This is a genomic window from Cryobacterium sp. TMT2-10 (assembly GCF_004403075.1).
In the GTDB taxonomy this organism is placed as follows: domain Bacteria; phylum Actinomycetota; class Actinomycetes; order Actinomycetales; family Microbacteriaceae; genus Cryobacterium; species Cryobacterium shii.
Genome location: NZ_SOGW01000014.1, coordinates 1 through 48,049, shown reverse-complemented (window position 1 = coordinate 48,049; position 48,049 = coordinate 1). Strand labels below are relative to the sequence as shown.

Genomic DNA, 48,049 nt, shown 5'->3' with positions numbered 1-48,049 from the left:
GGCGATCTACCAGGCCCTCTACATCGAGGGTCGTGGAGCGCTGCGCCGCGAGCTGACCACCGCCTTACGCACTGGTCGGGCGTTGCGAGTGCCGCGGGCCCGTGCCAAGCGCGGTAAGAGCTTCCTGACAGGGGAGGTCATGATCGCCGCCCGACCCGCGGAAGCCAACGACAGGGTCGTGCCCGGACATTGGGAAGGGGATCTGATCGTCGGACTGGGCGGGGTCGCGATCGGTACCCTGGTCGAACGCACCACGAGGTTCACGATGCTGTTGCACCGGTCTCCGATGGACGAGCACAAGATGATCGGCGCACAGGTCAAGAACGGGCCCGCGACAGCCGGACACGGCGCCGACGCCGTCTGTGATGCGATCGCCCGAGCCATCACCGGTCTGCCCGAGACCCTGCGCAAGTCATTGACCTGGGACCAGGGCGCCGAGATGGCCCAACACGCCAGACTCCGCATCCAGACCGGGCTGCCGATCTACTTTGCCGATCCCCACTCGCCCTGGCAGCGGCCCAGCAACGAGAACACCAACGGGCTGTTGCGCCGGTACTTCCCCAAAGGCACCGACTTCACCCGCTACGCCCTCGTCGATCTCGACGGCGTCGCCAAGACCCTGAACGAACGCCCCCGTAAGACATTCGGATTCAAGACGCCAGCCGAAGCGATGAACGAGCTACTGTTGACCGCAAGCACCGGTGTTGCGACGACCGGTTGAATCCGCCCAATACACCTCGGGTGAGTTCCAGAAATGGTGCGCCGGGAACGGGGTCACGCAGTCGATGGGAGCCATCGGCGTGTGCTGAGACAACGCTGTTGCGGAAAGTTTTTTCTCTCACTTGAAGACGGAAATGTACTACCAGCGCGACTTCGAAAACCACCTCGCCGCGAGGACCGCGGTGATGGAATACATCGAATCTTGGTAGAACCGGCGTCGCCCTCATTGGCACAATGGAGGACTACAACCGGCCGCCGCGCTGGCCGCTCACCACGACCGCCGCCAAAAGGCTGCGGCGTAGAAGAAAAACACACCAGATTGTCTCAATAACTTGACGGGCGCAAAGATCCATAGCAAGAGTATTAGCGTCTTTTTGAATTTCAAAAAGATGGAAATAGGCTTGAAAGATGCGTCTGTGATGATCCCTCCAAAATCGATACCCCATTCTGGTCTACAGAGTTATGTGACCGCCCATGTCAGAGGAATGCTGCATGATGAATTCGGGGTCATCACCGTGACGAGTCACGGACTGTGAGTTGTTCTGATCAAAGCCGAGTGAAGGGGAGGTGAGCGAGGTGTCCGCTCGGGGCCAGACCGCACCTGACTTCAGCGTGTTCAGCCACCTGAACGCGCAGAACAGTGACGCCTATCGCCGGGTGTTGGGTGCATTCGTGACGGCCAAAGAGCGCTTTCAGGTTCACCTCCGGCCAGACGACGTGCTCAGCCAGCTTCGGCGAGACGCCGCGGCGGATGGCGCAGATCCTGGCGACGCGCTGACCATCGAAGCAGTCACCGCCGCCCTGGACTCCCTGGCGGATTGGGGAAATCTCCTGGCCTCGCCCGACACCGGGCGAGTCGTTCACGTCGAGGACTTCTATCGCAAGCGCCACCTCTTCCAACTCAGCCAAGCGGGCGAGGCCGCCGAGCGCGCCCTGGAGCGATTCGAGGAGACCCTCGGGCGCCGGGGCGCCCTGCAGAGCGTCGCCCTCGAAGACATCGCGGTGACGCTCCACCAGTTCGTCACGCTCATCGAGGCCGATGCCCTCGACCTGGGCATGCTGCAGCAAACCCTGGCCGCGCTAACCATGCGGTTCACCGAACTCGCCGATAACGCGAGCGCGTTCATGGCGTCGCTGCAGCGCACCATCGACCTGACCGAAACCGACGAGGCCGCCTTCGTTGCCTACAAGTCCCGACTGGTCGAGTACCTTGAACGATTCATTCAGGACCTCACGGTGCGCGGACCGCAAATCGCGAAACTACTGGTTAGAGCCGGCAGCGAGAATGTTGATCGTGCCCTCCGGGCCCTTGCCGACCGGGACGCGACCGCCGAAGCCCCCGACCCCGACGATGCGCAGTCGTTGGTCGAAGCAGCCCGCCACTACGCCGTCTGGACCAATCGTTGGGAGGGCCTGCGATCATGGTTCCTCTCGGGCAACGGTCGCGACAGCCAGGCCAAGCTCCTGCGGATGGCGGCCCTCGCCGCGATCCCCGCGCTGCTCGACGCTGTGCGAGCGGTCAATGCCCGACGCTCCGGGCGCTCAGACCGGTCCACCGACTACCTGCGGCTCGCGCAGTGGTTCCAGGAGGCACCCACCGACGACCACCGGCACCGGCTGGCGCGGGCAGCATTCGGGCTCTACTCTGCGCGGCATTTGACCGTCGACTCCGAAACCTGGCAGCACTGGAGCGACGATGCGACGCTCGTCGGCGCTCCCTGGGCGGATGCCCCACCGATCGAAATCTCCCCGCAACTGCGAAAGACCGGCACCTATGAACGGAAGGGACGCCCGAACCAGGTAGTCGACCGCTCGGCTGCCCGGGCCCTGATCGCCCTCCAGGTGCGACAGCAGTCCGAACAGATCGCTGCCGCCCGCCAGAGGCTCGCGACGGACGGCACGGTTGAGTTAAGCGCGCTCGCCGGGCTGGACAGTACGGCCTTCGGACTGTTCCTCACCCTCCTCGGCGACGCACTCGTTGCCCGTCCGCCGGACGGGGGACCGATTCACACCGCGTCCAGCGATGGCACCATGAGCATCGAACTGACACCGATGTCCGAGGCCGGCTTCGTCGCGCTCGAGACGGAGCGAGGCACCCTCCGCGGACCCGATCACCTGGTGCGCATCACTGACCTCATGGCGGACGGCGCCGATCTAGCCTTCGCCGGAGAGCCCGTTTCGGACATCGAGGGAGAGCGCGATGAGCGCACCCGGGGCGCGCACGCCGCGGCTGCACTCGCGGAGGTGACATGAGCGTTTCGGCCGTAGACGACCAGCAGAGGGCGGCGCGCCTCCTGCTGCGCCACCCGCTCATCCGGTCCACCGACGAGGACCGGTATCGTCTCGTGCGCCGACACGCGAGCACCCTCACGGAATGGTTCGAGATCAACACCGGGTGGGCGCTGCACGTCGACAGTGAGGTGGTGCGGCTCGAACGCGAGCCGGCCTCGCTGGAGGACGCGACGCATCCGTTCGCCGCCCGCCGTGGCGGCATGCCGTTCTCGCGCCGCAGGTATGTGCTCCTCATGCTCAGCTTGTCCGTTCTCGAACGCAGTGACACCCAGATCGCGCTCGGGCGCCTGGCGGAACAGGTGATGGTCATCGCAGCCGCCCCCGAACTCGTCGCCGCGGGTTTCGCGTTCGAGCTGGGCACCAGGGAGGAGCGCAGCGACCTCGTCGCCGCTGTGCAGCTGCTCCTGGAGTGGGGCGTGCTCGCCCGGGTCGCGGGCGATGAAGAGGAATTCGTGCGCAACGCGGGCGATGCGCTTTATGACGTGTCTCGACGGGTGCTGTCGCAATTGCTGGTCACCCGGCGGGGCCCGTCGACCATCGCCGCCACGGCTTTCAGCGAACGCACCGCGGGCATGCGGGATCGGGGAACGGCCCCGACCGCTGAGTTGCGCAATCTGCGCCTGCGGCACACCCTCACCCGGCGTCTGCTCGACGATCCCGTGCTCTACCTCGACGAGCTCACCGAGGAGGAGACCGCATACCTGCGCAGCCAACGCGCACTGATCTGCCGCCGCATCACCGAATGCACCGGGCTGGTCGCAGAGATCCGTCAGGAAGGGATCGCCATGGTGGACTTCGATGACGATTTCAGCGACGTGCGGATGCCTGAGAAGGGCACCGAGGGCCACGTCACCCTACTGCTGGCTGAGTTGCTGGCGCAGTCCGGGGCGGCGGAGTCCCGTGTCGACACCCTTGTGGTGCATGTCCGATCCATTGCCCCCGACTACGCCAGGTACTGGCGCAAGGGCGCGGCGGAAGCCGCATCCGAACTGGTCGAGACGGCTCTCGGCCGGCTCCTCGCTCTTCGTCTCGTGGCCCGTGACGGTGACGTCATCCGCGTGCTGCCCGCCCTCGCTCGATTCGCCCTGGCTGCACCAACAATAATCGGAGCCCGAAAGCAGTGACCCTCGACATCGCACCATCCCTCAGCGCCGGTGAAAGCGACCCGGAGACCGTGACCTCTTCGCTGCCGGTTCCGACCAGCGCGCGGTGGCAGCCGCAGCGCCTCGGCCTGGTCGACCTGTTCTACTACGACAACGAAGAGTTCCCCTTCGTCGATGGCCGATTGTTGCTCCGGGGCAACAACGGCGCGGGCAAGTCCAAGGTGCTGGCTCTGACTTTGCCGTTCCTGCTCGACGGCGACCTGTCACCGCAACGGGTTGAACCCGATGGCGACCGGCAGAAGCGCATGGAGTGGAACCTGCTCCTCGGCGACGAGCACCCGAACAGCGAGCGGCTCGGCTACAGCTGGTTGGAATTCGGCCGCATCGACGATGCCGGCGAGCCGCAATTCGTCACGATCGGCGCCGGTCTCAAGGCTGCGCGCGGCCGGGGCATCACCAAGCACTGGTTCTTCGTCACGCAACAACGCGTGGGGGAGACGCTCGACCTGATCGACAGGAGCCGTCTCGCGCTCGGTCGCGAGCGCCTCGCCCAGGCCCTGGGCGACACTGGGCGCGTCTACGACACCAAAGCCGAATACCGGCAGGCGGTGGACTCGAAACTGTTCGGCCTCGGCGAGCGGCGCTACGCGGAGCTGATCGAGCTGCTGCTTCAGATCCGCGCTCCGCAGCTGTCCAAGAAACCGAGCGAGGCCGCCCTGTCGGAGGCGTTGACTCGCGCCCTGACCCCGGTCAGTGACGATGTCATCAAGTCGGTGGCCGACGGATTGCGATCGCTCGATGAGGAGCGCGACGAGGTGCAGCAGCTCGCGGCCGCGCAGAAGGCGGTGCAGGGTTTCCTCCATCACTACCGCGGGTACGCGCAGGTGATGCTCAAACGGCAGGCCGCCGGTCCGCGCCGCGAACAGTCCGAGCACGACAAGTACGGGCGCGCCATCCTCGAGGTGACCGCGGAGCTGGACCGGCTGCAGGAATCGTTGGCCGGCGTCGCATCCGCCAGCGCCGAGCTCCGCACTGAACGCGGCACGCTGGATGCCGAGGAAGAGGCGTTGCGGGACAGTGAGCACGCCCAGAGCGAAGTCCTCCTCGAGCGGGCGGATGCTGCGGCCGCCACTGCCGGGGAGAGGGCGGATTCCGCCGAGCAACGCTTGGAGCACGCGAATGCGGCAGTCGGCACCTCCGAGGCGGAGGCCGCGGAAGACCGCACCGCGGTCGCGGCAGCGGAGGCGCGGCTGCGCCACGCAGGGGCCGCCGCGATGGCCGCGGCCCTGGACGCGCGACTCGTGCACGATCAGTGTGCCCTCGACGGGCTGCCTGCTGAAGGGCTCGAGGCGGCGCTCAAGCACGAACGTGCCGCGGCTGCCGCTCGAGTCGCTCGCCTGCGCGACGCGCTCGAGCGGGTGGTCGCCTTGATCGCCGCGCTGCAGCAGGCGGAGGCGCGCACGGCGGCTGCGGCCGCACGCGAGGCCGAAACCGAGACCCGTCTCGCCGAGGCGACCGACGTACGTTCGCTCGCGGATGCCGCGGTCGAGATCGACGTCGACTCCTACATCTCCGACGTCGAGATCGTACTCGCCGGGTTGACCGAGCTCGCCGTGTCCGATGACGCGTTCGGTGCCTTCACAGACTGGGTGCGCCACCGCACGGCTGAGAACCCCGCCATCGGCGCCCTGCGGGTGGACGCGCTGCGCGTGCAGTCCGAACTGCAGCTTCAGCGCGCCGCCGCGCAACATGAATTGAAGACCCTCGCGGCCCAGTACACGGTGTTGAGCGCCGAGATCGCCGGACTCGAGCGGGGCCAGGTGGTGGAGCCGACCCTTCCACCGGCCCGCGCCGTCGCACCCGAGGGCTCGATTCCGCTCTGGCGCGCGGTCAGTTTCCGCGATGACCTCGACGCCGCCTCGAGGGCCGGCCTCGAGGCGGCCCTCGAGGGCAGCGGGCTGCTCACGGCCGTGGTGATGCCCGGTGGGGAGCTGCGCGAGCCCCTCGATGGACAGCTGCTGCTGCGACCGTCGGAGGGCGCGGCATCCGCTCGCACCCTTGAATCCGTACTCGTCGCCGAGCCGCCGGCAGGCTCTGCGGTGACGGTCGACGCGATCGAGGCGGTCCTGCGCGCCATCGCCGTGGCCGACAGCGATGTGGACGGTGACCAGGCTCCGGTCTGGGTGGGCCTGACCGGCAGCTATCGTTTGGGTTCGGCCCGCGGCGCCTGGTCGACTGAGTCGGCTCGATATGTGGGGGAGAGCGCACGGGAAGCGGCGCGCGAACAGCGGCTGAGAGAGGCGCACTCCGAGCTCGACCTGATCGCCGCGAGGCAGGGTGGCCTCACGGCTGACCTCGAGGGTCTCGCAGCGCGGGCGCGGGTCGTCGAGCGGGAGCAGACCTCGGTGCCGCATCCGACGGCACTCGAGACAGCGGACCGGGCGGCCGCACGAGCGGCCGATCACGTTGCGCGGTGCACGGTCGAACGCGAGGAGGCGCGAGAACAGAACGCTGTCGCCGGTCGAGCGCGCGACGAAGCTGCTGCGGAGCTCGCGGCGGATGCCGCATCACTGCGGCTGCCCACGGATGTCGACATGATCCGGGGGCTCGGGGCGTCCCTGACCGAGTACGAGAAGCGGGCCGCAGACCTGTGGCGCGAGGTGGAGCGTCGTGCAGAGGTGGCTCGTCAGCTCGCGCGTGCCGAAACCTGGCTCGCCGCCGCGCTTGCAGAACGGGTGCGTTCGGCGGACGAGCGGGAGGCGGCGACCGCCGAACTGACCCGCAGCCGGAGCTACCTGGCCACGCTGCGCGGACGGCTCGGCGCCGACGTGCAGGGCTACCGCGATCGGGTGGCCCAGGTAAAACATCGCTTGAAGGCGATCGTCACCGAACTGCGCTGTCTGGTCGACACGGAGAGAGTCGAGGGGCAGCGCCAGGCGGGTCTCCTGGAGCGGTTGCGCGGCATCCGTGGCGATCAGGACCGCGCTCATTCCGCTCGGGTCGATGCGGTCGCGGCGCTGCGGCGTACCACCACGCTGGGGCTGGTGCAGGTCGCCGCCCTGGCCGATCTTGGCGTGGTCGAACCGGACGCCGGCGGCGAAGCGGACTGGACGGTGACGAAGGGCGTGCAGTTCGCCCGCGCCATCGACGCGGCAATGCCGGACCTCGACGCATCCGACGAGCGGTACAGCCGGCTGCAATCGCAGGTGTTCACCGAGTTCGCCGATCTGCAGCGGTCGCTGGGTCGGCACGGGCATGAGGCGGCCTATTACCCCAACGATGACGGCGTGCGAGTCGTCGTCACCTTCAGCGGCCGGGAGATGCTGCTCGTTGAACTCGCCCAGCAACTCGGCGGCCAGATCGAGCAGCACCTGCTCCTGCTCAGCACGAGAGAGCGCGACATCATCGAGTCGCATCTCGTCACCGAGGTCGGGGCGCAGCTGTCTGAGCTGATCGGGGATGCCGACCGGCAGATCGTGCAGCTCAACGAGGAGCTGCGTTCACGGCCCACCACAACCGGCATGATCCTCCGGGTGCTGTGGAAACCGCGCTCGGACGGCCCCACGGGACTCATCGCGACCCGTCGGCTGCTTTCGACCAGCGCCGATGTGTGGGACAAGGAGGACCGGGCGGCGCTGGGCGCGTTCCTTCAGGCTCGCATCGGGGAGGTTCGCGACGCCGACGAGGCCGGGAACTGGTACGACCACCTCGGCGAAGCGCTCGACTATCGCCGGTGGCACAAATTCACCGTCGAGCGCCAGCAGGGCGGCTCGTGGAAGTCCGCCACCGGCCCGGCTTCCGGCGGTGAGCGGGTGCTCGCGGCGAGCATCCCCCTCTTCGCCGCCGCCTCATCGCACTACCGAACCGCAACGAACCCGAACGCTCCCCGCCTGATCATGCTCGACGAGGCCTTCGCGGGCGTCGACGACAACTCGCGAGCGAGTTGCCTGGGGCTGTTGGCGGAGTTCGACCTCGACGTGGTGATGACGAGCGAACGGGAGTGGGGATGCTACGCGGAAGTGCCCGGACTCGCGATTTCCCAGCTGACCCGGTTCGACGGCAGCGACGCGGTTCATGTCCAACGGTGGAGGTGGGACGGTCGCCGGCGCACGGCTGTCGTCGATGCGGTCGCGGTCGATGCTGCAGCTGCCGACGGGGGGCTGTGGTGAGCCCGTCTGCCGAAGGAACAGACAGGATCAGGCGCCTGCTCGGCTCGCCGGAGACGGCCTGGCTGTTGGAACGGATGCGTGCCCGGTTGGAGCAGAAGGGCACGCTCGAGGGAACCGTGACGAAGCAGGGCGCGAGCACGGCAGAACGAATGGCGGCTGGCCGCCTCATCGGACGACCTGTCCGGTCGGGCTCGTCGGCGTCCGTGTCGCTTGACCAGCTTGACGTGATGCTGCGGCGCGATGCGTGGCCCGCTGGGCTGGCATCCGCGGTCGTTGCGCTCGTAGGCCCCATCGTGGGCCCGGACGTGCGTCGGGCGGAGCGGGAGAGTTGGCATGAGGTCTCTGACGCGTTGCGTCTGATCGCCAACGATCGGCCCCAGCTCTCCGGGTGGGTGGAGAACGTGAACAGGTCGGGAGCGTTGCGGCGAGCGACGGCATCCGCCGCGGCAGCCCACGAGATGTCGCTTCAGCTCGGCGTGCTCGCGCGGGCCTTGCCGGTGGAGGGGGTGCCGCTCGGCGTTCTCGCGGCTCGCTTGTTCGGCGATGCGCATGCCCTCGACCCGAAGACCCCGCTCGGACCGCTCGCCGTCGGGCTTGCGGCGGCAGCGACCGGCCAGTCGCCGGGGACCGGCTCTCGGTGGAGGCGGGACGCCTGGCAGTCCTGTGGGGTTGTCGTGGACGAATTGTCCTCGACCGTGCTGGCCCTCGGGTTGCCGGGCGGCCTGACCTCGCCGACGGCCCGCGCCCTCGCGGCGCTCGGTGAGGCAGGTCAGCCGGCGGTGCTCACCTACCGGCAATTGGCGGTGGACGACATCGGCCGCGCACCGTTGCTCGTGTCGGTCTGTGAGAACCCGGCGGTCATCGCTGCGGCTGCCGACCGGTTCGGCGCAAGCGCTGGCGCTGTCCCTCTCGTCTGCGTCAATGGACAGCCGGGAGCTGCAGTCATCCGTCTGCTCACCCAGCTCGTCGACGGCGGCGCCCGCCTGCGCTACCACGGAGATTTCGACGCCGGCGGACTTTCGATCGCGCGCACGGTTGCTCGCAGCGTGCCGTGGACGCCGTGGCGCTTCGGCGAGACCGACTACCGCAGCGCGTGCGCGTCGAGTCTCTCCACATCGGTGTTCTCGGGTGCCGTTGGCGACACCCCCTGGGACGGAGGGCTCTCCGGGGCGATGGAAGAACTGCGGCTGCGGGTGGAGGAAGAGTCGGTGCTCGCGGATCTGTTGGACGACCTGCGCGTCGACTAGCGCACGTACGGGTTCTGCACCTGCTCGAGCAGTCGTACTTCAACACCAGTCCGGTGAAGCGCGAACGCCGGTGCGGTGACCCGCGCGAGTCGTGCATAATTCCTGCAGATTCTGCACCTCCAGTTTCCTCACCCGCGAAATCACGCTGAACGTGCGGGAACACTCACCGATTTGCAGGAGTTATGCATGGGCGCGGCGTCGAGCGCCCCCCTTATAGCCCGGAGCTAAAGTTCCGGCATGAGCACGTCAAGCCGCATTCTCGAGGCGCGCGCCCGGGCCGGACTCTCGCAGAGCCAGCTGGCCGCGCGCGCCGGAGTGCCGCAGCCGAATCTCTCCGCCTACGAGGCCGGTCGCGTGCAACCTCGGCCCGGGACCCTCTCCCGCATCCTGGCCGCCACCGCCGAACGGCCGGCGGCTGTATTGCGTCGCAACCGCGACAGCGTGCTCGAACTCGCCGGCCGTCGCCGCGCCGGCAACGTGCGGGTCTTCGGCAGCATCGCCCGGGACACGGAAGCCGTCGGCAGCGACATCGATCTCCTCGTCACCTTCGACCCCGCGGCGTCCCTCCTCGATGCGGCCGGACTCGTCCTCGACCTCGAGAGTCTCCTCGGCGTGCACATATGTGATGAGCGACCGGGCCGAAGGCGCCATTCGGGACCGGGCGGTCGCCGAGGCCGTTCCGCTGTGAGGTACTCGGGCCACGGGATGACTCGCGAAGTCGACCTAACGGATGCGCTGCTCGCCGGTTCGTCACGCACGACTACGCGAACACCGACTATCAGATCGTCTGGAATGCCCTAGTCACGGACTTTTCGCGGCTGCTGGCTCAGCTGGGGATCGGGTAGGGCGATCGCCGACCGGGCGTAGCGACCGTGCCGACGCCCGAGAGTCGCCGTTTCTGCCGAGAATCGCCGCTGGGTTGGCGACTCTCGGCGCAAACGGCGACACTCGCCGAGACCGCTCCCCAGAATGCGGGCCGGGGCTCCCGAAAACCGGCGCGACGCGGCGCGGAATGAATCCCGCTCCGCCAGGGTTCCCCCTCTATGAACCACGCTCCGGCCCGGAGCGACCGCCTCACCACCTCTGGACCGCACGTCGTTTTGACCGCACGACCCCGACGGGACCTTCGCATGGCTGAAACCGCCACCGCCGCCAGCCACAACAACGCCAGCACCAACATCGACACCACGAGCACGGATGCCGCCGCGCACCCGGCCGACGCATCCGCCGCCGACGCGGCCACCGACATCCGTAACCGGCTCGTCATCACCCTGCTGCTGATCTCGACCTTCGTCGTGATCCTGAACGAGACCATCATGGGCGTGGCCCTGCCGCGCCTGATGAGCGACCTGCGGATCACGGCCAGCGCCGCGCAGTGGCTGACCAGCGCGTTCATGCTCACGATGGCCGTGGTGATCCCGATCACCGGGTTCCTGCTGCAGCGCTTCAACACGCGGCCGGTGTTCATCGCGGCCATGACGCTGTTCAGTACGGGCACCCTGATCGCCGCGGTCGCGCCCGGCTTCGAGGTGCTGCTGGCCGCCCGGGTCGTGCAGGCCACCGGCACGGCGATCATGTTCCCGCTGCTGCTGACCACGGTGATGACCCTCGTCGCGCCCGCCCACCTCGGCCGCATGATGGGCAACATCTCCATCGTCATCTCGGTCGCCCCGGCCATCGGCCCCACCATCTCGGGCGCCATCCTCAGCGTGCTCGACTGGCGCTGGATGTTCATCCTCGTGCTGCCGATCGCCCTCACCGCGCTGTTCGTGGGCGGCATCCTGATGAAGAACGTCACCACCCCGCGCACGATGCCGATCGACGTGGTCTCGGTGCTGCTGTCCGCGCTCGGCTTCGGCGGGCTCGTCTACGGCCTCAGCAACCTGGGCACCGCATCCGGCGGCATCGCGTCGGTCGAGGGCTGGCTGCCAATCCTGGGCGGCGCCCTCGCACTCACCCTGTTCATCCTGCGCCAGCTGGTACTCCAGCGCACGGATGCCGCCCTCCTCGACCTGCGCACCTTCCGTTCGCGCACGTTCACGTTCGGCATCGTGACGATGGCGATCAGCATGATGGCCCTGTTCGGCACCATCATCCTGCTGCCCATCTACACGCAGACCGTGCTCGGCCTCAGCGCCCTGCAGGCGGGCCTGCTCCTGCTGCCGGGCGGTCTCCTGATGGGGCTGCTCGCCCCGTTCGTCGGGCGCCTCTACGACCGGTCCGGGCCTACCCGGCTGCTGATCACCGGCTCCAGCATCGTCAGCGCCGTGTTCTGGGGCATGACGCTGCTGAACGCGAACAGCTCGCCCTGGCTCGTGCTCGCCGCCCACGTCACCCTCAGCTTCGGACTCGCCCTGCTCTTCACCCCGCTGTTCACCGCGAGCCTCGCCGCCGTGAAGCCGTCGCTGTATTCGCACGGCAGCGCGGTCGTGGGCACCGTGCAGCAGCTCGCCGGTGCGGTCGGCACGGCGCTGTTCGTGACGGTGATGGCATCCGTCGCCGCGTCGCGGCTGGCCACCGGGGCCACGGATGTCGCCGCCACCGCCGCGGGCATCCAGGCCGCGTTCCTCTATGGAGCGGTGATCTCGCTGTTCGCGATCCCCGCGGCCTTCTTCACCCGCCGCCCGGCGGCCGCGGGGGAGTAGGCCTGCCGGAAGCCGCGCCCGTGCACGCCTGATTCGAGCGCCGGTAGCCGTCGCGCGGTAGCTGCGCCGCTGCGCGCGTGGCACGCCACCCGCGTAGCGGCGCAGCCCCCGCGCATCGCATCGGGCGGTGCAGACGCGGCGCTGGCTACCCGAAGAAGTCGATCAGCACCGGGGCCAGCGCGGCGGCATCCACGTTGTGGGTCTGCCCGTCGAGGGTGACCTGGGTGGCGCCGGGCACCGCGCGCGCCACCGCCCCGGCGGCTGCGGCGGCCCACGGCGGGCTGTCGCCCCCGACGACGACGAGGACGGGAACGGGGATCCTCGCCAAGCGGCCGGCGGGAACCAGGCCATCACCGGTCAGGGCCAGATCGTATGGGAGGGTGTGCGCAATGGCCAGCAGGCCCGGCCACCAGGGCGACTCGGACATCCCCGCGACCATCGCCGGATCGGCACCCGTGCCCAGCATGAAGAGCTGGGCGGCCCGGGCGCGGTCGCCGTCATCCAAGGCGGCTTGCACGCTTGCTCCCCAGCCATCGAGGGGCCCCGACCCGCGCTCCTCCGCGGTGAAGGGCGGCTCGTATGCGGCGAGGCGAGTGATCGGAAGGCCGCTCGCCGCCGCGAGCAGCCCCAGGATGGCACCCGACGAGTGCCCGTACAGCATCGCGGTCCCGCCGGCCGCGTCGATCAGGGCGGCGAGATCCTCGACCTCGCGATCGGTGGCATACGGCGCCACGTCGGTGCTGTACCCGCGGCCGCGGCGGTCGTAGGTGTAGACGGTGAAGTGCTCGGCGAGCGGTGGCACGAGCGGCCCGGGGGACTGTCGGGTGTTGAACGCGCCGCCGACCAGGATCAGCGCGGGGCCGGATCCACTCTTCTCGTAGGCGATGCTGGTTCCGTCGGCGGATTGCACGGTCTGGATCATCGGGGCTCCCTCGTCGTGGGTGGCAGTGGCAGTGGCCCGGTTCGGCTCAGCTCAGCTCGGCCGCCCCGTCACATTGTCGCCCAGCCTGACGCCTACCCGGTCCCGGCGCAACACCCGCCAGCGGGCGTCGGAATGGCGCGAAGAGTGGGCGAGTCCCTGAAATACCTGGGAACCGACGACTTTGAGGGGTGCACATCCCAGCAGAACCGGATGCCCGACCTCGCAGCGCTGCGGAACCTGCTCGCCGAGAAAATCTTCCTTCTCATCAGGTGTTCGCCACCGCATCCCCGGGCAGCTCCTGCGGCGAATAGACTGCCCAGGCCGGTGTCAAGCCCCTGGCACACATGACTTTCCGAGCTATAAGTGAGGGTTCGTTCAGAAACCTGAGGCATGCTTGACGCTTCGTCTGCGCCGCACCCCGAGAGCGCAGGCCCGACGCTCAGTGAGCCGGCGCTCACCAGCGCTCGCGCTTGCGTCACCCGAAGGTTATTCGCACAAACATGCCAGAAACACCCGAAGAAAAAATCATCCGCTTCGCAGCACAGAACAAGTTCAGCAACAGCACGGCCAGCAGCAACGACACCAACACCGGCGCCCGCCACACGCTCAAGAAGCCGCACCGCATCGCGATCCTCGCCGGCAGTGCGCTGGCCATCGCCGGGCTCGTCGTCGGCGGCACGTTCGCGACTCAGTCCGCGGTCGCCGCCCAGGACCGCGTGTCCGCCACGGCCGCGCTGGCCGAGAGCACCGGCGTGCACCCCGAACAGCTCGACGCCTATCACGGCATAGCCAAGGCGCACACGCAGCACAACGCATCCGTCGCCCTGGACCAGGCCAACCAAGTCCTTTCCGCGACGCAGGGCAAAGCGGATGCCTCCGCCCTCACCCAGGTGACCAGCTCCCTGGCCGGCTACGAGGTTCTGCCTCTCGACGAGATCTCGTCCCTGACCAGCAAGACCAAGACGGAGACCACGGCGCTGGCCGCTGCGGCCGCCGAGGCCGACCGAGCCGCCGCCGCAGCCGCGGTCGCCGCGGCCGCGGCAGCCGAAGCCAACCGGGTCACGTCGCTCGCGGCGGGCAACACCCCCGCCGGCGCGAAGGCCACCGCCCAGGCCATGGCCTTGAGCCAGTACGGCTGGGGCAGTGACCAGTTCTCCTGCCTGAGCCAGTTGTGGCAGAAGGAATCCGAGTGGAAGTACGACGCCGTCAACTCCAACGGCGGTGCCACCGGCATCCCGCAGGCGCTGCCCGGCAGCAAGATGGCCTCGGCCGGAACCGACTGGGCCACCAACGCGACCACGCAGATCGCCTGGGGCCTGCAGTACATCAAGGCCTCCTCCTACGGCACGCCGTGCGCCGCCTGGGCGCACTCGCAGGCCGTCAACTGGTACTGATGCTCTGACCCCCGGACCTGACCCCGACACGTCCGCACCACCTCGCCGAGCCGTGAGTTGCGCCCCTGTTTTCACCGACAAATGGGGCCAGACTCACGGCTCGGCGCGCTGCGTGGGGGGCGTTGCGGCCGGACCGCGGGAAACGTGCAAGGCGCGGGACGCGGCGGCGTTGCGGCCGGACCGCGGGAAACGGGGGAACCCTCCGCTAGCCTTCTGACAACGGATGTTGCGGGGGCGGCACGCCTCGGCGCGGTTTCGCCGCGGCGAGGCTCCCGGCTCCGGTTGAACCAGGGGGAGCCGCAGCATGCACGGGAACGCACCGACCAGACATCCGTTGCGGCGACGCGGGCGGCGATTTGTTCGGGTAGTCGCCGCGCTCGCCGTCGCCACCGCGCTGGCACTCGGGATGCCGCTGGCCGCCTCCGCGGACACCAGCGACTTCACGTTCACCTCCTTCGACGCCGACTACTACCTCTCCCGTGACGACGCCGGGCACTCCACCCTGCGCACCGTGGAAACCTTCGTGGCGAAGTTCCCGAACTTCGACCAGAACCGCGGAATGGTGCGGCTCCTCCCAAACGACTACAACGGGGTGCCTTTGCACACCACCGTCGAATCCGTCACCGACGCCACCGGTGCGCCCGTGAACTTCGAGGCCCTCGACCGCGGCAGCATCACCGAGGTGCCGCTCGGCACCGACGAGTTCGTGCGCGGCTCGCAGACCTACACGATCACCTACACGCAGCAGAACGTGGTGCGCGCATTCGCCGACACCAAGAACGACGAACTCTACTGGGACACCAACGGCACCGGGTTCGACCAGCCCTTCGGCTCCGTCACCGCGCGCGTGCACGTCGACCCCGGCATCGCCGAGTTCCTTACCGGCAATTACGCCTGCTACTCCGGGGTTCAGGCGGACACCACGCGGTGCGAGATCACCCAGACACCGGATGCCGCGGTGCCCGGCACCACCGGCCAGCTGTTCGCCTCGTCCGAGCGCACCCTCGGTCCGCGCGAGAACGTCACCGTCGCTATCGGGTTCCAGCCCGGCACGTTCCTGCAGGTGCCGGCCTCGGCCGGCTACAGCGGTGACGGGTACTCCGACGGCGGCTATTCCGACAGCGGGGTGGACCCCGCGACGGTGCTGGCGTTCCTCGTGCTGGGCGTCAGCATCCTCGGCGTCGGTGCGGCCTGGGGCTATCGCCGGCTCGCGGTGCGCGATGCGCGCGGGCGGGGCGCCATCATCGCCCAGTATACAGCGTGCCCAAGGGCTACAACCTGCTGGAGGCGGCCGACCTCGTGAATCGGCAGAAGACGGCCATCGCCGCGCAACTCGTGAGCCTCGCGGTGCGCGGCAAGGTGCGCATCCTCGACTACCCGGTCACGAGGGGCGGCGGGGACTACACGCTGCAACTGCTCACCCGTGAGGGTGTGGACGCCCAGGAAAGCCAGCTGCTGACAGCCCTGTTCCCGCACGGGGCGATCGGCGTGACGCGGGAGATCGGGGCCGTCAACAGCACGCTCGCGACCAAGCTGAGCGGGTTCCTCCACGCCGCGAAGCTGTCGGTCATCGCCCGCGGTTGGCGGGCCAAGGCAGCCGGCCGCGGCGGCCACTGGATCGGCATCGGCATGTCCGTCGTGCTGGTCCCCGCTCTGGTCATCCTGATCGGGATGGCGCTGATCAACGGCTCCCCGCAGTACGGCGAAGTGGTGCCGTGAGTCTTTATCGCCGCGTTCTGCGTCATCGCGGCCGGCTGGCTGGCACCGGACCGGGCGAAACTGACCGAGGCCGGCGCCGAACCGCGCGACTACCTCAAGGGCATCAAGGTTTACCTCGAGCTCGCCGAGGCGGGCATTCCGGCGGCGGTGGCGGCGGAGGCGGTGGCGGCGGCCGCTAGCTCCACCCTGAGGGGTCCCAAATCGACCTTCCCGGGGCTCCGGAAGGTCGATTTGGGACCCCTCAGCCGCGTCAGCAGAGCAGTTGCCGGGCCGCGACGGCCCGACCGCCCGTACTAGCCTGTACTGAGCGGCTGTTGTGGGGGCATCACGTCTCGGCGCCGTTTCGCCGCGTCGAGGCTTCAGGCGCCGCCAGACATTGGAGCTGCACCATGCAACCGACCGCAGACGCCGAGACGTCCCTGATCATCATCCTGTCGGCCGTCAGCCTCCTCGGCGTCGCGGCCGCCTACCTCCGTCGCCGCTTCGGACAGCGCGGCGCCGCGGGCCGGGGCGCCGTGATCGCCCGGTACGAGGTGCCGACGGGCTACAACCTGCTGGAGGCGGCCGACCTCGTGAATCGGCCGACGACGGCCGTCGCCGCGCAGCTGGTGAGCCTGGCGGTGCGCGGCAAGGTGCGCATCCTCGCCTTCCCGGTCAGTGCCGGCGGAGGCGCCTACACGCTGCAGCTGCTGACCGTGAAGGGCGTGCACACCCTGGAACGCCAGCTGCTCGAGGCGCTGTTCCCCGGACTGGCGGTCGGCGGCGTGCGCGAACTCGGGGTTACCGACCGGGCGCTGGCGGCCCAGCTGCGCTCCTGCCCCAGGGCGGCGAGGGACCTGGTTACGGCCCGCGGCTGGCGGGCTCTGATGGTCGGCCGCGGCGGCAAGCTGATCGTCATCGTGATGGCCGCCGTGCTGCTGCCGACCCTGGTCATCTTCGGTGCGGTGGTGCAGAGCGCGGGATCCGGCCAGCTCGGCAAGGTGGTTCCGTTCGTCGGCATCGCCGCGATCTGCATCTACCTCGCCAACCGTTTCGCCGCGGCCACGCCGCAGCTCACCGAGGCGGGTGCCGAACAGCGCGACCATCTCAAGGGTCTGAAGATCTTCCTCGGGCTCGCCCAGGCAGACCGCGTGCGGCTGGTGCAGAGCGCCGACGACGCGCCGCCGGCTGTGAAGACGGATGCCGCCGGCGCACCCGACACCGTCGAACTGGTTAGGCTCTCTGAGAAGTTGCTCCCCTTCGCGGTGCTCTGGGGCGTCGAGCGCGACTGGGCCAGGGAGCTCGTCGTGCTCTACGAGCAGGGTGCACCGAAACCGGGCTGGCTCATGTTGCAGGGCGATTTCAGCGCGACCGCCTTCAACGCTGCCGTGACCGGACTGATCGGCTCGGTCGCCAAGTCCGCCACCCTGCCCGGCGGTTCGCCCGCCAGCCGCTGAGGGGTCCCAAATCGACTTTCCCGGGCCTCCGGAAGGTCGATTTGGGACCCCTCAGGCGAGTTCGACGGCCGGGACGGGGAATCCTCGAGCCTGCAGCCTGACCCGTTGACCCCGGGCGCTCCCGCGCGCACACTGTCACGAGCAGTGCCGGGCCGGCCGACGCCGGCCGCGGGCACCATCGAGCGCAGGGAAGTTGGCGGGATGCAACGAATCGTCGGTGACGCACGTGACGCACGTGACGCACGTGACGCACGTGACGCACGTGCCGAACGTGACGCGGGTGCCGCATGACCGAGCGCAACGTGAGGCCCGTGGGCGACTCCGCCCGGGCGGCCGAGGGCATCAACTCGTGGCGCACCCTGTATCTGGTGGCGGGCGGCGCATCCGTCGGCTTCATCCTGTTGCTGATCGCGGCCATCACACTGGACACCGTGTCGCCGCCACCGGTCGACGGCGGCGCGGAAACGCTCGAGTTCATCGCGACGAACAAGTCGGTCTACGTGGCCGAGCAGGTGCTCTGGCTGCTGCCGAACATGCTGGCGGTGCTCACCTTCGTGGCCCTGTTCGTGGCGCTGGCGCCGACAAATCGTAGCCTGGCTCTGATCGGCGCGGTGGTCGGCGGCCTGTCCTGGGCGTCGTTCCTGGCCATCCCCGTCACCAGCCGGGGCTCGCTCACCCTGGTCTACCTGAGCGGCCGCCATTCGGAGGCAACCTCAGACACCGAGCGTGCGCGCTTCGCCACGGCAGCGGAGGCGATCCTGGGAGAGAACAACACCCCGGCCATCGTCGGTGTGCTGTCCGCGGCGGGCATCCTGCTCATCTCGCTGGCGATGCTGCACAGCGCTCTGCCGCGCTGGATCGGCTGGCTGGGAGTGGCCGCCGGGGTCTTCGGCGTCGCCGGTGAGGCGCTGCGGCAGGTGGTTCCCTCGTTCTATCTGGGCTACGGCCTGCTGATGCCGGCCTGGTTCCTGGTGGTGCGCATCGCCCTGGTGCGGCTCGGCCTGCGCACGCCGCGGTGACAGCTGTTTCCGCGGCGCGCGCGTGCTGCGCCGTTTCGCTGGCAGTACGCCACGCGCAGAGCGGCGCACCTGGCGCGTTCGAGCAGAACAGACGGGCGACGGATGCCGCGCCGCGGCCTACTCGGCGTCGCTCGGCACTCGCACGGTGAGGCTGCCGGGCTCCACCCAGGTCTTGAGCGCGACGGCGGTGCCGTACCCGTCGCCGTCGAGTTCGATCTCTTCCGGGCGGTGCAGACGCAGGATGAGCTCCTTGCCGGTGGCGTAGTTGAGCGCGTCGACGTCGCCGGTGCGCAGCTTGCGCCCGAGCGCGGTGCGGCTGAGTACGCCGTTCTCCCAGAGCACCTTAGAGAGGATCTGGATCCAGCCGCCGAGGCCCTTGGGCTTCATCACGACCACGTCGAAGGCCCCGTCGTCGAGGGCCGCGTCGGGGATGAGTTCGATGCTGGCCGGCAGCGACCCGCAGTTGCCGATCATGACCGTGTGCGCGCGCAACGACTGCTCGGGCTTGCCGTCGAGGCGATACCGGAAATTCAGCTCGCTGTCGTCCTTGCCGACGGCGACCAGGGCCTTCACGTAGGCCAGCCAGCCGGCCTTCGCCTTGAGGCCGTCGTCGGTGTTGGCGAGCATTTTGGCGTCCAGGCCGAGCCCGGCCATCACCAGGTAGACGTGCTTGTCGACCGACCGGTCCGCCCGCTCGATCTTGATCCGGCAGACGTCGATCGCCTTGTCCTTGCCGGTGAAGGCGGTGTGCAGCGAGTGCGCGGCGTCGTCGAGGGTCAGCTTCAGGTTGCGGGCGAGCAGGTTGCCGGTGCCCGACGGCAGCAGGGCCAGCGCGCACTCCGTGCCGGCCACCTCTTCCGCGACGGCGCGCACGGTGCCGTCGCCGCCCGCCACGATGATGACGGATGCCCTCGCCTCGATCGCCTTCCGGGCCGGGCCCTGCCCCGGGTCCTCCTCCGACGTCTCGAACCACAGCGTCTCCGGCCAGCCCGCGGCGGTCTGCTCGGCCGCGACGGCGGCCTTGAGGTCGTCGAGGTTCACCTTCACCGGGTTGTAGATGACCGCGGCGAGCAGGCTGTCGGTCGCCGATTCGGTCGGGGCGTCGTTGTGGAGGTCGGTGGTCGTCATGGGGTCCGTCCGTTCGGGGAAGCGAGGTCAGGTGTTTCATTCTGCGAACAAGTCACTCTAGTAAGACGGATGCCGCCGCCCATTCGTCACGCCCTATCGGGCCGGGGGAGGGTCTTCCCAGGTGCAGACCGCCTCCTTATGCTGGCACCGAACGGGCTCGAATCCCCGGAAAGCCCCGCAATTCCACCCGCGTTTCCTATCGCCTATGAAGCCAGGAGGCACCTATGAACCCCGATCGCCTGCCGAAACCACCGGCCGAGCCGTGGCAGACCGTGAGATATGTCGGCCGCAGCGTCGCCGCCACAGGGATGCTGCTGGCTCGGCGCCGCGTGCACCTGCCCCGGCAGAGGGTGGGGCGCCGGCTGCCCTTCACCGACGGCAGCGAGGCAGTCGTCTACCGCGAGACGATCGTCGATCGCGGGCCGACCCTCCACCCAACGGTGCTGATCGTCGCGTTCCGGCTGCGCGTGCTCCGAAGCGACTCTGCCCATGCCCTGTTCCGCGCCGAGAGCATCCTGAGCACGCCCCTGTGGTCGGATTCCCCGGTTACGTGTCAAAACTGTGGCTGACCAACGACGCGAACGGCGTCTACCGCGGCATCTACGAGTGGGACGGCCCGGAACGCGCGGAGAACTACGCGCACACTCTGGCGGGTGCTGGCGCTGGGCAGCGTGCCCGGTTCGATCCGTTACCGGGTGCTGCCGGGCATCCGTCGGGACGATTTTCTGGCCAATCCCGTTCTGGCGACGGATGCCGGCGCCCCGGCCCCGAGGTCGGCCGGCGAAGCCTGATGGCTGCCCGCGCAGCCCGTGCCGGCGATGCGGTGACCGGGTGCTGCGGTGACGGGCCGCCGCGGTGACCGGGCCCTGCAATGACTGGGCCCCGCGGTGACTGACCGGATCGTCGACGTGCTGGTCGTCGGGGCCGGCACCACCGGCCTGGCCCTGGCGCTGCAGGCGCACGACCACGGCGCGCGCGTGCGCATCATCGAACGCCGCCAAGACCTGTTCCGGCCGTCCCGGGCCCTGCTGATGCACCCGCGCACGCTCGAGGTGCTGCGGCCGCTGGGGGTGACGGATGCCCTCCTCGCCCGCGGCGACACCGCAGCCGAGGTTCGGCTGCACCTGCGCTCCCGGGTGGTCGCCGTGGCTTCCCGGCAGCTCGACCTGCCGGGAACCGCCTTCCCGCACCTGCTGGTGATCCGGCAGGCCGACGTCGAGGCCGTGCTGGCGCAGGCGCTGGAGGAGCGCGGGGTGCGGATCGAGCGCGGCGCGGAACTGGTGGGCTTCCGGTTGGAGAACCGGCTGGCGCTCATCCGCCGGGAATCGGGGATCGAGGCGGCGGCGTACCGCTACCTCGTCGGCTGCGACGGCGCCGCGAGCCTCGTGCGCGGACGGGTCGGCGCCTGGCGCGGCGGCGACTATGCCCAGGAGGTGGTGCTCGCCGACCTGGGCCTGCAGTCCCGGTCCGACGGTGACGGGGCTGCCGCCGACACCCTCGACCCGGGCAGCGCCCACGTCGTCGCCGCACGCCGCGGACTGCTGTTCCTGTTCGCGAACGGTGAGCGCGCCCCCTGGCGCATGCTCGCCACCCGCCCCGCCGGCCCCGCCCCGCTGCCGTTCGGGCAGCCCGGACCCGCAGTCCCGCGGGCCGAGCTGCAGGCCCTGGTCGACGAGGCCGGCCTGCCCGCCACGATCACGGATGTCGCGTGGTCGGCCCAGGTGCGGCTGCAGCACCGGCTGGCCACGCATTTCCGGCGGGGGCCGTTCTTCCTCGCCGGGGACGTCGCCCACCTGCACTCCCCGGCGGGCGGGCAGGGCATGAACACGGGCATCCAGGACGCCCTCAACCTCGGCTGGAAGCTGGCCTTCGCCGCCGGCCAGGTCCGCCCGAGCCCGGTGCTGCTGAACTCCTACGAGCGGGAGCGGCGCCCGGCCGACCAGCTCGTGCTGCGCGCGACGCACGCCGTCCCAGTTCCGGATGAACTACCGGGGCAGCCCGCTCTCGGTCGATGCGGCAGTGCCGGCGAAAAACCAGCAGCTTCCGCGTTCAGGGCGGGTCCCGCGCCCCGGGTCGCGGGTCGCCGACACCGAGGTCACCTGCGCGGGGGAGCGGGTGCGGCTGCACGCCCTCCTCGCGCGCCCCGGAGTGCACATCCTGCTGCAGGCCGGTGCGGCCGATCCGGGCCTGGCGCCGCAGGGCGGGGGGCCGACGGATGCCCGCATCCACCTGCACCGCCTGACCGACCGCCCCGGAACCGGCGTGCTGATCGTGCGCCCCGACGGCTACGTCGGGTTCCGCGCGGCCACGGCCGACCCGGACCCGATCCTGGAGTGGCTGGGCCTGGTCGGCCTCCACCCGGGGCGCGGGTGACTCTTCCGGGGGGCACGGGGCGCGGGTACGCTCACCAGCGGTTGCCGCGGAGCCGGCCGACGGCATCCGTCACGTTCACTGACGCACTATCAACCACCGACGCACTATCAACGGAAGGGTCGCTTCGATGCCCCCCAGGACAGCCACGACAGGCACGAAAATAAGCACGGATGCGCGCGCCATAGCCCGTCGAACGGGCACCCTGCTCGGCGGGATGCCCTACCTGAGGTTCGGCACCGGCACGCCTCTGGTCGTGTTGCCTGGATCCGGCCAGAACAATGAACCGACGGTCGGCTTCGAGCGGATGTTCGTCTCCCAGACGCTGATGCCGCTCGCGGCCAACCACCGAATCCTGCGGCTGACCTCGCGCCCCGGCCTCGACCCGAACTCCACGATGAAGGAAATCGCCCGGGACTACGCCGACGCCCTGCGCCTGGAGTTTCCGGGGCCGGTCGATGTGATGGGGATCTCGACCGGCGGGAGCATCGCCCTGCAGCTGGCCGCCGACCACCCGGACGTGGTGCAGCGACTGATCGTGGTCTCCGCGGCCTACAAGCTGGGGCCGGTGGGCAAGGAGGTGCAGTCGCGTGTCGCGGAGGAGGTGGCGGCGGGCCGCCCGCGCCGGGCCGGGCTCGAGATGTTCCGCACCCTCGGCACCTCGGCGTTCACCCGGTGGCTGTCCGGCGGAATGGGATGGCTCCTGGGCCCGGCCATGCTGGGCAAGGCGACGCCCGACATGATGGCCATCATTCACGCCGAAGACGGCTTCAACCTGCGCGACCGGCTCAGCGAGATCGATGCGCCCACCCTGGTGGTCGGCGGCGACCGGGACGGCGGTTACCCGGTCGAGCTGTTCCGGCAGACGGCGGCGCTGATCCCGAACGGCCGTGCGATCGTGTACCCCGGCCAGGGGCACATGGTCGTGACCAGTGAACCTCGCCTGATGCAGGACGTGCTCGAGTTCCTCGACGGCTGGTCGCCGAATACGCCGGATCCTGCGCCATGATTGACGCATGATGGGTGGCGACTTCGACCGAACGGATGCCCTGCTGGCCGACATCCGTGATCTCGTGCGTCGCGCAGAGCTCATCACGCGTCGCGGCCGCGAGTCGTTCGTCCACCCGGCCCGTCCGGCCGGCCCGGCCGACCTGGCCCGTCGGCTCGAGGGGCGAGCCATCGTGATCGACGTTCAGACGGCCGTCCAGGCACTGCCCACGGCGTACCGCGATCGGTATCCGCTGGTGGCCTGGGAGAAGCTGCGGTTCCTCGCCGACTACCTCGCGGCCGCCCCCGACGTCGACTACGAGCTCGTCTGGGACGCCCTGGCGGAGGACCTGCCGGGGCTGGTCCGCCAGCTGGGCATCCGCTAGGCGAAAGCATCCGTTAGGCGAAAGCACCGAAAGCAGAAGCACTCGGACGCGACATCCGGGATCAGCGCAGCGGGAACACGATCCGGGTCTGCCACTTGGCGGGGTCCGGCTCGGTGTCGGGGCCGACCAGGCATTCCTCCCACATGTCCGGGGCCAGGTCCAGCTTCTGCTCCAGGAGCCACGTGCTGAGTTCGCCATAGGTCTGGGTGAGGGTGTCATAGGAGCCGGTGTGGATGGCCTCGATGGCCGGGCCACCCGGCAGCGTCTCGACGACCACCAGGGGTGTCGGCGTGACCGGGTGGGCCACGGGGAAACCCGCCGTCACGTCCACGGTGTCGGTGGGCATGCCGTGGTACATCGAGATCGGCGGACCGGCCGGGAAGGCGCCCTGCTTGCCCAGTTCGGCGGCCGCGGTGCCGAAGGCCCGCCCCATGAACTCGCTCATCGCGGTCATTTTGATCGTCTCGTGCACCCCGACCAGGGTGCGCGGCTCGAGTTCGACTCGTTCATGGGGTCCTCCAGGGCGGCGACAACGGATGCCGGCCTCGACCGAGGCCGACGGCACCCAATGTAGTCCCCGTTCAGGGCCGTCAGTAGGGCCCGCCGTGAGCCGCGTCTCGTTGACAGCCACCGCGGGGCGGCGTTACTTTGGTGGGGAATTCGCATAGGAGGCCGTCGTGCCCGATAGCTTGATTCCTCAGTTGATGACTCGCCTGCAGGGGCGGGTGATCACCCCTGTGGACAGGGACTACCAGATCGCCCGCCTCGTCTACAACAACCTGGTCGACAAGAGGCCCGCGGCCACTGTGCGCGTCTCCGGTGTCGACGACGTCGTCGGCGCCGTCAGGATTGCGCAGGAATTCGGTGTCGATCTCGCTATTCGCGGTGGCGGCCACAGCGCATCGGGCTTCGGCACCTGTGACGGCGGGATCGTCATCGATTTCGCCGACTACGACCGGGTACGAGTGAACCCCGTGACCGCTCGGGCGCGCGCGGAGGGCGGCGCCCGCTGGGCGGGCTTCAACCACGCCACTCATGCATTCGGCATGGCCACCACCGGGGGCCTCGACGGCGCGGAGGGAATCGCCGGGCCGACCCTGAGCGGCGGGATCGGCTACCTCGCCCGCAAATACGGTTTGAGTTGCGACAATCTGCTCTCGGCGGAGGTCGTGATCGCCGACGGGACCGTGCACACGGCCAGTGCGATCGAGAACGAGGACCTGTTCTGGGCCCCGCGGGGCGGCGGCGGCAACTTCGGGGTCGTCACATCGTTTGAATACCGGCTGCATCCGGTCGACATGGTGCACGCGGGCGTGATCTTCTACTCCATCGATGATTCCCGGACGGTGGCGGAGTTCTACCGGGAACACCTGGCGAGCGCCCCTAAGGAGTTCAGCGCGTTTCTCGGGTTCCACCTGTGCCCGGCGGCGTCCTACCTGCCTTCCGAACGGCACGGCGAACCGATGTGCGTCGTCGCGGGCATCTGGATCGGGGACCCCGCGGGGGGGGGGAGGCACGCTGGCAGCCCTACCTGGATGTCGCCCCGGTCGTCGGCGCCATGGTGCAGCGGATGCCCTAACGCCGAAGCCAACACGGTTTTCGGCGGGGGGCTGCGCTCGGGCCTGCACGTCTACGGGAAGGCCAACTTCCTGCCCGAGCTCAGTGACGGGGCCATCACCGCGTATCTGGACTTCGGCCGGATGGTGCCCACCCTGGACACGTCCGTTCATATCCATCCCATCGACGGTGCCGTTCAACGCGTCGGCCCGGAGGAGACGGCGTTCCCCTACCGGCACACGCGGTTCTCGCCGACGATCGCGTGCATGTGGGACGACCCCGCCGACAGCCAGGCGAACATGAAATGGGTGCGTGACTTCTGGACCGCGCTGCGGCCCTTCTCCGAACCCGACCGCTACATCCATTTCAAGGATTCGGAGGACCAGGTGCGCATCGCCGACACCTTCCGGGTCAACTACGACCGGCTGGCCACGGTCAAGGCGAAGTACGACCCGGAGAACGTCTTCCACCTCAACGAGAACATCAAACCGGTCGTGCCGAGATTCAGCACCTTCCACGATTCCACCACCTGATTCCGGCGGTCGTCCCGACCCGTCCTCGTCGTGGAGGAAGGCCCGATCAGGAGAGCGCCGGGATGATCGCGCCAGAGAAGACCTGCCAGGCCAGTGCGGTCTTGGCGACCAGGCTCAGCGTGATGTAGGCGCGCTCGCCGCGCAGGTATTCGCGCCAGCCGCCCACCTGCTTGTACTGCAGCACCTGGTTGACCGCGAACGTGTTGAAGAAGAGGAACAGCGAAATGATGATGCCGTACACGAAGGCCGGCGGCTCGGCCTCGCTGGTCGACCCCGGGGCGATGAAATAGATCAGGATGACGATCCACGGCACCACGCCCACCATCGCCCCGAAGATGAACGGCAGGAAGTTGCCGTTGCCGGGCGTCTCGTACTTCTCCTGCAACGCCCCGAACATGATCATGGCGGCGTTCACGGCGAAGATCGAGAAGAGGGCCGCGACATCCGTGATGCCGGTGATCTGCGCGATCAGCCAGATCATGATCGACGAGCTCAGGGAGTACTCGACCCAGCGGAAGTAGTTGTGGTTCTGCCGAAGTCCGGTCGCGTAGCGGGCGAAGAACCAGGGCGAGGAGATCAGGAAATGGAAGAAGGCCGACAGGGCCAGGAATGCCACCACGCCGATGCCGACGTTGACGTCGAACAGGGTCACGCGTTCGGGCGGCAGCGGAACCCCGGGAGGCCCGGCCAGGTAGTCGGCGGTGACGGCGAAGGTGACCTGGTCGCTCAGGAGAGTGAGGACATAGGCGAACCCGATCGCCTGCACCAGATGCAGGGAGCCGGCCACGATGTTGTACGCCCTGAGGCGGGAGATCGTCTGATCATCAGTGCGCACCTTGCGGGCCATCGGGGACTCCTTCACGGGTGGATGAGGCCGAGAATAGCAGGGCGTATTGTCGTTGCCCAGAAGGCGCGATGGACGTCTCAGACCACGCCGAGAGGCAGGTGGTCTCCGGCCGGCAGCTCCACCCGGATCGGGTCGCCGGGGGTGACCGTGCCGCCGCTGACGACGATGCCCATGATGCCGGCCCGTCGGGTCACCCGGCCCGCGTCATCCGTTTCGATCAGGGTCTTCATCAGGCCGCGCTGCAGCCCGTTGATCAGGGAACACGGGTTGCGCATGCCGGTGACCTGCACGACGGCGTCGGCACCGAGATGCAGCCGGGTGCCGAGGGGGAGGCCGAGCAGGTCGAGGCCGCGCGTGGTCACGTTCTCGCCCAGCTCGCCGGGCGCGAGGGTGAACCCGGTCTCGGCCAGGTCGTCGAACAGTTCCGCGGGCAGCAGGTGCACCTGGGTCAGGTTGGCCCGGCCGGGATCCTTCCGCACCAGGTAGCGGTGCGCGGTCGTGGCGCCGGCATGCGCGTCGCCCTCGACGCCGACGCCGCTGATCAGACGGATGTCCGGCACGACCGGCTTGCTGAACCGGTGCCGGTCGTCCCGGCTGACCGAGACCACCGCCCCGCGCGCATCCTGCATCATGTCCCCGAGTCTCGCATACGCCCGTGTTCGGTCAGCCGAGAATTCACTTAGACGATGTGGATTTTTTCCGGCGCAAACGTAGGCTGGCTTCGTGAAGGTCATCAGCTACAACCTCCGTAAGGACCGCGCGAGCGGCGAACTCATCGCTTTGTCGGAGCGCTACGATCCCGATGTCCTCTGCCTGCAGGAATGTGACACCCGCGAGCTGCCCGAAGAGATCGGCCTGCTGCACCTGGCCGATTCGACCGTGCGCAACCGGCTCGGCCTGGCGATCTACTACCGCAAGGACCGCTTCACGGCGGAACACACCAAGACCTTCGCGCTGAAGAAATCCCTGCATGACCGGCTGCTGACGCCCGCGCACGAGCGGCTGATCGGCACCCGGCTGACGGACCTCGCCGAGAACCGCGAACTCGTCGTCGCGTCCTTCCACGCCGCACCGCTTACCGCGCTGAACTCCCTGCGCCGCAACCAGATCCGGTCGGCCCACGAGGAGCTGAACATCCTCGGTCCCGGCCTGCCGACCCTGATGGTGGGCGACTACAACTACCCCATCTTCAAAGGCCACCTCGGCGACCAGGTGAACCAGTCCGGCTACGACCTCACCATGAGTGACACGCGCACCTACACCCGGTACAAGTTCTTCCGCGGGCACTTCGACCTGGCGACCTCCATCGGCCTGACCATCGAGAACGTCGAGACGCTGCCGATCGGCGACTCCGACCACATGCCCATCCTCGTCACGTCGTCGTACAGTGACGAACCCGTCAACCAGACGAACGTCCCGGCCAGCCTCGCCGAGTCGGAGCGGGCCCCGGGCGGCGACTTCAGTATCTGAGCCGGGGCCGGGGTCCCGCCGACGGCGCCGACCCTCCTATCGCGCCTATCGCGCCTGAGCGATGATGGCCTGGGCGATGGCCTTCGAATCGCTGGAAATCGACGAGACAAAGATGGCGTCCGCGCCGAGCGAGAACCAGAGGTCGCAATTCGGGCGACCAGCAACGCAATTCGACACGGCTTTCTCGCTTCCCGTCTGACCCATCAGCCGGTCGAGGTGCTCGTCGCTGTTCGGTCCGAGCCCGGCAGCAATGCGATCCACGATGGCTGCGTTGTCGAGCGCGAGAACGAAACTCGCCCTCGCGTCGAACCCTGCCTCCGCAAAACAGTCCACAAACCCCGCATCTGTGAGGGCCACGCTGTCGAGCGAGACGATGTCCGACGGCAGAGCGGCCGAGTCGGCATACTCACCAACGGTTGCCACTCCGAGCGCGGTGGCCAGCGCCGGAGCCTTGAGGAAGCTCGAGCAGGGCTCCACCAGAGGATCGCTCGCACGAGCCGGCGTCGCCGGCCAGTCGAGCTGCGCCGGAGTCGCGTTCGCAATGGTTGAGAACACGGCCGAGGCCGCCGGGTTGAGCTTCGCGAAGATATCCTCCTGCGACGATCCGACCAGGCTGTCTCCCACGCCGAACCCTGGATCGTGCACCATGACGCTCACCCAGGCGGAGCCGATGGGCGCCGTGGCCTTGCAGCCGGGATCGCCACAGGACTGCGCTCCGTCGAACACCGCGAACGGTGTTGTCGCCGTTGTTCCCGGTCCGTCGCCGAACGTGTACGAGGTCCATTTCTCGGCGGCGCCGGGCAAGACCTCGACGTCGAGCCAGGGGACCCCGGGTTCGCCGATGATTTTCGAGTAGCGGCCCTGGGACCCATCGGCCAGCCAGGCGCAGCGAATCCCTCCGGCTGCGGTCGATGCGGAGTCGTGCGGGGTGGGGTAGGACAGGAGACTCGCAAAATCGCTGGGTGTCGACGGTGACGCGAGGGCCGCATCCACGTCTGGCCCACCAACGAGTTCGGCACAGGTCAGGGGTGCGGCGGCCGCCGGAGTCGAGGCGGGAGCCTCACCGGCGCCGGGACCGGCCGACGAGCAGCCGGACAATGCAACGAGCGCTCCCGCGACCACAACGGCCGCACCCCAAGACAGTCTCATGGGCCGAAGCTATCAGCGCTTGGACCGGAAGCGGGACAGGTCGCGAGAACAGCCTGGCCCCGGCTAGCGCGATCCGCCGCGGGACCAGAGGAAGTGGGCGCGCACGGACAGTGCGCCTCCGATCAGGAGGGCCACCCCCGCGACCGACAAGAGCACGGTCAGGAACCGGTTCGCGGTGACCGCGTTCAGGATGACCAGCGCCACCGAGAAGGTGCTGAAGCTGAACCCGGCGATCGCGCAGGTATTGAAGGACCAGTTCTTCACGGGTTCGATGTCCAATCGGGTGGGAGACGTTCACAGCAACCGAACCAGGCTCGGGTGGCGGCCGGAATCGAGTCTGGCACACTCCCGTGGGCCGAACCCGAGCAGCCCGCAATCCCCGCCCGGCGCCTACCGGAAGCTCTCCGGCAGCACCACATTGCCGGGCGCCCCGCGAAACAGCGGCCCGATCTGCGCGGGCGTGTAGCCCGCGATCCCGCACCCGATCTCGGTGACCAGAAACCGCAGTTCCGGATGCTGCCCCGCGAACTCCAGAAACGTCGCCACCTCCGCCGCGATCACCTCGAGCCCGCTCATGGTGTCGATCGCGTAGGACTGGCCGTGCAGGCCGTGGCCTTCGCCCCAGACCGCGCCGAACTTCTCCTGCGCCGTCGCGGCCGCTCCGCCGAGGTGCATCCCGGTGGCATTCGATCCGAAGACGAAGACTTCGTCAGACGCAAGCTCGGTGATCATCATGCCCCGGAGTGTAGCCGGGACCTGCCCGCTGGCGTCGATCAGACCACGGGGTCCATCGAGTTGAGGTGGCAGGCGTCGTTCCACATCTGCAGCACCCGGGTCTCGCGTTCCCAGCCGAGGGTGGACACGGTCGCCGTGCCGAGGCTGAGGTGCCGCCCCGCGGCCGCGGGCAGACCCATCCAGCGGGCCGTCATGATTCGCAGAAAGTGCCCGTGGGCGAACACGGCGACGGGGCCGGGGGCGCCAAGGCAGCGTTCGATGGCGGTGTCGGCCCGCACGCCGACATCGTCGACGGTTTCGCCGCCGACGATGGGAGAGGTCCAGACCGACCAGTCGGGCTCCGCCTCGCGGATGTCCGCGGTCGTGCGGCCCTCGAAGACGCCGTAATCCCACTCGAGAATGTGTTCGTCGGGCATGCCCTTGCCAGCATATCCGGCCCGCTGCATGGTCTCCCAGGCTCGTGTGAGGGGGCTCGACAGCACCAGCGAGAAATCGCGGCCCTGCAGCATGCCGCCGAGGGCATCCGCCTGCTGTCGACCGAGATCGGTCAGCGGGATGTCGGTGCGCCCGGTGTGCCGGCCGGAGATGCTCCACTCGGTTTGCCCGTGCCGCACCAGCACGATGTCGTTCTTCCGGGCCGTCGGCATCATGTCAGGGCACCAGCAGGATCTTGCCCACGTGAACGGATGCTTCCAGCCGCCGGTGGGCCTGGGCGGCATCGTCGAAGGAGAAACGGCTGTCGATCACCGGGCGGAACCGGCCGGATGCGACCCAGGGCCAGACATCCGTTCTGACGGCCTGCATGATGGCGGCCTTCTCCTCGAACGGGCGGGAGCGGAGGGTGGTGCCCCAGTACCGGCCGCGTTTCTGCATCAGGTGGAACGGGTTGAAGATGGCGTCTTCGCCGCTCTGGTTGGCGATCACCATGATGCGCCCGTTCAGGGCCAGGGCGGCCACGTTGCGGGCGGCGTAGGAGCCGCCGATGATGTCGAGGATCACGTCGGCGCCGTGCCCCCCAGTCGCCGCGGCAATCTCGGCCGGGAAATCCTGCTCGCGGTAGTTGATCAGGATGTCCGCGCCCAGGTCCCGGCACACCGCGAGCTTCGCGGCCGACCCGGCCGTCACCGCCACCCGGGCACCGGCCAGCACGCCGAGCTGGATCGCCGTGGTGCCGATGCCGCTCGCGCCGCCGTGCACGAGCAGGGTCTCCCCGGCAGCCAATCCTGCGCAGAGGAACACGTTCGACCACACGGTCGCCAGGGCTTCCGGCAGGGCGGCCGCCTCGACGAGGTCCGTCGAGTCGGGGACGAGCAGAGCGAGGTCTTCGTGCACCACGGCCTCGGTGGCGTAGCCGCCGCCGGCCAGCAGGGCGCAGACCCGGTCGCCGACCTGGAACCGTGAGGCCTCGGCGCCGGTCCCGGTGACCGTGCCGGACACCTCCAGCCCGGGCCACTGCGGCGCCCCGGCCGGCGAGGGGTAGCTGCCCAGCCGCTGGGCGACATCCGCCCGGTTGACGCCGGCCGCGGCCACCCGAATCCGGATGTCGCGGGGCCCGATGGGCAGGTCGGCCACGGTCGTGAGGGTGAGGGTTTCGGGCCCGCCGGGGGTGTCTACCAGAATCGCGCGCATGCGTGCCATCCTACGAGCGCCGACCGTGACCTTTCCGGTCGAGAGTGACCGGCGGAACGGGCGCTCTCGACCGGAAAGGTGACATGACGGGGCAGATCGGGGACCCGCCGCCGGGCGACTGGGCGGATCCCGGGAACAAAACTACGATGGTCAGGGAGTCTCCTCGTTCGACCGCCGACACCAGCCGGCGCGTCGCGTTCACGGCTCGACCATCCGCAATGACGCGGAGATCACATATTTGATGGAGGCTGTTTTCAATGACGTCTGAGTCCACCCGTGCGATCCCGGCCCCGACAGGCAGCACGCTCGACGCTTTCATCTCCGACTACTACGAACACCTGGCCGGTGAAGACCGCCAGAACTCCAACGTGGAAACCCTCCACGAGCGGGCCGTCCACCACTGGCAGGTCGCCCTCAGCCGTACTCCCGGCACCCCGAACATCGAGGTCCATAACGAAGCCGGCCGCAGCGTCGTCTACATCGTCACCGACGACATGCCGTTCCTGGTCGACTCCGTCACCGCCGAGCTGGTGCGGCAGCACTCCGCCATCCACCTCGAGGTGCACCCGCTCCTCGTCGTGACCCGCGACCGGCACACGAACGAGCTGATCGGGGTCAGCCGTGTGCACGGCGGTGACGCCGCCCGGCCCGGCGACGTCGACGAGACCGTGAGCCAGGTCGAGTCGTGGATCGCGATCGAGATCGAGACCGCCAACGACGAGGCCCGGGCCAGCCTGGTCACCGGTCTCGCCAAGGTGCTCGGCGACGTGCGCGCCGCGAACGAGGACTGGCGGGCCATGCGAACGAAGGCCGTGCAGATCGCCGACGACCTCGGCCACGTCGCCCACGCCGAGGGCATCCAGGAGATCAAGCAGGCGCAGGACCTGCTGCGCTGGCTCGACCGCGACAACTTCACCTTCCTCGGCTACCGGGAGTACGACCTGGAGACCGTCGACGGCGAAGACGTGCTGACCATCCGTGAGGGCAGTGGCCTCGGCTTGCTGCGCTCGATGGAAGACGGCCACCAGATCCAGCACCTGACGGATGCCGGCCGGCACAAGGCGCGAGAACGCAGCGCCCTGGTGATCACCAAGGCCAACTCGCGGTCGAGCGTGCACCGGCCGGCGTACTTCGACTACATCGGGATCAAGAGCTTCGACGCCGACGGCAACGTGCGGGGGGAGCAGCGCTTCATCGGCCTGTTCGCCGCCACGGCGTACACGAGTTCGGTGCGGGACGTGCCGATCCTGCGCGAGAAGGTCGACGCGGTGATGGAGCAGGCCGGCTTCCCGCCCGGGTCGCACAGCGGCAAGGAGCTGCTCGGAATCCTGGAAACGTACCCCCGCGACGAGTTGTTCCAGATCGACGTGCCCACGCTGTTCACCACCGCGCTGGCCATCCAGCGGCTGCAGGAGCGCCGCCGCACCCGGCTCTTCCTTCGCCCGGATGTCTACGGCCGGTTCATGACCGCGCTGGTCTACTTCCCCCGCGACCGGTACACCACGGCCGTCCGTCTCCGGATCGAGAAGGAGCTGCGGGACACGTTCCACGCGGAGTCCGTCGACTTCGAGGCCCGGATGACCGAGTCCGCGCTGGCTCGACTGTTCTTCCGGATCCGGCTGCAGAAGAACGACACGGTCGGCGTCGTCGACACCGCCGCACTGGAACACCGCCTGGTGATGGCGGTGCGGTCCTGGCCCGAGGGGATCGGCGAGAAACTGCGCGAGAGCTACCCGCTGGATGAGGCGGAGCGCCTCGCCGAACTCTGGTCGGAGGCCTTCCCCGCCAGTTACCGGGTGGACTACGAGCTCGAGGAGGCTCTGGAAGACATCGGCCGATTCGAGGAGGGCGCCGCCGCGGCAGCCGCCGCGCGTGCCGTCGGCACTGAGCCGGCCAGGCCCGCACTTCACGTCTACCTTCCGACCGGCACGGGCGCCGGCGACACCGTCGCCGACGCCGACGATGGGAGCACCGCTGGGCGCGGCGCCGCCGAAGAGGATGCCCGGGTCAAGCTCTACCTGATGGAGCCCAAGAGCCTGAGCCAGATCCTGCCGTTCCTGCAGAACCTCGGCATCGAGGTTCTCGACGAGGTGCCCTTCGAGATCAGAACCGCCGACGGCCGGGACTTCTACCTCTACGACCTGGGCCTGACCTACCCGGCCGGCGTCGACCCGATCGAGACGGGCGCCCTGCTGGCCGACTCGTTCGGCGCCGCCGTCAGCGGAGCCACCGAATCGGACGGGCTCGACCGGCTGGTACTCAGGGAGGGCATGGCCTGGCACCGGGTCGTCATCCTTCGCAGCTACGCCAAGTACCTCCGCCAGGCCGGCAACACCAACTCCTACGGGTTCGTCGCGGACACGCTGCTCGCCAACCCCGCCGTCACCGGCGGCCTGGTGTCGCTGTTCGAGGCCCGGTTCGATCCGGATCTGGCCGAGGAGGAACGCACCAGCCGGGCGGCGCAGGTGCGCGAGCACCTGACCGTGGCCATGGAGCAGGTCACCACGCTCGACGCGGACCGGGTGCTGCGCACCCTGATCAACCTGATCGAAGCGACGCTGCGCACGAACTTTTTCCAGGGCAAGCCGTACCTGAGTCTCAAGCTCGACCCCACGGCGATCGAACTGCTGCCCTTCCCCCGGCCGCGCTACGAGATCTGGGTCTACTCCCCGCGGGTGGAGGGGGTGCACCTCCGCTTCGGCAAGGTGGCCCGCGGCGGTCTGCGCTGGTCGGACCGGCGCGAGGACTTCCGCACCGAGGTGCTCGGCCTGGTCAAGGCGCAGACGGTCAAAAATGCCGTGATCGTGCCCACCGGGGCCAAGGGCGGGTTCTTCGCCAAGAAGCTGCCCGACCCGGCCGTCGACCGGGCCGCGTGGATGGCGGAGGGCATCGAAAGCTACAAGACCTTCATCCGGGGACTGCTCGACCTCACCGACAACCTGGTCACGACCGCGGACGGCGAGCAGCTGGTGCCGCCCAGCCGGGTCGTGCGCCACGACGACGACGATTCCTACCTGGTCGTCGCCGCCGACAAGGGAACGGCCACGTTCTCGGACATCGCCAACGGGCTGGCCGCCGAGTACGGCTTCTGGCTCGGCGACGCGTTCGCCTCCGGCGGCTCGATCGGCTACGACCACAAGGCCATGGGCATCACCGCCCGCGGTGCGTGGGAGTCCGTCAAACGGCACTTCAGCGAACTCGGCGTGGACACGCAGTCAGAGGAGTTCACGGTCGTCGGGGTGGGCGACATGTCCGGCGATGTGTTCGGCAACGGGATGCTCCTGTCGCAGCACATCCGTCTCGTTGCGGCCTTCGACCACCGGCACATCTTCCTGGACCCGACTCCGGATGCCGCGGCCTCGTTCGCGGAACGACGGCGCCTGTTCACCCTCCCGCGTTCCTCCTGGGCGGACTACGACTCCAGCCTGATCAGCGCCGGCGGCGGGGTCTTCCCGCGCCAGGCCAAGGTGGTGCCGATCTCCGCCGAGGTGCGGGCCGCGCTCGGGCTGCCCGATGGCACCACGCGCCTCAGCCCGCCGGAACTGCTCCGGGCGATCCTGACGGCCCCCGCCGACCTGCTCTACAACGGCGGCATCGGCACCTACGTCAAGGCGAGCACGGAGACGGCCGCGCAGGTCGGCGACAAGGCCAACGACGCCATCCGGGTCGACGGCAGGGACCTGCGGGTCAAGGTCGTCGGCGAGGGCGGCAACCTCGGGCTGACCCAGCTCGGCCGGATCGAGGCGGCGCTGCAGGGCGTCATCCTCAACACCGACGCGATCGACAACTCCGCCGGGGTCGACTGCTCCGACCACGAGGTGAACATCAAGATCTTCGTCGACCGCATGGTCGCCGCGGGCAAGCTCTCCGAGGAGGAACGGTCGGAGTTCCTCGCCTCCATGTCCGACGAGGTCGCCCGCCTGGTGCTGGAGGACAACGTCGACCAGAACATCTTGCTGCTCAACGACCGCGCGAAGGTGGCCAGCTGGAGCCCCAGCTACGAACGCCTGATGGACTGGCTGGAGGCATCCGGCGACCTCAAACGCGACCTGGAGGCCCTGCCGACGACGTCGACTCTGCGCGAGCGCCTGGAAACGGGCCAGGGCCTGACCTCACCCGAGCTGAGCGTGCTGGCGGCGTACGCCAAGATCGAACTGGCCACGGCGCTGCGGGACAGCGACCTGGCCGACGACCCGTGGTTCCGCCGCACGCTGCGCCGGTACTTCCCCCGGCAGCTGTCCGAGCGCTTCGACGCCGAGCTGGACACGCATCCGCTCCGCCGCGAGATCATCGCCACGGTCGTTGCGAACGACATGATCAACCTCGGCGGGGTGACGTTCGCGTTCCGGGCGATGGAGGAGACCTCGGCGAACCAGGCCACGATCGCCCGGGCGTTCGTCGCCCTGCGCGAGATCTTTGAACTGGACGTGCTGGTCGAGGAGCTGAACGCCCTGCCGTCGTCGTTCCCGACCCGGCACTGGACGGCGATCCACCTGGACATCCGTCGCCTGCTCGACCGTGCCGTGCGCTGGCAGGTCAATCAGGGCGCATCGCGGCCCGTGGGCGACGTGGTCGCGCAGTACAAGCCGCAGATGGACCTGATGCGGGCGCACCTGGACGACTACCTCAAGGGCGGGGACCTGAAGCGGGTGCTGTCCCTGCTGGACACCGCGCAGGCGTGGGGCGTGCCCGAGAACCTCGGCCGCCGGTGGGCGGAACTCTTCGAGGCCTTCGCCCTGCTGGACGTGGCCACGATCGCCGCCCACACGGACGAGCCCATGACGGATGTCGCCGGGGTGTACTACACGGTGTACGACCGCTTCAGGGTGGACAACCTGCTCGAGCGCATCACCGTGCTGCCGCGCAAGGACCGGTGGCAGGCACTGGCCCGCGCCGCCCTCCGCGACGACCTGTACACGACCGTGGCCGACATGACCCGGGCCGTGCTCAGCGAAACGGACGCCGCCAGCGCCGAGGACCGCCTGCTCGCCTGGGAGGAACAGAACGCGGAACAGCTGGGCCGGGCCCGGAGCGTGTTCGAGGAGGTCAATGCCCTCGCCCAGGACGACATGGCGTCCCTGTCTGTGGTGGTGCGGCTGCTGCGCTCGATCGTGCGCCGGTGAGCCGAACAGTGGGCCGGCCCTCCTGAGCCGGCCCCGCGTCGCCGATCCCTGCCGCCGATCCCGCCCCTTCAAACGTCGGCCGTGTGGCTAACTCAGGAGAACCGTCTACCGGCGCCACACCGGCCGCGGAATCATGCGGCGAGTTGCGGCCCGACGGCGAGATCTCCTGAATTAGCCACAAGATACAGCCACAACAAACGGGCGTGACGGCCGACGGATGCCGCGGCATCCGTCGGCGGCATCCGCCTAGTGGCCGCGGGCGATCCACTCGTCGAGGTGGGCCGCCTCGGCGCCGATCGTCGTGGACTCGCCGTGGCCGGTGAGAACGACGGTCTCCGCGGGCAGCGTGAGCAACCGGCTGCGGATCGACGTGATGATCGTGGGGAAGTCGCTGAAGGAGCGGCCGGTTGCGCCGGGGCCGCCGTGGAAGAGGGTGTCGCCGCTGAACACGGTGCCGAGCGCGGGCGCGTAGAAGCAGACCGCGCCGGGGGAGTGGCCCGGCGTGTGCAGCACCTGGAGGTCGATCCCGGCCACCTCGATCAGCTGGCCGTCTTCCAACGGTCGGCTCGGCGGGGCATCCGGGTAGACCCGGTCCCACAGCATCATGTCGTCCGGGTGCAGGTAGGTCGGCGCGGTGTGCGCCTTTTGCACGTCGGCGACGGCGCCGATGTGGTCGTCGTGCGCGTGCGTGCAGAGGATGCCGACGAGCTTGCGGTCGCCGATGGCCGTCAGGATGGCGTCACCGGAGTGGGCGGCGTCGATCACGACGCACTCGTCGTCGTCGCCGACGATCCAGACGTTGTTGTCGACATCCCAGGTGCCGCCGTCGAGGCTGAAGCTGCCCGAGGTGACGAGGTGTTCGATCCGGGCGGCCATCAGAGGACCACGACCGAGCGCAGCACGTCGCCGCGGGCCATCTTCGCGAAGGCCTCCTCGATGTGTCCGATGCCGATGCGCTCGCTGACGAATTCGTCCAGCGGCAGCCGCCCCTGCAGGTAGAGGTCGGTCAGCATCGGGAAGTCGCGCTCGGGCAGGCAGTCCCCGTACCAGGAGGACTTGAGCGAGCCGCCGCGCCCGAACACGTCCAGCAGCGGGATCTCGAGCATCATCTCGGGCGTCGGCACCCCCACCAGCACGACGGTGCCGGCCAGGTCGCGGGCGTAGAACGCCTGGCGCCAGGTCTCGGGGCGTCCGACCGCGTCGATCACGACATCCGCTCCGAAGCCGCCGGTCAGGGCCTGCACGGCCGCGACCACGCCGTCCTCGTCCAGGTCGGAGGAGTCGATGGAGTGGGTGGCGCCGAGGGTCTGGGCGATCACGAGCTTCTTGGCGTCGCGGTCGATCGCGATGATGACGGATGCCCCGGCGAGCCGGGCCCCGACGATCGCCGCGTTGCCGACGCCGCCGCATCCGATCACGGCGACCGAGTCGCCATGGCTGACGTTGCCCGTGTTCATGGCCGCTCCGATTCCGGCCATGATGCCGCAGCCGAGCAGGCCCACGACGGCGGGGTCTGCTTTCGGGTTCACCTTCGTGCACTGCTTCTCGTGCACGAGGGTCTTCTCGGCGAATGCCCCGAGGCCGAGGGCCGGGCTGAGCTCGGTGCCGTCGGTGAGGGTCATCTTCTGGTCGGCGTTGAAGGTGTTGAAGCAGTACCAGGGCTCGGCGCGCTTGCAGGCCCGGCAGTCGCCGCAGACCGCGCGCCAGTTCAGCACCACGAAGTCGCCCACCTCGACGTGGGTCACGCCGACGCCGACAACGCTGACGCGTCCGGCGGCCTCGTGCCCGAGCAGGAACGGGAACTCGTCGTTGATGCCGCCCTCGCGGTAGTGCACGTCGGTGTGGCAGACGCCGCAGGTCTCGATGTCGACGATGACCTCGCCCGCACCGGGGTCAGGGATCACGATGTCGACGAGCTCAACGGGCGCGCCCTTCGATCGTGCGATGACGCCTTTAACGGTGGTCGACATGGGACTCCTCTGAATTGGTGCCGGTAGTGGACATTGGTGCCGCTGGCCGGGGGTGGAACCCGTCCACACTACCCAACCTCCCCGCCCCCGCCCTGTGTAACCAATTCGACGGAAATTTTGCCGAAAATGAGCCGTTTCGCCTCCTGCGCACGGTTTTAACGCAGAATCTCCGTCGAATTCGTTAGGGGCGGGTCCCTCGCAGTCCTTGCCGGGGCAGGGGCGGCGTTCTACGCTCGCTGCACGGGGGACATCCGCCCGCCCGGAGCTCCCGACGCGACGAAGCCAAGAAGAAGTGAAGGAGAGTCCGATGGCACTCAAGTTCGGAGTACTGGCCCTGGTGGAAGCGAAGCCGGGCAAGGAGCAGGACGTGTGGGACTTCTTGGAGGCGGGCCGCGCGGTGGTGGACGAGGAGCCCCAGACCCGCACCTGGTACGCCTTCCGGGTCGACGAGAAGACGTTCGGCATCTTCGACACCTTCGAGACCGAGGAGGGCCGACAGGCTCACCTGGGCGGTGCGATCCCCGCAGCCCTCGCCGAACACGGGCCGAGCCTGCTGGCGAATGATCCCGACATCCGTCTGATCGAGCTGATCGCCGTCAAATAGACGGAGCCGTCAACCCGGTCAGAGGAACTCCTGGCAACCGTCGCACCACCAGCCACCGCCGGCCGGGGCCATGGGGGTGAAACAGGAGACACAGGTCGGAATCGGCAGGATGTCGTTTTCTATTGCGTGGGGCATGTGGGGCGTGGCGTCGATTCTGCTGGCGAGTTCCCCGGCCCCGAAAAGGGCATTCGCTCATTACCATGTTAGGCAGATGAACCTGAACCTGTCCAGAGACTCGGCGGGGTACGTGGCACAAAGAACGGATGCCGTCAGCGCGGCAGCACGCTCGCCGGCAGCTCCCGCAGGAAGATCTTTGCGGTCGTCGGTCCGATGCCCTTGAACGCGACGAGTGTGCGGGTGAGCTCCTCCCGTGACGCCGCCGCGCGCACCATCCCGCCGACCGACCCGTGCTCGGCGGCCACGCTTCGCATCACCTCGTGCAGCTCGTCGGTCATGATGTAGTCCAGCCGCGCGTAGTGGCCCTCGTCGAGCAGGGCCCGGAGGCCCTCCCGGTCGTAGCGGGCGAACTCCTCCGGGGCGGTCAGGCCGTGGGAGATCAGCACCCCATAGGTGCGGGCGGCGACCTCCTGCTGGATGGGACGGCCGAAGAGCACACTGGCCAGGAACCAGCGGAAGAGCTGGTCTTCGGCCCCGTCGGACAGGTCGAGGCCGAGGTCGGCGGCGGTCATGTGTGCGGTCACGCCCCCTGTCTACCCCTCAGGCGATGGCGATGGTGACGAAGGGGGCACGGGTCGTTCGAGCAGACGTTCGACCAGGGTCTTCAGTTCACCGATCTCGAGCTTCAGGGCGTCGAGCTTGTCCTCGCTGACGTCGAGTTCGGCCTTGATCTCCTCCTCGGCTTCCCGGCTCGCCGACGCGAACCAGGCGGCGATGAACGCGGTGAGGGTGCCGATCAGGGCGATGCCGGTGGCGACCAGACCGACCGTGACGAGTCGTCCTTCGGCCGTCACGGGGTACAGGTCGCCGAATCCGACCGTGGCCATCGTGATGAACGACCACCACCACCCCTCCCAGACGGAGTGGATGTTGGCGCCCGGGGCGCCCCGCTCGGCATCCGTGACCGCGAGGCCGGCGATGAACCAGACCGAGACCGCGGTCACGGCCGCGTACGTCATCACCCGGTTCTTGAGCTTCTTGCTCAGGCGCCGGGCAGAGAGGATCACGATCGACAGCACGCGCAGCGCCCGGAGCGGCCGGAACAGCGGCAGGGCGACGGCCACCAGATCGAGCAGGTGGGTGCGGATGAACTTCAGGCGCCCGCGGGCGAGGCTTAGCCGCACGGTGAAGTCGAGGGCGAAAGCCGCCCAGGTGGCGATCTCGACCCACTCGAGCAGCAGGCGCCACCACGAGCCGATCTCGGGCGCGATGATCGGGGTCGCGTAGGCGAAGAGGAAAGCGAACCCGAGCCAGAGGAGGGGCGCATCCGTCGCCCGTTCCCACCGTTCGCTCCTGGTCATCGTCGACTGCCCCACAGTTCCAACTTAGCTCGCCCAGCGGCGCCGGATCGCCCGACCCGCACCGACCCGCACCGACCCGCACCGACCCGACCCGCAGCGACCCGCACCGACCCGCCCTGCCGGCCTCGCCCTCGAAACGGTGACGGTCCGCCGGTTTCTGACTAGTGTCACCAGCGAAAGCAACGGAGGGCGCGATGAGTGCAGATAAACCGGTCCGGGTGATCGTCGGAGTGACGCACAGGCAGCCGGATGCCGTCGTGCTGGAGGCCGCCGTCTTCGCCTCCCGCTTCCAGGCCGAACTCGTCTGCGCCACCGTCGAGGCGACCCGGTACATGGTGGTGGAGCATGCCGACGGCAGCATGAGTTCCCTCCCGTTCGACCCTGACACTCCCGAGCTGACCGAGGAGAGGTTCGATCCGCGCCTGGCCGCGCACCTGGCGGAGATCCTCGAGGGGGCCGGGGTCGTCTGGTCGACCCGTGCGCTGGCCGGCGACCCGGCTCGCGCCCTCGGCCATCTGGCCCAGACCCTCGGGGCGGCCATGATCGTCGTGGGCACCCGGGAGTCCAATGTGCGGTCCACCCTGGCGAAGTTCATCAGCGGTTCCGTCGCCGTGCGGCTGGCTCACCGGCAGCACCGGCCGGTGGTGGTCATCCCGCTCGCTCCCGTCCCCTTCGAGGAGCCTCTCCCTTGGGAGGGCGGCTGAGGCCATGGCGCCTGACACACCGGATGCCCGCGACCGGGTGCTCGACCTCATGCGGGTCGTCTGCGTTCTGCCGGTGGTGCTCGGACACCTGCTCATGATGGGGGCGACCCTCCGCCCGGGCGCNGCCTGCGGCTCGACAACGTGCTGGCGGCCCAGCCGTGGCTGCCCCCGGTGACCTGGGTCGCGCAGATCATGCCGCTCTTCTTCATCATCGGGGGGGGGTTCGCCGGCCATCGGGCGTGGACCGCGGCGGCCGCCGCCGGGCTGACCCCGGCCGAATTCATCCGCGGCCGCATCCTGAGGCTGGCCCGGCCCGCGGCCCCGCTGTTCCTGGCCCTCACGAGCGGCATCCTGGTGCTGCAGTGGAGCGGGGTGGACCGGGCATCCGTCCTGCTGATCGGCGCCGGGGTGACGTCGGCGCTCTGGTTCCTCGCCGCCTACGCGTTCAGCCAGGCCTTCCTGCCGGGGATGGTGGAACTGCACGCCCGCGCCCGGGTGCTGACGCTGCTGGTGCTGCTCGGCTGCGCGATCGTGGTCGAGGCGGGGCGACTGTCTTCCGGGTTGGCGGTGATCGGCATCTTCAACATGATCTTCATCTGGCTGTTCCTGCAGCAACTGGGCTTCTGGGTGGCCGACGGATGGTTCGCCCGGCGCGGCCGGGCGGCGCTGCTGCTGCTCGCAGCCGACAGCTTCCTGCTCCTGTGGGGGATGGTCCAGACGGGCCTCTCCCGGGTGAACATTCTCGAGGACCTCAACCCGCCGAGCCTGGCCCTGACCGTGCTGGGCGTCGGCCAGTTCGCGCTGCTGGCGCTCGCCCGCCCGGTGCTGCACCGGATCGCGGCGCTCGCGCCCGTGCGGGTGCTGGTTGGGGCGATCGGTGCCCGCCTGATCACGATCTACCTCTGGCACGTGCCGGTGATCGCCCTGCTGGTCGGGCTGACGCTCCTGACCCCGTGGGGCGGTCCGGCGCCGGAAACGCCCCTGTGGTGGTGGACCAGACCGGCGTATTTCGCCGCGACGGTGGCGGCCCTGTTCCTGCTGTCGGCCCTGCTCGGCCGACTGGAATGGCCGGTCCTGCGGCGGATCGGCGATCGGGCCGCGGCCGACTGGGCGGTCTCGGTCTCCACCCTGCTGATCGTGCTGGCGCCGTTCTGCCTGATGGTGTTCGGGCTGAATGTGTGGGTCGCGGCGACCGGAACGCTGGCGCTCGCCGCATCCGTCGGTCTGCAGAGAATGCGCCGAACGGTCACCATCCGGGCCGAAATGACCGTACCGTTGATACGTGGTCTTTGAGCATCGGACTTGAAGAGTGTGGGGGCCACGCACACGAAAGGTTTTCACTAGTTTTGAGCGACGAATGTATCCACGGACTCGAGGGTGGATTGTGTGCCCTGTGCTTCCCGAAAGCAGCCCCCGAGATCGTGCCGGCCGTTCCCGCGGTTCGCGCCAGCCGGGCCAAGTCCGCTAAGGCTCCTTCGCTGCGCAGCTCGCCGTCGCCGCGAACCGTGACCCTCGGCGGCACGAAGACCGTGCCGGTGGCCAAGGCGGCCGGAACCGTCAAGGCCTCACCGGTGCGGGTCTCCGGCGCGGCGAAGACGGCCGTCGACAACGTGGGGGAGCAGCGGATCTACCACGTCACCCACATCCGTAACCTCGCCGGAATCCTCGGCAGCGGGCGCCTGCTCGCCGACGCCAGCGACGCCTGGGAGACCCGGCCCGCCGTGGACCTCTCCTCCGTGCTCACCCGCGCGGCACGCCGCGCCGCGGTCGTCACGGAGGCGGACGACACCCGGGTCGCCGCGTACGTACCGTTCTTCCTGTCGCCGAACGCGTACCTCTGGGACGGCATCCTCACCGGTGCCACCGACCCCCGCCTCTCGGGCCAGGCCCACGACGCTGAGATCTTCGATTTCGTGATCCTGGTCAGCACGGTCAAGAAGCTCCGTGACGACCTCGCCACCGCCGACGAGCCTGCCGCGGCGGCCGTCGTCGTCACCGACGCGGACGCCGCCGGGCCGCTGACCAGCTTCAGTGCCGCGCCGGAGAGCGCGGACCGGCTGCTGCGCCGGCTGCGCGCCGACCAGGAATCGGGCGCGATCCGCGCGGCGGAGCTGCTCGTCAGCGAGCAGTTCCCGTTCCAGCTGGTCACGCTGATCGGCGTCGCCAACGACAAGGTGCGCGACGCGGTGCGGGGCATCCTCGCCGCCGGGGCGCACAAGCCCAAGGTGGCCGTGTACCCGCCGTGGTTCCACGCGGCCGATGAGTCCGACGCGCAGTAGCGCGCCGCACCGCCTGTTCGGGCCCGACGACCGCCTGTTGGCGGCCGCCGGGCCTCGGGCTGTTCCCTGGGGGGTTGAATACCCAGCGGGGTGGGGAGACAGTGATTGCATGCGACGAATCTCCTACAGCGGGGCGTCCTTCCTCACCGCGGACGCCATCGCAGACGCACTCTTCCAACTCGTCACCGCCCTGGGTATCAGTCAGACGACCGAGTCACTGAACCTGCCCGCGATCAATGTCGCCGGGAAGCCGATCATGGTGAAACTGATCGTGGGGCCGATGAGTGAGTTGATCAGCGTTCCCGAGGATTCCCTCTGGGACGAGCCGAACATCACCGAGGTGATCGCAGTCCTCCGCGACCGGGTTCTCGCTCTCCAGCAACCCAAACCCTCGCCCGCGTACGCGGAGATCGCGACGACCGATTTCGACAGCAGCGACTTCAACAGCAGTGACACCGGCCGCACCTCCTGACCGGGTTCTGACCCGTGATGAAAGCGGCCCCGCCCGCGGTGGCGCGCTGCTGCCCGTCGGAGCGCTTTCACCGGGGATGTCAGACCCTCCCGATACGCTCGTCACGGGTGGACCGAGAGGGGAACGATGTTTCTGCTGGAGCGCGACGAGGTGCCGGGCACGCCGGTGAGCAGTGCGACCATGAGCGGCACGCGTCCCGCCCAGACGGTGGTGACGAGCGCGAGCGACCTCGCTGCCGCCTCGAAGTGCGAGTTCGCCTTTCTGCGCAAACTCGACGCGAAACTCGGCCGCGCCGCCGCCGTGCCGGAGAAGGCCGACGCCATGCTCGAGCGCACCGCGCGGCTCGGCGACGAGCACGAAGCCCGAGTGCTCGAGCGTTACCGAATGGCCGGGGGCGTGGTCGAAATCACCCGCCCCGAACGGATGTCGCGCGCCAGCATCGAGATCGTCGTCGCCGACACCGTGCGCGCCTTCGCAGCCGGCGCCGACACCGTCTTCCAGGCCACCTTCTTCGACGAGACCGCCCCCGGCGTGGCCTTCATCGGCTTCGCGGACTTCATCGTGCGCCGCCCGGACGGCAGCTACCTCGTCCAGGACACCAAACTCGCCCGCAGCGCCCGGGTCACGGCGCTGCTCCAGCTGGCGGCCTACGCCGAGCAGCTCGACCGCATCGGGGTGCGCACGGCCGAGACCGTGCAGCTGCTGCTCGGCGACGGAACCGTGAGCGAGCACCGGCTCGCCGACATCCGCCCGGTGTATCGCAAGCGCCGGGAACGACTGCTGCGCATCATCGGCGAGCGGGTCGCGGAGACGGCCCCGATCCTGTGGGGCGATGCGCGGTACACGGTCTGCGGGCGCTGCGGCACCTGTGACGCCGAGGTGCAGGCGCGGCGCGATGTGCTGCTCGTGGCCGGTTTGCGCGTCTCGCAGCGCGCGCGCCTGGCTGAGGCGGGGATCTTCACGATTGACCAGCTCGCGGCATCCGTTGACCCGGTCGCCGGCGCCGCCGGGCTGCCCGCTGTCGTGGTCGACGGGATCGGGGAGAGCACACTTGGCGGGCTCCGCACGCAGGCCCGGCTGCAGGTGCGGGCCGTGGCCGACGAGCCGCCGCCGGTCGAGCTCTGCAACCCGGCCGCGCTGGCCGTGCTGCCCGCGCCCGACGCGGGCGATATCTTCTTTGATTTCGAGGGTGATCCGCTCTACACCGAGGGGGCCGCGGAGAGCTGGGGCCTCGACTACCTGTTCGGCCTGGTGGAGGTCGACGGCACGTTCCGCGCGTTCTGGGCCCACACCTGGGCGGAGGAACGCCAGGCGCTGCGCGACTTCCTCGACTATCTGGGCGCCCGCCGGGCCCGCTACCCCAACCTGCACGTCTACCACTACGCCCCCTACGAACGCACGCACCTGCTGAGCATCGCCGCCCGGCACGGCGTCGGCGAAGACGAGGTCGACGCTCTGCTGCAGCAGAACGTGCTCGTCGACCTCTTCCCGCTGGTGAAGAAGGCGATGCGGGTCGGGTCGCGGTCCTACTCGATCAAGAAGCTCGAACCGCTCTACATGGGCGCCGACCTGCGGGTGGGCGAGGTGACGAACGCGGCCGATTCGATCACCGAATACGCCGCGGCGCGCGACCTCGACCTGCTCGGCCAGGTCGACGAGGGCGAACGGATGCTGCGCTCCATCGCCGACTACAACCGGTACGACTGCGTGTCGACGTTGCGCCTGCGGGACTGGCTGCTCGCGCGTGCGGCCGAGCGGGGCATCCCGGTCGGCGCCGTCGCCCCGGAGAAAACCGTCGGGGAGCTGGAGCCGTCCCCGCTCCGCGGCGAGCTGCTCGCCGTGGCCGGGGAAGCGCTCGACCCGCACCGTAGCGCCGACCGGACGGCGGCCGCGTTCGCCGCCGCCGCACTCGACTATCACCGGCGCGAGCAGAAGAGCTTCTGGTGGGGCCACTACGCCCGCCTCGCGCAGCCGATCGAGGCGTGGGAAGACACCCGGGATGTGCTGCGGGTCGAGCGCGCCCGGGTCGAACGGGACTGGTACCGGGAGGGCCGGCAGCGCACCGACCGCCGGGAACTGCGCCTCTGGGGGCGCCTCGCGCCGGGCAGCAGCATCAAGCCCGGCGACCAGGCCGGACCGTTCCTGCTCTACGAATACCCCGGCCCCTTCCTCGACCCCCGTCTCGAGCCCGGGTCCCGCACCGCCCGCACGGTGACCGTGCTCGAGGTGGCCGACGACGACAGCATCCTCGTGCGGGAGACCGTGCCGAAGGACACCGAGCCGTGGTCTCAGAAGCCGAGCGCCCTGGCTCCGGCGGCGCCGCCGGCCGCCGGCCAGCAGAAGCCGGCGATCGAGGAGTGGGCGCAGAACATCGTCGACGCCCGACCGGGCTGGCCCGAGGAGCCGATGGTGGACATTCTGCGGCGAGTTCCGCCGCGCACTCGCTCGGGCCTGCTGGCGCCGGTCGCCGCAGCCGCCGGTGTGGCCGCCGGTGTGGCCGCCGGTGTGGCCTCGGGTGTGACCGCAGGCGCGACCGCTGGCGTCACTCCGGGCGTGACGGCCGGCCGCGAACGGATCGACGCCGTGACCGCAAGCCTGCTCGATCTCGACTCCTCCTACCTGGCCGTGCAGGGCCCGCCCGGAACCGGCAAGTCCTACCTGGGCGCGCATGTGATCACCACCCTCGTGCGCCGCCACGGCTGGAAGATCGGGGTGGTGGCTCAATCGCACGCCGTGGTCGAGACTCTCCTCGCCGCGATCGTGAAGGCCGGGCTCGACCCGGCCCTGGTCGGCAAGGTGCCCAGGGCCGGCAGTGTGCCCTCCTCCGCGGATTCAGATTCCGATTCCGATGCGGATGCCCCGGCCCGGTTCACCGAACTGGCGAAAGACGGGCAACTCATGTTCGCCCTCGACCACGCCGCCACGGGATTCGTGGTCGGCGGCACCGCCTGGGACTTCAGCAACCCCGCCCGGGTTCCCCGGCAGAGCCTCGACCTCCTGGTCGTCGACGAGGCCGGCCAGTTCTCCCTCGCGTCGACCATCGCCGCGAGCGTCGGAGCGCGCAACCTGCTGCTCCTCGGCGACCCGCAGCAGCTGCCGCAGGTGAGCCAGGGCACGCATCCGGAGCCGATCGACCAGTCCGCGCTCGGCTGGGTCAGTGCCGGCCACGACGTGCTGCCGGCCGGACTCGGCTACTTCCTCGCGGAGAGCCGCCGCATGCATCCGGCCGTCACCGAACCGGTGTCGAGGTTGTCCTACGAGGGGGAGCTGCGTTCGCATCCGGATGCCGCGACTCGGCTGCTCGAGGGCGTGGCGCCCGGCCTGCACGTCGTGCCCGTCACGCATGTCGGCAACTCCGTGCAGTCGCCCGAGGAGGCCGCCGTCGTGGTGTCGCTGGTGCGCTCCTTGCTGGTGAGTTCGGTGCCTGAAAGTTCGGTGCTTGTGAGTCCGGGGCTCGGCCGCCGGTGGACGGACCCCACCGAGGGGCGCCGCGAGGACCCGCTGACCGAGGCGGACGTGATCGTCGTCACCCCCTACAACGCGCAACTGAACACCGTGCGGGAGGCCCTGGCCGCGGCCGGGTTCCCGCGGGTGCGAGTCGGCACGGTCGACAAGTTCCAGGGCCAGGAGGCGGCGATCGCGATCGTGACGTTGGCGGCATCCTCTGCCGAAGACGTTCCCCGCGGGCTCTCCTTCCTGATCATGAAGAACCGCCTGAACGTGGCGATCTCCCGGGCGAAATGGGCGGCTTACCTCGTGCACTCGCCGGCGCTCACCGAGTTCCTGCCGGTCACGCCCGCCGCGGTCGCCGAGCTCAGCGCGTTCATCACCCTCGTCGAGTCGGCAGACGCGGTCCCGGTCCCCATCCCGCCGAGTATGCCGTAACCGGCGGGCCCGCGCCGGCGGGCGGCCCCGAGCTGGGGCGCCCCAGCCGCCGGCGGGCCCGAGCTGCCCCGCTGCGC

At 69.2% G+C, this 48,049-nt stretch carries 41 protein-coding genes and 2 pseudogenes; 29 read left to right on the top strand and 14 right to left on the bottom strand.

All coding sequences use genetic code 11. From position 1 onward, the window contains the following. The 8 genes and pseudogenes from E3T37_RS01515 to E3T37_RS01480 form a co-directional block, all read left to right on the top strand. Positions 1–721, top strand: a 721-nt coding sequence (locus tag E3T37_RS01515) for an IS30 family transposase (protein ID WP_134365086.1), incomplete at its 5' end; no start/stop codon positions are given. A gap of 7 nt (positions 722–728) precedes the next feature. Next, a pseudogene (locus tag E3T37_RS17250) lies at positions 729–1,022 on the top strand (IS3 family transposase); the annotation flags it as partial. A 265-nt stretch (positions 1,023–1,287) separates the two neighbouring features. Then, on the top strand, positions 1,288–2,973 hold the full coding sequence (locus E3T37_RS01505) for a TIGR02677 family protein (RefSeq protein ID WP_198415933.1): 1,686 nt from the start codon (positions 1,288–1,290) through the stop codon (positions 2,971–2,973). Beyond that, positions 2,970–4,136 carry a TIGR02678 family protein gene (locus tag E3T37_RS01500; protein WP_134365085.1) on the top strand — a complete coding sequence of 389 codons (1,167 nt, stop codon included), beginning with the start codon at positions 2,970–2,972 and terminating at the stop codon, positions 4,134–4,136. Before E3T37_RS01505 ends, E3T37_RS01500 begins: the two co-directional genes overlap by 4 nt. Continuing rightward, the gene (locus tag E3T37_RS17105) at positions 4,133–8,284 is read left to right on the top strand and encodes a TIGR02680 family protein (RefSeq protein ID WP_198415932.1); all 4,152 of its coding nucleotides are present in this window, start codon (positions 4,133–4,135) and stop codon (positions 8,282–8,284) included. Before E3T37_RS01500 ends, E3T37_RS17105 begins: the two co-directional genes overlap by 4 nt. Then, positions 8,281–9,531, top strand: a complete 1,251-nt coding sequence (locus E3T37_RS01490) for a TIGR02679 family protein (protein ID WP_198415931.1) — start codon at positions 8,281–8,283, stop codon at positions 9,529–9,531. The genes E3T37_RS17105 and E3T37_RS01490 overlap by 4 nt, the downstream gene beginning before the upstream one ends. A gap of 237 nt (positions 9,532–9,768) precedes the next feature. Further along, the gene (locus E3T37_RS01485; protein WP_241994521.1) at positions 9,769–10,332 is read left to right on the top strand and encodes a helix-turn-helix domain-containing protein; all 564 of its coding nucleotides are present in this window, start codon (positions 9,769–9,771) and stop codon (positions 10,330–10,332) included. Between the two features lie 329 nt (positions 10,333–10,661). Further along, complete coding sequence (locus E3T37_RS01480) at positions 10,662–12,176, top strand: DHA2 family efflux MFS transporter permease subunit (protein WP_134365082.1); 1,515 nt, start codon at positions 10,662–10,664, stop codon at positions 12,174–12,176. 145 nt (positions 12,177–12,321) lie between these two features. Here E3T37_RS01480 and E3T37_RS01475 read toward each other — a convergent pair whose 3' ends face one another. Then, on the bottom strand, positions 12,322–13,098 hold the full coding sequence (locus E3T37_RS01475; protein ID WP_134365081.1) for an alpha/beta fold hydrolase: 777 nt from the start codon (positions 13,096–13,098) through the stop codon (positions 12,322–12,324). 500 nt (positions 13,099–13,598) lie between these two features. Here E3T37_RS01475 and E3T37_RS01470 point away from each other — a divergent pair, with 500 nt between their 5' ends. The 5 genes from E3T37_RS01470 (at position 13,599) to E3T37_RS01450 (ending at position 18,666) form a co-directional block, all read left to right on the top strand. Next, positions 13,599–14,492, top strand: a complete 894-nt coding sequence (locus E3T37_RS01470) for a hypothetical protein (RefSeq protein WP_241975841.1) — start codon at positions 13,599–13,601, stop codon at positions 14,490–14,492. A gap of 304 nt (positions 14,493–14,796) precedes the next feature. Next, positions 14,797–15,795: a DUF2207 domain-containing protein gene (locus E3T37_RS17575; RefSeq protein WP_134365080.1), complete on the top strand. Its 999-nt coding sequence runs from the start codon at positions 14,797–14,799 to the stop codon at positions 15,793–15,795. Then, the gene (locus E3T37_RS17570) at positions 15,753–16,211 is read left to right on the top strand and encodes a DUF2207 domain-containing protein (protein ID WP_166806057.1); all 459 of its coding nucleotides are present in this window, start codon (positions 15,753–15,755) and stop codon (positions 16,209–16,211) included. Before E3T37_RS17575 ends, E3T37_RS17570 begins: the two co-directional genes overlap by 43 nt. A gap of 389 nt (positions 16,212–16,600) precedes the next feature. Further along, the gene (locus E3T37_RS01455; RefSeq protein WP_134365078.1) at positions 16,601–17,647 is read left to right on the top strand and encodes a DUF2207 domain-containing protein; all 1,047 of its coding nucleotides are present in this window, start codon (positions 16,601–16,603) and stop codon (positions 17,645–17,647) included. Between the two features lie 287 nt (positions 17,648–17,934). Continuing rightward, a complete protein-coding gene (locus E3T37_RS01450) occupies positions 17,935–18,666 on the top strand; it encodes a DUF4386 family protein (protein ID WP_166787134.1) in 732 nt (243 codons plus the stop codon). 117 nt (positions 18,667–18,783) lie between these two features. Here the strand turns inward: E3T37_RS01450 and E3T37_RS01445 are convergent, their stop codons facing one another. Then, positions 18,784–19,794, bottom strand: a complete 1,011-nt coding sequence (locus E3T37_RS01445) for a diacylglycerol kinase family protein (RefSeq protein ID WP_134365077.1) — start codon at positions 19,792–19,794, stop codon at positions 18,784–18,786. A gap of 224 nt (positions 19,795–20,018) precedes the next feature. On the opposite strand from E3T37_RS01445, the gene E3T37_RS17100 reads away from it, so the two are divergent. From E3T37_RS17100 to E3T37_RS01425, 6 genes and pseudogenes are all read left to right on the top strand, one after another. After that, positions 20,019–20,363: a hypothetical protein gene (locus E3T37_RS17100; protein WP_198415930.1), complete on the top strand. Its 345-nt coding sequence runs from the start codon at positions 20,019–20,021 to the stop codon at positions 20,361–20,363. An 84-nt stretch (positions 20,364–20,447) separates the two neighbouring features. Continuing rightward, positions 20,448–20,585: a hypothetical protein gene (locus tag E3T37_RS17095; protein ID WP_198415929.1), complete on the top strand. Its 138-nt coding sequence runs from the start codon at positions 20,448–20,450 to the stop codon at positions 20,583–20,585. Between the two features lie 96 nt (positions 20,586–20,681). Next, positions 20,682–21,692 (top strand): annotated as a pseudogene (locus E3T37_RS17755) (FAD-dependent monooxygenase); the annotation flags it as partial. A gap of 82 nt (positions 21,693–21,774) precedes the next feature. Continuing rightward, entirely contained in the window at positions 21,775–22,167 is a 393-nt protein-coding gene (locus tag E3T37_RS17750) for a hypothetical protein (protein WP_370292161.1), read from the top strand. A 127-nt stretch (positions 22,168–22,294) separates the two neighbouring features. Next, positions 22,295–23,173, top strand: a complete 879-nt coding sequence (locus E3T37_RS01430) for an alpha/beta fold hydrolase (RefSeq protein WP_134365076.1) — start codon at positions 22,295–22,297, stop codon at positions 23,171–23,173. Positions 23,174–23,180: 7 nt separating this feature from the next. Next, on the top strand, positions 23,181–23,537 hold the full coding sequence (locus tag E3T37_RS01425; protein ID WP_134365075.1) for a hypothetical protein: 357 nt from the start codon (positions 23,181–23,183) through the stop codon (positions 23,535–23,537). Between the two features lie 61 nt (positions 23,538–23,598). Here E3T37_RS01425 and E3T37_RS01420 read toward each other — a convergent pair whose 3' ends face one another. Next, the gene (locus E3T37_RS01420) at positions 23,599–24,102 is read right to left on the bottom strand and encodes a GyrI-like domain-containing protein (protein ID WP_241978716.1); all 504 of its coding nucleotides are present in this window, start codon (positions 24,100–24,102) and stop codon (positions 23,599–23,601) included. Positions 24,103–24,214: 112 nt separating this feature from the next. On the opposite strand from E3T37_RS01420, the gene E3T37_RS01415 reads away from it, so the two are divergent. Beyond that, positions 24,215–25,627: an FAD-binding oxidoreductase gene (locus tag E3T37_RS01415; protein ID WP_241994519.1), complete on the top strand. Its 1,413-nt coding sequence runs from the start codon at positions 24,215–24,217 to the stop codon at positions 25,625–25,627. A gap of 46 nt (positions 25,628–25,673) precedes the next feature. Here the strand turns inward: E3T37_RS01415 and heR are convergent, their stop codons facing one another. After that, entirely contained in the window at positions 25,674–26,474 is an 801-nt protein-coding gene (heR, locus tag E3T37_RS01410; RefSeq protein WP_134365074.1) for a heliorhodopsin HeR, read from the bottom strand. Positions 26,475–26,551: 77 nt separating this feature from the next. Continuing rightward, a complete protein-coding gene (locus tag E3T37_RS01405) occupies positions 26,552–27,106 on the bottom strand; it encodes an MOSC domain-containing protein (protein WP_370263745.1) in 555 nt (184 codons plus the stop codon). Positions 27,107–27,197: 91 nt separating this feature from the next. Between E3T37_RS01405 and E3T37_RS01400 the strand changes: the two genes are divergently transcribed. Beyond that, positions 27,198–27,944, top strand: a complete 747-nt coding sequence (locus E3T37_RS01400) for an endonuclease/exonuclease/phosphatase family protein (protein WP_134365073.1) — start codon at positions 27,198–27,200, stop codon at positions 27,942–27,944. A gap of 45 nt (positions 27,945–27,989) precedes the next feature. Here the strand turns inward: E3T37_RS01400 and E3T37_RS01395 are convergent, their stop codons facing one another. Beyond that, positions 27,990–28,592 (bottom strand): hypothetical protein, encoded by a 603-nt coding sequence (locus tag E3T37_RS01395; RefSeq protein ID WP_134404901.1) that lies wholly within the window; start codon positions 28,590–28,592, stop codon positions 27,990–27,992. On the opposite strand from E3T37_RS01395, the gene E3T37_RS01390 reads away from it, so the two are divergent. Continuing rightward, a complete protein-coding gene (locus E3T37_RS01390) occupies positions 28,591–28,800 on the top strand; it encodes a hypothetical protein (RefSeq protein ID WP_134365071.1) in 210 nt (69 codons plus the stop codon). The two genes, E3T37_RS01395 and E3T37_RS01390, sit on opposite strands and share 2 nt — an antisense overlap. A gap of 356 nt (positions 28,801–29,156) precedes the next feature. On the opposite strand, the gene E3T37_RS01385 is transcribed toward E3T37_RS01390, so the two are convergent. The 4 genes from E3T37_RS01385 to E3T37_RS01370 form a co-directional block, all read right to left on the bottom strand. Beyond that, complete coding sequence (locus E3T37_RS01385) at positions 29,157–29,357, bottom strand: hypothetical protein (RefSeq protein ID WP_134365070.1); 201 nt, start codon at positions 29,355–29,357, stop codon at positions 29,157–29,159. Between the two features lie 126 nt (positions 29,358–29,483). Next, positions 29,484–29,828 (bottom strand): hypothetical protein, encoded by a 345-nt coding sequence (locus tag E3T37_RS01380; protein ID WP_134365069.1) that lies wholly within the window; start codon positions 29,826–29,828, stop codon positions 29,484–29,486. A gap of 38 nt (positions 29,829–29,866) precedes the next feature. Further along, positions 29,867–30,478, bottom strand: coding sequence for a histidine phosphatase family protein (locus E3T37_RS01375; protein ID WP_241975846.1), 612 nt, complete (start codon positions 30,476–30,478; stop codon positions 29,867–29,869). A gap of 1 nt (position 30,479) precedes the next feature. Then, entirely contained in the window at positions 30,480–31,457 is a 978-nt protein-coding gene (locus E3T37_RS01370) for an NAD(P)H-quinone oxidoreductase (RefSeq protein WP_134365068.1), read from the bottom strand. 257 nt (positions 31,458–31,714) lie between these two features. On the opposite strand from E3T37_RS01370, the gene E3T37_RS01365 reads away from it, so the two are divergent. Beyond that, positions 31,715–36,580 carry an NAD-glutamate dehydrogenase gene (locus E3T37_RS01365; protein WP_134365067.1) on the top strand — a complete coding sequence of 1,622 codons (4,866 nt, stop codon included), beginning with the start codon at positions 31,715–31,717 and terminating at the stop codon, positions 36,578–36,580. Positions 36,581–36,826: 246 nt separating this feature from the next. On the opposite strand, the gene E3T37_RS01360 is transcribed toward E3T37_RS01365, so the two are convergent. Next, a complete protein-coding gene (locus E3T37_RS01360; protein ID WP_134365066.1) occupies positions 36,827–37,456 on the bottom strand; it encodes an MBL fold metallo-hydrolase in 630 nt (209 codons plus the stop codon). Then, entirely contained in the window at positions 37,456–38,550 is a 1,095-nt protein-coding gene (locus E3T37_RS01355; RefSeq protein ID WP_134365065.1) for an S-(hydroxymethyl)mycothiol dehydrogenase, read from the bottom strand. The genes E3T37_RS01360 and E3T37_RS01355 overlap by 1 nt, the downstream gene beginning before the upstream one ends. A gap of 307 nt (positions 38,551–38,857) precedes the next feature. Between E3T37_RS01355 and E3T37_RS01350 the strand changes: the two genes are divergently transcribed. After that, on the top strand, positions 38,858–39,154 hold the full coding sequence (locus tag E3T37_RS01350) for a putative quinol monooxygenase (RefSeq protein WP_134365064.1): 297 nt from the start codon (positions 38,858–38,860) through the stop codon (positions 39,152–39,154). A gap of 269 nt (positions 39,155–39,423) precedes the next feature. Here E3T37_RS01350 and E3T37_RS01345 read toward each other — a convergent pair whose 3' ends face one another. Both E3T37_RS01345 and E3T37_RS01340 read right to left on the bottom strand, forming a co-directional pair. Next, positions 39,424–39,855, bottom strand: a complete 432-nt coding sequence (locus E3T37_RS01345; RefSeq protein WP_134365063.1) for a DNA methylase — start codon at positions 39,853–39,855, stop codon at positions 39,424–39,426. A gap of 9 nt (positions 39,856–39,864) precedes the next feature. Then, positions 39,865–40,632, bottom strand: coding sequence for a potassium channel family protein (locus tag E3T37_RS01340; RefSeq protein ID WP_134365062.1), 768 nt, complete (start codon positions 40,630–40,632; stop codon positions 39,865–39,867). 194 nt (positions 40,633–40,826) lie between these two features. Between E3T37_RS01340 and E3T37_RS01335 the strand changes: the two genes are divergently transcribed. The 5 genes from E3T37_RS01335 to E3T37_RS01320 all read left to right on the top strand — a co-directional run bounded on the left by E3T37_RS01335 (position 40,827) and on the right by E3T37_RS01320 (position 47,972). Further along, positions 40,827–41,336, top strand: coding sequence for a universal stress protein (locus E3T37_RS01335; protein WP_134365061.1), 510 nt, complete (start codon positions 40,827–40,829; stop codon positions 41,334–41,336). A 171-nt stretch (positions 41,337–41,507) separates the two neighbouring features. Further along, entirely contained in the window at positions 41,508–42,629 is a 1,122-nt protein-coding gene (locus tag E3T37_RS16650; protein ID WP_166806055.1) for an acyltransferase family protein, read from the top strand. Positions 42,630–42,682: 53 nt separating this feature from the next. Further along, entirely contained in the window at positions 42,683–43,615 is a 933-nt protein-coding gene (locus E3T37_RS16645; protein WP_160140985.1) for a DarT ssDNA thymidine ADP-ribosyltransferase family protein, read from the top strand. Positions 43,616–43,724: 109 nt separating this feature from the next. After that, a complete protein-coding gene (locus E3T37_RS01325) occupies positions 43,725–44,087 on the top strand; it encodes a hypothetical protein (RefSeq protein WP_134365060.1) in 363 nt (120 codons plus the stop codon). 180 nt (positions 44,088–44,267) lie between these two features. Next, positions 44,268–47,972 carry a TM0106 family RecB-like putative nuclease gene (locus tag E3T37_RS01320; protein WP_134365087.1) on the top strand — a complete coding sequence of 1,235 codons (3,705 nt, stop codon included), beginning with the start codon at positions 44,268–44,270 and terminating at the stop codon, positions 47,970–47,972. The last annotated feature ends 77 nt before the right edge of the window (positions 47,973–48,049 follow it).

Coding starts and splice junctions, on each gene's coding strand:
- E3T37_RS01500 (WP_134365085.1), top strand. CDS start 2,970: ATGAGCGTTTCGGCCGTAGACGACCAGCAGAGGGCGGCGCGCCTCCTG.
- E3T37_RS01485 (WP_241994521.1), top strand. CDS start 9,769: ATGAGCACGTCAAGCCGCATTCTCGAGGCGCGCGCCCGGGCCGGACTC.
- E3T37_RS01480 (WP_134365082.1), top strand. CDS start 10,662: ATGGCTGAAACCGCCACCGCCGCCAGCCACAACAACGCCAGCACCAAC.
- E3T37_RS01475 (WP_134365081.1), bottom strand. CDS start 13,098: ATGATCCAGACCGTGCAATCCGCCGACGGAACCAGCATCGCCTACGAG.
- E3T37_RS01470 (WP_241975841.1), top strand. CDS start 13,599: ATGCCAGAAACACCCGAAGAAAAAATCATCCGCTTCGCAGCACAGAAC.
- E3T37_RS17575 (WP_134365080.1), top strand. CDS start 14,797: ATGCACGGGAACGCACCGACCAGACATCCGTTGCGGCGACGCGGGCGG.
- E3T37_RS01455 (WP_134365078.1), top strand. CDS start 16,601: ATGCAACCGACCGCAGACGCCGAGACGTCCCTGATCATCATCCTGTCG.
- E3T37_RS01450 (WP_166787134.1), top strand. CDS start 17,935: ATGACCGAGCGCAACGTGAGGCCCGTGGGCGACTCCGCCCGGGCGGCC.
- E3T37_RS01445 (WP_134365077.1), bottom strand. CDS start 19,794: ATGACGACCACCGACCTCCACAACGACGCCCCGACCGAATCGGCGACC.
- E3T37_RS17100 (WP_198415930.1), top strand. CDS start 20,019: ATGAACCCCGATCGCCTGCCGAAACCACCGGCCGAGCCGTGGCAGACC.
- E3T37_RS17750 (WP_370292161.1), top strand. CDS start 21,775: ATGAACTACCGGGGCAGCCCGCTCTCGGTCGATGCGGCAGTGCCGGCG.
- E3T37_RS01430 (WP_134365076.1), top strand. CDS start 22,295: ATGCCCCCCAGGACAGCCACGACAGGCACGAAAATAAGCACGGATGCG.
- E3T37_RS01425 (WP_134365075.1), top strand. CDS start 23,181: ATGATGGGTGGCGACTTCGACCGAACGGATGCCCTGCTGGCCGACATC.
- heR (WP_134365074.1), bottom strand. CDS start 26,474: ATGGCCCGCAAGGTGCGCACTGATGATCAGACGATCTCCCGCCTCAGG.
- E3T37_RS01405 (WP_370263745.1), bottom strand. CDS start 27,106: ATGATGCAGGATGCGCGCGGGGCGGTGGTCTCGGTCAGCCGGGACGAC.
- E3T37_RS01390 (WP_134365071.1), top strand. CDS start 28,591: ATGACGCTCACCCAGGCGGAGCCGATGGGCGCCGTGGCCTTGCAGCCG.
- E3T37_RS01395 (WP_134404901.1), bottom strand. CDS start 28,592: ATGGTGCACGATCCAGGGTTCGGCGTGGGAGACAGCCTGGTCGGATCG.
- E3T37_RS01380 (WP_134365069.1), bottom strand. CDS start 29,828: ATGATGATCACCGAGCTTGCGTCTGACGAAGTCTTCGTCTTCGGATCG.
- E3T37_RS01375 (WP_241975846.1), bottom strand. CDS start 30,478: ATGATGCCGACGGCCCGGAAGAACGACATCGTGCTGGTGCGGCACGGG.
- E3T37_RS01370 (WP_134365068.1), bottom strand. CDS start 31,457: ATGCGCGCGATTCTGGTAGACACCCCCGGCGGGCCCGAAACCCTCACC.
- E3T37_RS01365 (WP_134365067.1), top strand. CDS start 31,715: ATGACGTCTGAGTCCACCCGTGCGATCCCGGCCCCGACAGGCAGCACG.
- E3T37_RS01360 (WP_134365066.1), bottom strand. CDS start 37,456: ATGGCCGCCCGGATCGAACACCTCGTCACCTCGGGCAGCTTCAGCCTC.
- E3T37_RS01355 (WP_134365065.1), bottom strand. CDS start 38,550: ATGTCGACCACCGTTAAAGGCGTCATCGCACGATCGAAGGGCGCGCCC.
- E3T37_RS01350 (WP_134365064.1), top strand. CDS start 38,858: ATGGCACTCAAGTTCGGAGTACTGGCCCTGGTGGAAGCGAAGCCGGGC.
- E3T37_RS01340 (WP_134365062.1), bottom strand. CDS start 40,632: ATGACCAGGAGCGAACGGTGGGAACGGGCGACGGATGCGCCCCTCCTC.
- E3T37_RS01335 (WP_134365061.1), top strand. CDS start 40,827: ATGAGTGCAGATAAACCGGTCCGGGTGATCGTCGGAGTGACGCACAGG.
- E3T37_RS01325 (WP_134365060.1), top strand. CDS start 43,725: ATGCGACGAATCTCCTACAGCGGGGCGTCCTTCCTCACCGCGGACGCC.
- E3T37_RS01320 (WP_134365087.1), top strand. CDS start 44,268: ATGAGCGGCACGCGTCCCGCCCAGACGGTGGTGACGAGCGCGAGCGAC.